Below are 57,671 nucleotides of genomic sequence, written 5' to 3'. Positions count from 1 at the left end.
GGGAGCTGCCGAAGAATCTGCGCATCGTGGGTTTCGCAGCAGAGACCGGTGACGCGGAATCTACCCCTCTCGAGCACGCGCAGCGGAAGTTTCTCCGCAAGGGCTGCGACCTGCTGATGGCGAACGCCGTCGGCCGGGGTAAGGTCTTCGGTCAGGACGACTCCGCGGGCTGGCTGATCGCTAATCCGTCCGGCTCCGATGATCCGGAGGCGTTGGATGTCCGTGAAGTCCCGGCAGGGCATAAGCTCGAGGTAGCCGGAGCGATTCTTGACGCTTTGCCACGAACCGCCGATCGCTAGCGTGCATTTCTAGACCGCTTGGTCTATTATTGATGAATTAGTTCACCGTCTAGGTCGTCGCCCGCCGCCCGCCACCGACGGGTCGCACCAACAATACGAACGATAGAAGCGAGATAACTAGTGTCTAAGCGCCTATTTACCAGCGAATCCGTCACCGAGGGTCACCCGGATAAGATCTGTGACGCGATCTCCGATACGATCCTCGACGCCATGCTCGCCGAGGATCCGCAGGCCCGCGTCGCTGTGGAGACCGTGGTCACCACCGGCCTCGTCCACATTGTCGGTGAGGTCCGCACCTCGGGCTACGTTGAGATCCCGCAGCTGGTGCGCGATACCCTCAAGGAGATCGGCTTTACCTCTTCCGACATGGGCTTCGACGGCACCACCTGCGGCGTGTCCGTGTCCATTGGTGCGCAGTCGCCAGAGATTGGAGCGGGCGTGGATACCTCCCATGAGGTCCGCGGTTCCTCCTCGACCGACGAGGACGACCGCCAGGGTGCGGGCGACCAGGGGCTGATGTTCGGCTACGCGACGAACGAGACCCCGGAGTACATGCCGTTGCCCATCTCCGTTGCCCACCGCCTCTCCCGTCGCCTGACGGAGGTCCGGAAGGAAGAGATCGTCACCGGCCTGCGCCCAGATGGCAAGACCCAGGTCACCTTCGAGTACGACGATGCTGGCACCCCGGTGCGCCTGGACACCGTCGTCATTTCCACGCAGCACGACCCGGAGCGCACCCAGGACGAGCTGCGGGAGCTCCTGTCCGAGCACGTGGTTGGTCACGTGCTGGCTGACGAGAGCCTCAAGCCCTTCGTAACGGAGGACTTGAACCTTTTGGTTAACCCCTCGGGTTCCTTCATCTTGGGCGGCCCTGCCGGTGACGCCGGCCTGACCGGTCGCAAGATCATCGTTGACACCTACGGCGGCATGGCTCGTCACGGCGGCGGCGCGTTCTCCGGCAAGGACCCGTCGAAGGTGGATCGTTCTGCCGCCTATGCGACGCGTTGGGTGGCGAAGAACATCGTGGCTGCAGGTCTGGCCGATCGCGCCGAGGTTCAGGTGGCCTACGCGATCGGTGTGGCCCGCCCCGTCGGCCTTTATGTGGAAACCTTTGGCACAGAGAAGGCACCGGTGGAGGACATCCAGCGCGCCGTCGCCGAGGTCTTCGATCTGCGTCCGGCGTCGATCCTGCGCGAGCTGGATCTGCTCCGCCCGATCTACGCTCAGACCGCCGCTTATGGCCACTTCGGCCGCAATGATCTTGACCTGCCATGGGAGCGACTCGATAAGGTCGAGGAGCTCAAGAAGGCGGTTGGAGGCAACTAACGGCGGCTCTCAGGGCGCGTGTTCGGGCGCCCACCGGGGGTGTCTTCGCCGTGGGCTAGCCTGTAGCTCATGAATACGACCGCACAGCCAGCCACAGCCATCCCCGGTGATGGTAAGCCGCTCGCTGCCCGTGCGGGACGCGAGCCTCGCCGGATCGCCCGGGTGCTGCCACTGGTTGGAGTGCCGCACCTCGACCGTCTCTTCGACTACGAGGTCCCGGCCGAGATGGACGACGACGCCCAAGCCGGCGTACGGGTGCGTATTCGGTTTAATGGACGCCTCGTGGACGGCTTCATCATCGAGCGACGTACGAGCAGCGACCACTCCGGAAAGCTGCGAATGTTGGAGCGGGTTATTAGCCCGATTCGGTTGCTGCCGGAGCACATGTGGCGCCTCGTTAATCAGCTCGCCGAACGCGCTGCTGGTACCCGGGCGGATGTTCTGCGGGCCGCGATCCCGCCCCGCCACGCGAGCGCCGAGAAAGCCGGGCTGTTCGCGGGAGGCAAGGCGTGGGAGGACCTTTACTCTCCATTGGAGCCCGTAGCCGAACTGCGGGCCCAGGCCCGGAGTGATGCCGAGGCCGCGCTTTCTAAGTATCACTTCGGGCCGCGCTTCCTGGCGGCCCTCCTGGATGAGGACGCCACACCGCGGATGTCCTTGCTCACCGCCCCCGGGGACGACGACGCCCGCTTGGCCGCTGTCCTTGCCGCTGCCACCGCATGGGCCGGGAAAACGGCGCTGGTGATCGCCCCAAATCAACGGCTCGTGGACCGGGTTAGCGAGGCCCTGGTCGCCTGGACGTCATCCGAACAGGTGCTCCAGATGACAGCCGCGGAGTCCTCGCACGTGCGTTACCGGCGTTTTCTCTCCATCGTGCTCGGCCAGGCGAGGATCGTCGTCGGTACCCGCAATGCGGTCTTTGCGCCACTCAAAGACCTCGGCCTGGTGATCGTATTGGGAGAGGGGGACGATATGCTTGTCGACCCCCGAGCTCCCTACCTCCACGCCAGGGAGGTCGCGAAGACGCGCAGCCAAAGTGAATCCGCCGCACTGGCAATCATCGGTCACCACCGCACCGCCGAGGTTCAGCAGTGGGTCGCGGCAGGAGAGTTGGCTTCCATTCGTCCTACGCCCGAAACTCTGCGCGCCCAGCTGCCCTGGATCCGTGGACTCGGTGACACCGAACGCCAACTCGAGGCAGAAAGCCACGCCCCGGGAAGCCGGCTTCCGGCCCTGGCTTTCGCCACGATCCGCGAGACATTGGATGCGGACCGCACCGTGCTGGTCCAGGTGCCGCGCCGCGGCTACGCCCCTGCGCTGGCCTGTGCACGCTGCCGCACACCGGCCCGTTGCCGGAACTGCAATGGCCCGCTCGAGCTGCCACAGGCGAAGGAACAATCAGCTCCCACGTGCCGGTGGTGCGGACATCTGCACCCGACTTTTACTTGCACCAACTGCGGTAACCACGCATTGCGCATGAGCGTGGTGGGCCACGACCGCACTGCAGAGGAGCTGGGCCGCGCATTCCCCGGCGTACCGGTGACGACCTCGGGCGGAGAACAAGTAAAAACTTTCGTCCCGCCCGGGCGCCGCATCGTCGTCGCCACCCCAGGGGCCGAGCCGATCCTCCGTGCCCCCGATGCGCCACCCGAGCAGCCCAATGGGCACTATGGGGCGGCGATCATCTTGGACCCCTGGGCGCCGCTGACCCGCGCGGATTTGCGGGCCGAGGAGAACGCCTTGCGCCAGTGGATGGGCGCTGCCGCACTCGTCGCACCCCGTGAGGCCGGTGGCCGGGTCATCGTGGCAGGGGACTATCGGCTGAGCGCGATCCAGCAGCTCATCCGCTGGAACCCGGATGCGGCCGCCGCCGCAGAGTTGGCGAGCAGGGTGGAGGCAGAATTCCCACCGGCGGCTGTGGTGGCGGTGGTGGACGGCATCCCCGCCAGCCTGGCCGAGTTAGAGGAGGCCTGGGAGCTGCCGGAATCAGCGGAACTTTTGGGTCCCGTCGAACTTCCAGCCGGAGTCAGGCTTCCCGCGGGGCTGTCGAGCGGCCATGCGGATGAGGCCCGCCGACTCATCATTCGCGTGCCGCACGCTGATGCGCTTTCCTTGGGCAGTGCCCTGAAAAGTGCCGTTGCTGTGCGCTCCTCCCAGCGGCACTCCGCACCCCTACGCGTGGTCATGGACCCGGTACGTATCGGATAGAGTATCCCCATGGCTGTTCTGTCCCTGCGCTACTTCGGCGACCCCGTCCTCCGCACTCCTGCTGCCGAGGTCGAGGCCGATTTTTCTTCCGACGCTGCCCTCGCCACCCTTGTGGCGGACATGTTGGAAACCATGGACCATCACGGTGGAGTCGGCCTGGCCGCAAACCAGGTCGGGGTCACCAAACGCGTCTTCGTCTACGACTGCGAGTCCGACCGTGGGCACGTCATCAACCCCACCTGGGAATCGGTCGGCGAGGAGACACAAACGGGCCCGGAAGGCTGCCTGTCCATCCCCGGGATCCGCGGCGAGGTCCAGCGTGCGGAGACTGTGCGACTGCGTGGACAGACACTGGATGGCGAGCTGGTCGACATGGAGGTCTCAGGTCTACTGGCTCGCTGTGTACAGCACGAAACCGATCACCTGGACGGTGTGCTTTTCCTGAAGCACCTCTCGCCGGAGGACCGCAAGCAAGCCATGGCAGACATTCGACGCTCGGAGTGGTTTTAGATGAAGATTCTTTTTGCTGGCACACCCAAGCCCGCCGCTATCGTTCTGGAGCACCTGCTCGCTGATCCGCGGCTGGAGGTCCTCGGGGTCATCACGCAACCCGACGCTCGACGCGGGCGAGGCCGGAGCCTGCATCCCAGCCCCGTCGCGGAGGTCGCCGAGGCCGCTGGACTGAAAGTGCACAAGTGGCATTCCCTCGGGGCCAGCTCCGAGGACGCAGCGGCTGTTCGCGAGACCCTGGCTGCCTATCGCGAGGCGGGCGCCACAGCGGTGGCCGTGGTGGCCTACGGCAACCTGATCCCGGCCGACCTGCTCGACGCTGTTGAGCACGGCTGGGTGAACTTGCACTACTCCCTGCTTCCACGCTGGCGCGGTGCCGCTCCCGTACAGGCAGCCATCGCCGCGGGCGACCAGGAGACCGGTGCGACAATCTTCCGCATCGAGCAGGGCTTGGACACCGGTCCGATGCTGTCGAAGAAGGCTTATGAGATTGGAATCCGCGAGACCGCCGAGGAAGTGCTCATCGAGCTCACTAATTCCGGCAAGTCGCTGCTGGCCGACACCCTGGTGGAGCTCGGCGAAGGTAGCGCCACCCCGCAGCCGCAGCCAGAGGAGGGGGCGACGCATGCCCCGAAGCTTCACCCTGCTGACGCGCGCATCGATTTCTCTGCACCCGCGAAGGTGATTCAGCGCCGCGCCCGTGCCCACACCCCAGCACCGGGTGCGTGGTGCACGCTGGATGGCCAGCGCTATAAGTTTGGGCTGATGCTACCGGTAGCCGAAGGGGAGGAGTTCCCGGAGCTGGCTCCCGGCCAGCTGTGGGCAGATAAGACGCGAGTGCTCGTCGGCACCGGCGATACTCCGCTCCTGGTGGAGACGATCCAGCCGCCGGGCAAGAAGATGATGCGGGCCGCCGATTGGGCCCGAGGTCAGCAGGAATTGCTGGCTCAGTCCCCACGCTTTGATATCGAGGAAGACACGGCTAAATGAGTTCTTTTCGTTCGAGGTCCGAGTCCGCGCGTAGCGGCAAGGCACGCCCCAACACGGCCTCCCGCGGCACCGGACGTGCTAAGCAACGCGAATCGGGGCGGGCTCGGGGCTATCAGCAGCGTCGCCCGGAACACCGCCAGGAAAAGAGCCGACGGGCCGGGACCGGGGACAAGGCCCGCGACGCCGCATTTGCCGTGCTTCGGCAAGTCACCGAGGAGGACGCCTACGGCAACCTCGCCCTGCCCGCCGTCTTGCGAGAGCGCGGGATCAGTGGCAGGGATGCGAACTTCGCCACCGAGCTGACCTACGGCACGCTGCGGGCAACCGGGCTGCTCGACGCGATCATCGCCAAGGCTGCGGGACGGCCCGTGGCGAAGATTGATTCGGTAGCGCTCGACGCGCTGCGCATCGGTGCCTATCAACTGCTCCGCACCCGGGTCGAGCCTCACGCCGCGGTGGACACCTCGGTAGAGCTGGTCAAGGCCAACGGCGGCGGCAAGGCTAGCGGTTTCGTCAACGGCGTATTGCGCACGATTTCTCGCAGCACACCCGAACAATGGCTGGACCGGGTGGCTCCCGGTTCGGACTTGGCCAACATGGCGCTGCGCTACGCTCACCCCGAGTGGATCGCCGCCGCCTTCAACCAGTCGCTCGGCGGGAGCTCGGAGAAGCCCGCAGCTGATCTGGCCGAGGCGTTGGAAGCCGATGACGCCCGCCCCACGGTGCACCTAGCCGCCCGACCAGGGCAGATCTCCGCCGAGGAGCTCGCGCTCATCACCGGGGGCGAGCAGGGCCGCTGGTCTGATTACGCGGTCTACCTGGATTCGGGTGCGCCGGGCGAGCTCGAGGCGATCACCCAGGGCCTGGCGAGCGTCCAGGACGAGGGGTCCCAGTTAATTTCCTTGGCTCTGGTTCAAGCACCGCTGGGGCGGGAGGACCGCGGGCGCTGGCTCGACCTCTGTGCGGGTCCGGGCGGCAAGACCGCGTTCATCGGCTCCTGGGCACAGGCCGAGCAGGCCACGGTGGACGCCACTGAGATCTCCGCCCACCGCGCTGAGCTCGTCGCGAAATCCACCAAGGAGCTGCCAGTGCGGGTTCGTACCGGCGACGGGCGGAACCTCGCGGGGGTTCGCGACCTCGAACTTCCTGAGGAGGGTTTCGACCGTGTCCTCGTCGACGCCCCGTGCACCGGTCTGGGTGCGCTGCGTCGACGCCCGGAGGCTCGCTGGCGCAAGCAGGAGACGGACGTCACCGAGCTGGTTCCCCTTCAGCGAGAGTTGCTGCGCTCGGCGTGGGAGGCCACCGCACCGGGCGGGGTGGTCATCTACTCGACTTGCTCGCCGCACCCGCTGGAGACCACGCAGCTGGTGGATTCCTTCTGCCGCGACACTGGGGCCGAGCCCATCGATCTGGGCGCCGAGGTGCCGGCGCTGGCCGCCGCAGCGGCTGCCGGGGGAGCGGTCGGACCCTATATCCAGCTGTGGCCGCACCGCCACGGCACCGACGCGATGTTTATCGCGGGCATCAGAAAAGCCTAAGTAGAGTGAGTGTTATGAGCAAAGCCAACGGACAGCAGACCATCATCGCCCCCTCCATCCTCGCCGCGGATTTTTCCGCCCTTGGCGCGGAAGTCGAGGCCATTTCGGACGCCGAGTGGGTGCACATTGACGTGATGGACGGCCACTTCGTCCCCAACCTCTCCTTCGGAGCCCCGGTCGCCAAGTCCCTGATTGGGAAGACCGAGCAGTTCCTCGACGTCCACCTCATGATCGAGGACCCGCAGCGCTGGGTGAAGGAGTACACCGACTTCGACAACGTCACCTTCCACGTGGAGGCTGCCGGCGGAGTTGAGGAATCGGTGGCTCTGGCTCGCGCCTTGCGTGCTGCCGGGACCAAGGCCGGTGTGTCCATCAAGCCAAATACCCCGGTGGAGCCACTGCTGGAGCACTTAGCGGAGTTTGACCTCGTGTTGGTGATGAGCGTGGAGCCGGGCTTCGGCGGGCAGAAGTTCATGCCCGAGGTGCTGGACAAGGTTCGCGCTTTGCGGGAACGCATCGACGCCGAGGGCTTGGAGACCCTCATCGAAATCGACGGCGGCATCGGGCCGGAGACCGCGGTTCAGGCCGCTGCGGCCGGGGTTGACGTCTACGTCGCGGGTTCCTCGGTCTTCGGCAAAGAGGACCGCAACCAGGCAATCGGCGAGATCCGCGCGGCCGCGGAGGCCAACGCTGGTGCCTAACAGCCCCCAGCACGGGTATCAGACAGCAATGCAGGGGACGAGCCCGTCGCGTACCGAGATTCCAGCGGACCTCCCAGCAGAGTTTGTGCTCGCCGACGAGATGGGCTGGCAGGCTGCGGGCAGCACGCGGCCGAACCCGCCGGTGGGCTGCGTGATCGTGGACTCGGCCGGCACGATTCTTGGCCGGGGCGCTACCGAACCGGCAGGCGGTAGGCATGCCGAGGTGGTTGCGCTGCAGGCCGCCGGCGCGCGCGCAGCTGGCGCCACCGCATACGCCACCCTCGAGCCTTGCAACCACACCGGACGTACTGGACCGTGCGCGGAAGCCCTCATCGCTGCCGGAGTCGCGGAAGTGCACTATCTTTTCGCGGACCCGGGCAAGGCCGAGGGTGGGGGAGGCGAGCGCCTGCGAGCTACAGGTGTGACAGTGAGTGGCCCCTACCTTGAGCCCTTCCACCTGGGGGAGCACCGGTTTAGCGTCGAGCCCTGGCTACGCGCCGCGTACCTGGGCCGACCACACGTGACGCTGAAATTCGCTAGCACCCTCAACGGCATGGCTGCTGCCACAGACCGCACGAGCCAGTGGATCACCGGCCCGACTGCCCGCGCGGACGTTCACGCAGACCGGCAGTACCGGGAAGCGATCCTGGTGGGCACCGGAACCGTCCTGGCCGACGACCCGCAGCTCACCGCACGGCCCGGCGGGGCGGAAGGCCCCCGGCAGCCGCTGCGCTTCGCGCTGGGGCAGCGGGAGCTCCCCACTAACGCTCGCCCCCTGCAAGCTGGCACTCACGCACCGGCAGGCCAGCACCTGGCAACCCGGGACCTCCATGCGGCGCTGGCGGAGCTGCGCCGGCAGGGCATCTCGGATGTGCTGGTGGAGGGCGGACCCGAACTTGCGGGAAGCTTCCTTGCCCACGGCCTGGTCGACGAGATCCGGGCCTATCTTGCCCCCGCCTGGTTGCCGCGCGGCCTACCCGCGCTGGGAGCCGGCGGTATCGGCAGTACGTCGATCACGGATCTGCAGCGCTTCGCCACCCGTAGTGTGCAGCGCATCGGCGAGGACATCCTCTGGCTGGCGCAACGCCAGACCGGGGATTGACCCGTGCTTTAGCGCAAGAAGATATATCATCATTGGTAGTTTTGGCCCCGACGTCAGAGAGGATGGCTGTGTTCACCGGAATCATCGAAGAGATCGGTCACGTCGAGAATATCGAGAAGCTTCCCGACGCCGCGCGCATCCGCGTCGCCGCATCGCGAGTGGTCTCTGATGCCGACCTGGGAGACTCCATCTCCGTCAATGGCGTCTGCCTGACCGTCACCGACTTCGACGACACCGGCTTCACCGCTGACGTCATGAAGGTCACCCTCGATTGCACTTCGCTGGGCACACTCTCCGAGGGGGCGTCCGTCAACCTGGAGCGCGCGATGTCCGCCCAGGGGCGCTTCGGCGGACACGTCGTCCAGGGGCACGTCGACGGCACCGCCACCTTGCAGGAACGCGTACCCTCCGAGCATTGGGAGGTCTTCCGCTTCCAGCTTGACGACCCGGAACTTGCCACCTACCTGGTGAAAAAGGGATCGATTGCAATCAACGGCACCTCCCTGACCATCGCGGAACTAGCCGATGGACTCTTCGAGGTCAGCCTCATCCCCGCCACTTTGGAGGCCACGATGCTGGGCGAACTCCAGCCGGGGGATAAGGTCAATATCGAATGCGACGTGCTTGCGAAATACGTCCGCGCCATGCTCGACCGCTGACCCGCCGCAACAGAACCACAAAGAAGAATTCGACAAGCCTTAAGCCACCCGCCCCGACCGGGCGAGGGTGGCATCGTTGGAAAGAAGCTATGACCGCTGAACGAGACTCGCTAGTCCTGGATTCCGTCGAATCCGCCATCGCCGATATTGCCGCCGGCAAAGCGGTGGTCGTCGTCGATGATGAGGACCGCGAAAACGAAGGCGACCTGATCTTTGCCGCGGATCTGGCAACCCCAGAACTCGTGGCCTTCATGGTGCGCTACACCTCCGGTTACATCTGCGTCGCCATGGAAGATGACCGCGCCGACGCGCTCAACCTGCCGCCGATGGTCGCCCGAAACGAGGATGCCCGCTCGACCGCCTACACCGTCACCGTGGATGCGGCCACCGGCTCCACCGGCATTTCCGCCCGCAGCCGCTGCGAAACCATCACCCGCCTCGCCGACGAGAGCTTCGGCCCCGAGGCCTTTACCCGGCCGGGCCACATCGTCCCCCTGCGCGCCCGCCGCGGTGGTGTGCTCGCCCGCGATGGCCACACCGAATCCTCCGTAGACCTGTCCCGGCTCGCCGGCCGCGCACCCGTCGGCGTGCTTTGCGAGATCGTCTCCGAGGACGACCCCACTGACATGGCTCGTGGCCCGGAACTGCGCCGCTTCGCCGACGAGCACGGCCTGCGCATGGTCTCCATCGAGCAGCTCATCGAGTACCGCCGCGCCACCGAGCAGACCGTGGAGCGCAGCACAGAGGCCCGCCTGCCGACCACCCGCGGCGAGTTCCGCGCGGTGGGCTACACCAGCCTCGTCGACGGCACCGAGCACGTCGCGCTCGTCCACGGGGACGTCACCGGTCAGAAGGACGTCCCAGTCCGCGTGCACTCTGAGTGCCTCACCGGCGACGTCTTCGGCTCCCTGCGTTGCGACTGCGGCGAACAGCTCCACGCCGCCATGGAGGCTGTCCAGGACGAGGGCCACGGCGTCGTCATCTACCTGCGCAACCAGGAGGGCCGCGGGATCGGCCTGGTTCCGAAGCTGCGTGCCTACGTCCTCCAGGACGAGGGACTGGACACCGTGGAGGCGAATACCGCCCTGGGCCTGCCAGCCGACGCCCGCGAGTACAGCGCGGCAGCGTCGATCATCAAGGAACTCGGGATCGAGAGCGTCCACCTGATCTCCAATAACCCGGCGAAGAAGCAGAGCCTTGAGAACTTCGGGGTCTCTGTCACCGGCCGCATCCCAGTGCAGCCACCGGCAACGAAGGATAACGCTCGTTACCTGCAGACCAAGCGGGACAAGATGGGCCACCAGCTCGACAACCTCAACGTTGCACCGGCTGCCGCGACAGCCGAGAAGGAGAACTAGCATGCCAGCCGAAGGTATCCCGCAGATCAACCTGGGCCCCGGCGCAGCAGAGGGGCTGCGTGTCGCCGTGATCAGCGCCCAGTGGAACGCCGAGATCACCGATAAGCTCCACGCCGAGGCCATCACAGCTGCCCGTGAGCTCGGCGCCAGCGTCGAGGACTGGCGGGTGGCTGGCGCCCTGGAGCTCCCCGTCGTCGTGGCCGCAGCCTGCAAGAATTTCGACGCCGTCATCGCCACTGGCTGCGTTATCGAGGGTGAGACCGAGCACTTCCGCGTGGTCTGCGATGCCGTGACCTACGGGCTAACCCGCGTCGGCCTGGATACGGGTGTGCCGATCGGCAACGGCGTACTCACCGTCGACAACCACCAGCAGGCCGTCGACCGCGCAGGCGGGCCGGATGCCAAGGAAAACAAGGGCGCGGACTCCGCGACCGCGGCCATCCACGCCGCATTAGTTCTCCGCCAGATCGCGGCGGTAGGGTAGTAGCCGATACGTTGTGGCAGTACGAACGAGGAGAGCGGTCGAGTTTCACAGATGAGTAACCCAGTGTCGCAGGCAGCACCGGCCAAGGGGCAGTGGCTCTTTGAGGCCCGTTCGCCGTTCCTCAAGCGGATCGCGATCATCGGTGTCATCGTCATCATGATCATCCACATCGTCATGGCCATCATCGTTGGCATCGGCGACACCGGCGTGACGCTGACCTCGGCGGATCAGTGGTCCTTCGTCGGCATCGGCTTGCTCTTCTCCGGCGTCTGCCTCTTCCTGCTGCGTCCCCGCGTCCGCATTGATGAGCGCGGGGTTGAGGTGCGCAACATCGCCAACGCGCAGTTCTACCCCTGGCAGATCATCCACGGCCTCTCCTTCCCGGCTAAGGCGAAAATGGCGCGGCTGGAGCTTCCGGACTTCGAGTTCGTTCCAATGATGGCGCTGAATATCTACGACAAGGAGACCATCGCCGCGAACGTCGAGCGGTTCCGCCTGCTTGAGGACCGCTACATGCCGGAGGACTAGCCGGTGGCGGAACGCACCCCCAACACCGTCGATTATCGGCCAGCCCCCGGCACCATCCCCACGCAGCCGGGGGTCTACACTTTCCGCGATAAGCACGACCGCGTCATCTACGTGGGCAAGGCCAAGAACCTCCGGGCGCGCCTGTCCAATTACTTCCAGGACCTCAGCCAGCTGCACCCGCGCACCCGCACGATGGTGCAAACTGCCAACCGGGTGCAGTGGACCGTCGTGGGCAGCGAATTCGAGGCCCTCAACCTCGAGTACACGTGGATTAAGCGCTTCAACCCGCGCTTCAACGTCATGTACCGGGACGATAAGACGTACCCGATGCTGGCCATCAGCGTGAAGGATCGCTTCCCGCGCGCTTATCTCTACCGTGGGCCGCGACGCAAGGGCGTGCGCTACTTCGGCCCGTACCCGAAAGCCTGGGCGATCCGGGAGACCCTGGAGTCCCTCACCCGGGTCTTCCCGATCCGTACCTGCGCGCCCGGCGTGTTCCGCCGGCACGAGGCCCTGGGCAGGCCGTGCCTGCTCGGCTATATCGACCGTTGTTCCGCACCGTGCGTCGGCAAGGTGACCGAGGACGAGCACCGCGCACTCGTCGACCAATTCAGTAGCTTTTTGGCCGGCAACACCGAGCCCGTGCTGCGCCGGGTCCGCGGCGAGATGGAGGAGGCCGCCGAGAACCTGGACTTCGAGCGGGCCGCGAGCCTGCGTGATCAGCTGCAGGCCATGGAGAAGGCGATGGAGAAGCAGGCCGTCGTGTTCTCCGACGCCACGGACGCCGACGTCCTCGCCATCGAGCAGGACGAGCTGGAAGCGGCGATCCAGATCTTCCACGTCCGCGGCGGGCGCATCCACGGCCAGCGCGGCTGGGTGGTGGAGCATTCCGACGAAACCCGTGCGGAGATGATCGGCCAGTTCATCACGCAGTTCTACGGCGGGGAGGCCGAGCTGGTCGCCGCGACGGAGACGGCGGTTGGTGGTGCCGCAAGCTCGCATGTGGATGTCGACCTGGCGACCGCCATCAACCCGGCCTCCGCCGCGGAGCTCGGCGGTTTGGTGGGGGATGTGCAGGTCTCACCCGTGCCCCGCGAGGTGCTGGTGCCCGAGCTGCCTGCCGGCAATGCCCGCCTCGGTGCGTGGCTCAGCGAATTGCGTGGCTCCAAGGTCACCATCCGGGTTCCGCAGCGCGGCGATAAGAAGGCGCTGCTGAGCAACGCGCACACCAATGCCACCCAGGCGCTGGCACAGCACAAGTTGAAGCGCTCCGGGGACATCACCGCACGCTCCGCAGCCCTGCGCGATCTTCAAGAGGCTCTCTGGATGGACGAGCCGCCCCTGCGCATTGAGTGCACGGATATCTCGCACATCCAGGGAACGGACGTCGTCGCCAGCCTCGTCGTCTTCGAAGACGGCCTGCCGAAGAAGGCCGACTACCGTCGCTATAAGATCCGGGACGCCGCGGGAGACGGACATTCCGACGACGTCGCCTCCATCGCCGAGGTCGTCCGTCGCCGTTTCTTGCGGCACAAGGAGGACATCACCGCCGTCCCGACCGGCGATGACGCCGGCGACCGGCTGGAAGGCGAGGAAGAACTGGAGCAGACGGCAGGTGAGGAGCCGAAGCGCGCCTTCGCTTACCCGCCGCAGCTGTTCATCGTCGATGGCGGCCCACCGCAGGTCAACGCCGCGCAGAAGGTGCTGGACGAGCTGGGGGTCAACGATGTCACCCTGGTGGGCATCGCCAAGCGCCTGGAGGAGCTCTGGCTGCCGGAGGACCCGTACCCGGTGATCATCCCGCGCGATTCCGACGCCCTCTATCTCGTACAGCACATCCGCGATGAGGCGCATCGCTTCGCGATCAATTTCCACCGTCAGCAGCGCAGCAAGCGGATGCGCACCTCCGTCTTGGATGAGGTGCCGGGGCTGGGCCCGAAACGCCGGCAGGAGCTGGTGAAACACTTCGGCTCTGTGGCGAAGGTGCGCGCCGCCACCGTTGAGGAGATCGCAGAGGTACCTGGTTTCGGCCCTGCGCTGGCCGAGAAGGTGCACGAGGCGGTACAGCACCGCCCCACTAAGCCTGCGGGGTAGCTACTATGGTCAGCATGACCTCGCCGCAGAAAGACCCCTCCTTAATCCTCGTCACCGGCATGTCCGGTGCTGGCCGCCGCACCGCCGCGGCCGTGCTCGAGGAAATGGGCTGGTACGTCACGGATAACCTCCCGCCGGAGTTGATCGTGCGGATGGTGGAGCTCAGCTTTGACGCGGAATCCCCGGTGGAGAAGCTGGCGATCGTCACCGACGTGCGGTCGCGTTCTTTTGCCGGCAGCCTGACAGGGGTGCTCGAGAAGCTGGTCGACTCCGGGCGCAAGCCCATCGTGCTCTTCCTGGAGGCGTCCGACGAGGCCCTAATTTCCCGCTTTGACGAGGTGCGCCGCTCCCACCCGCTGCAGGACGGCGATTCTCTGCAGAGCGGGATCGACCGCGAGCGCGAGATGCTGAACGGGATTAAGCAGGAAGCCGACATTGTGGTCGACACCTCCAGCACCAGCATCCACGACCTCCGCCGCATCCTGGAGATGAAGTTCTCCGATGCCGCCGGGGATAGCACCCGGGTGGTTCTGCAGTCCTTCGGCTTCAAGCACGGGGCTCCCCGTGACGTGGACATCCTCCTGGACGTGCGCTTCCTGCCAAACCCGTACTGGGTTCCCGAGCTCCGGGGACTGCGGGGCGTGGACAAGCCGGTCTCCGATTACGTGTTGAACCAGCAGGATGCCCCGGGATTCCTGGACTCCTTCGAGTCGATGCTGCTGGCCATGCTGCCGGGATTCCACCGCGAAGGGAAGGGTTTCTTAAGCATCGGCATCGGATGCACCGGTGGCCATCACCGTTCCGTCGCGGTGACCGAAGAGGTCTCCGCCAGGCTGCGGGAGCGGGGAGTGGAGGTCCGGACCAGGCACCGCGATCTGGAACGCGGCTGATGATCACCGACGCACTGAACTTTTCCTTCACCCCTTCGTTCCCCGTCGTGTGGGGAGCACACACTGCTCACTGGGAAGTTGCACCTCATGTCTCATAACGATCACCCCGTGGTCGATAACCCGACCACCCCGCCCGCTACTGACACGGGTAAAAAGCCTCTCCAGCGCCTCGTATCGCTCGGTGGTGGTCACGGCCTCTTCGCCACCCTGCGCGCGGGACGCACCATCGCGGATCACGTGACCGCCGTCGTCACCGTCGCGGACGACGGCGGCTCCTCGGGCCGCATGCGCCGAGAGCTGGACTGCCTCCCGCCGGGAGATCTGCGCATGGCGCTGGCAGCATTGACCGAGGACAGCGACAAGGGACGCTTCTGGGAGGAGGTCATCCAGCACCGCTTCGGCGGGCAGGGTGCTCTCAACGGTCACGCCATCGGTAATTTCCTCATCACCGGGATCTCCCAGGTGCTGGGCGATGACATCGCCGCCCTGGATACGCTCGCGAAGATGCTGGGCGTGAAGGGCCGGGTTCTGCCAATGAGCACCGTGCCTCTGGATCTAGAGGCGGATGTGTTGGGGCTGGCGAAGGATCCCCGAGAGAGCGTGCAGGTTCGCGGCCAGGTTGCCGTGGCCACCACCATCGGGGAGGTGCGCCGGGTGCGTGTTCACCCGGCCAACCCGCCGGCAGCTGCGCCGGCCGTCGCAGCGATCAAGGACGCCGACCTCATCACCCTTGGTCCCGGGTCCTGGTTCTCCTCGGTGATTCCGCACCTCCTGGTTCCGGGGATCGTCGAAGCTCTCAACGAGTCGCAGGCCCCGACTGTGGTGGTGTTGAACCTCGTGGCGGAAGCCGGGGAGACCTCCGGTTTCTCCCAGGAGCATCACGTCCACATGCTGCACCAGCACGCGCGCGACCTGAACGTGGACTACATGCTCATCGACCAGTCCACCATGCCGGGCGGGACGATGGGCACCCACATCGAACGCGCAGCAGCGTCGATGGGGGCGGAGCTGATCTGCGCTGACGTCCGGGAGGACGACAACCGGGGGCGCTGGACCGACCGGCACAAGCCCAAGAAACTGGCCGCCGCGCTGGCGGACATCGCCGCGAAGCACCGCACCCGGTAAAACCCACGGGGCCCACGCGGCACCCAGGTTGAAGAGAATGTGAAGAGGAAAGAGGTAATCAAGCCGTGGCTCTCACCGCCGATGTGAAGGACGAGATCGCCCGCGTCAGCGTCGTTCGCGCTGAGGACATGAACGCCGAGGTGGCAGCACTGCTGCGCTATAGCGGCGCGCTGCATCTGGTCGCCGGACAGATCGTGGTGGAGTCCGAGGTGGACAGCTCCGCGACGGCGCGACGCCTGATGGAGTTTGTGGAGCAGCTCTACCACCACGAGGCGCAGCTGCAGATCATCGGCGCAGGCAACCTGCGCAAGAGCGCGCGCTACATCGTGAAGTGGATCAAGGGCGGCACGGAGATCGCCCGCCGCACCGGGCTGATCGACCGCGCAGGAAGGCCCGTGCAGGGGCTGCCACGGACGATCATCGGCGGCCCAAAGTCCGCCTGCGTGGCAGCGTGGCGGGGCGCTTTCCTCGCGCGCGGCACCCTCACGGAGCCTGGTCGCAGCTGCGCGCTCGAGGTCGCGACCCCGAGCAATGAGGCGGCGCTCGCCCTCGTGGGCGCGGGGCGCCGAATCGGCGTGACCGCGAAAACCCGGGAGACCCGCGGGGTGCACCGCGTGGTGGTCAAGGATGCCGAATCGATCAGCGCGCTGCTGACCCTGATGGGGGCGCAGGCCACGCGCCTGGTCTGGGAGGAGCGCCGCATGCGACGGGAAGTTCGTGCCACAGCGAATCGCCTGGCCAATTTCGACGATGCGAACCTGCGCCGCTCCGCCCGCGCGGCGGTGGCCGCTGCCGCCAGGGCGGAGCGGGCTCTGGAGATCCTGGGTGAGGATGTTCCCACCCACCTCGCCGAAGCCGGCCAGCTACGCGTCAAGCACCGGCAGGCCTCCCTGGAGGAACTCGGCCAGCTGGCGTCACCGCCGATGACGAAGGACGCGGTGGCCGGCCGCATCCGCCGTCTGCTCTCGATGGCGGATAAGCGAGCCGAGGAGCTGGACATCCCGGATACCCACGCCGCGGTGACCGAGGACCTCTTCCAGGACGTCGAATAATCCCTAAGATCGGGAACTGGAAGCCTCCAACACCCAAACACCACGACCAATAGATACCCCGCCAGCGGCTGATGACATCCGCCGGCACCCGGCCCCACGGGACCGAGGAAGCGAAAGGACAGAGGCAATAAGCATGCCAGCTAGCAATCAGAAGAAAATCAACATCGGCATCAACGGCTTCGGCCGCGTGGGACGCAGCTTCTTCCGCGCGGTGCGCGAGATGCACCCCCACCTCAACATCGTCGCGATCAACGACCTGACCGACAACGCCACCCTGGCGAACCTGTTGAAGTACGACTCCGTCATGGGACGCCTCGGCGAGCCTGTACTGCACTCCGAGCACTCTCTTCGCATCGGCGAGGAGACCATCCGCACCTTCGCGGAGCCGGATCCGGCATCCATCCCATGGTCCGAGGCCGGGGTGGACATCGTCGTGGAGTGCACCGGCCAGTTCACGAAGAACGAGAAGGCCCACGGCCACCTCGAAACCGGCGTGAAGAAGGTGCTGCTCTCCGCACCGGGCAAGGAGGTCGACGCCACCCTCGTCATGGGCGTCAACCACGAGGACTACGACCCGGAGAAGCACACCGTCGTCTCCAACGCTTCCTGCACCACGAACTGCCTTGCACCGCTGGCCAAGGTCATGAACGACGCCTTCGGCATCGAGCGTGGCCTGATGACCACCGTGCACGCCTACACCGGTGACCAGCGCATCCACGACGCCCCGCACAAGGACCTGCGCCGTGCTCGCGCCGCCGCCCAGAACATCGTCCCGACCTCCACCGGTGCTGCCCGCGCCGTCGGCCTGGTGCTGCCGGAGCTGGAAGGCAAGCTGGATGGCTACGCCGTACGCGTGCCGGTCATCAACGGATCCCTGGTTGACCTCACCTTCGAGGCCAGCAAGCCGGTGACCGTCGAGGCCGTCAACAACGCCCTGCGCAATGCTGCGGAGGGGCCGCTGGCGGGCATCGCACTGTACTCCAACGGGGAGCCCTACGTCTCCACCGACATCATCGGTGACCCGCACTCCACGATCTTCGACTCTGAGCTGACGAAGGTGATCGGCTCTCAGGTCAAGGTTGTCTCCTGGTACGACAACGAGTGGGGATACTCCTGCCGACTCGCGGACCTGGCTGACTATATCGGCGCCCGCCTCTAGGTAGAATCGCAGCGGTTACTTACCGCACACGCCCGGTGGCTTCCGGCCGCTGAGCGTGGGTGCGAGCAGAAAACTTTCCCTCAAGCTTCTTTCAAAGGATGTCGAGTTTCATGGCAGTAAAGACCCTCAAGGACCTTCTGGCCGAAGGCGTGGAAGGCCGCCACGTGCTGGTTCGTTCGGACCTGAATGTTCCGCTGGCTGACGGGGAGATCACCGACCCGGGCCGTATCGACGCATCCATCCCGACGCTGCGCGCCCTGTTGGACGAGGGGGCTCGCGTCATCGTCGCCGCCCACCTGGGCCGTCCCAAGGGCGAGGTCGACCCGGAGCTGTCCCTGGCACCAGTCGCCGAGGCGCTCGCCGAGCGTCTGGACCAGTGGGTCCCGCTGGCTGGCGACGTGACGGGGGAGGACGCCCACGAGCGCGCCAATGGCCTGGACGACGGCGACATCCTGCTGCTGGAGAACGTCCGCTTCGACCCCCGCGAGACCTCTAAGGACGCCGCCGAGCGCGCGGAGTTCGCCGCGGAGCTGGCCGAGCTCACCGCCGATAACGGAGCCTTCGTCTCCGACGGCTTCGGCGTGGTTCATCGCGAGCAGGCCAGTGTCTACGACGTGGCCAAGAAGCTGCCGAGCTACGCCGGTGGCCTGGTCTCCGCGGAGCTCGAGGTTCTTGAGAAGGTCTCGGGCTCCCCGGAGGCCCCGTACGCGGTCGTGCTGGGAGGCTCCAAGGTCTCCGACAAGCTGGGCGTGATCGAGGCGCTGGCACCGAAGGTCGACCGTCTCATCATCGGCGGTGGCATGTGCTTTACCTTCCTGGCCGCCCAGGGCCACGACGTCGGCGGCTCCCTGCTGCAGGAAGACATGATCGACACCTGCAAGGACCTGCTGGAGCGCTACGGCGACGTCATCGTCCTGCCGACGGACGTCGTCGCAGCAGAAAACTTCGCCAAGGACGCCGAGCACAAGGCCGTGGGCCTGTCCGAGATCCCGTCCGGCTGGATGGGCCTGGATATCGGACCGGAGTCCGCGGCCGCGTTCGCTGCGGTGCTCGGCGAGGCGAAGACCGTCTTCTGGAACGGCCCGATGGGTGTCTTCGAGTTCCCGGCGTTCGCCGCTGGAACCAAGGCGGTGGCTGAGGCCATCATCAAGGCCACCGACGCCGGTGCCTTCTCCGTGGTCGGTGGCGGGGATTCCGCTGCCGCTGTGCGCACCCTGGGGCTGGATGAGGAGGGCTTCAGCCACATTTCTACCGGCGGTGGCGCCTCCCTGGAGTTCCTGGAGGGCAAGACCCTGCCGGGCGTCGAGGTACTGGGTTAGTCCGAGATACCGGGTTAGTCCGAGGTACCGGTCCGCAACCCGCCGTTTTTCCCGCACCCGAGGCACGGGGCGGGGAAGTCACAGAAAGGATTCTTGAGTGGCAGCTCACAGCGCCGTCAAGCGCAAGCCCCTGATCGCGGGCAATTGGAAGATGAACCTCAACCACCTTGAGGCGATCCAGGTGGTGCAGAAGTTTTCCTTCGCTCTGCCGAAGGAGTACTACGAGCGAGTCGACGTCGCGGTTCTGCCACCGTTCACCGACATCCGCTCCGTGCAGACGATCGTCGAGGGTGACAAGCTGCAGATCAGCTATGGCGCCCAGGACGTCTCTGCCCACGACTCCGGCGCGTACACCGGTGAGGTCTCCGGTGCGATGCTCGCGAAGCTGGGTTGCAGCTTCGCGGTTGTCGGTCACTCTGAGCGCCGTCAGTACCACGGTGAGGACGATGCGACGGTCGCTGCGAAGGCGCGTGCCGCGCTCAAGCATGGTCTGACCCCGATCGTCTGCGTCGGCGAGCCGCTGGAGGTTCGTGAGGCGGGCGAGCACGTGGGCTACGTCGTCGACCAGCTCAAGGCGTCGCTTTCCGGCCTCGGTGGGGAGGAACTCTCCAAGATCGTGATCGCCTACGAGCCCGTCTGGGCCATCGGCACCGGCAAGGTCGCCTCCGCCGCGGACGCGCAGGAGGTCTGCGCCGCGGTCCGCGAGGCACTCGCTGAGCTGGGAGGGGAGGACGTCGCCGCTGGCGTCCGGGTCCTCTACGGTGGCTCCGTGAAGCGGGAGTCCATCGGCGAGCTGATGGCGCAGCCGGATATCGACGGCGGCCTGGTCGGCGGCGCAAGCCTCGACGGTGCAGAGTTCGCCCGCCTCGTCGCGGCGTCCGTCAGCTAGTCGGCACGCAACATTCCCGTCGACCGGGCGGCGCGCCGAATTGCCCGCCGCCCGCCTGGCTGGGTAGGTTTATTCTGTTAGTTAGATTCTTCAGCGAGAAGTTTTTAAAGGTTTAAGGCTTTGATCCTCACTCTCCAGATTCTCCTTGTCATCACCAGCCTGCTGCTGGGGCTGTCCGTGCTGCTGCACAAGGGCAAGGGTGGCGGGCTGTCCAGCCTCTTCGGCGGCGGTATGCAGACCAACCTCTCCGGCTCCACGGTCGCAGAGAAGAACCTGGACCGGCTCACCGTCGGCACCGGCGTCGTGTGGTTGCTGTGCATCATCGCGCTGAACCTGGTTCTGCACTACGGCTAAGCAGTTCTCGCGACACCACATTTCCCGCGTCGCTGCATAGTGTTAGCGACGCCCGCATAGATTGAAGCCCCGCTCGTCAGTCTTGCGAGCGGGGCGTCGTGCTACCTATACCTCGTTCTCGGCGTTCTCGGCGTCCTCTGTGGCCGCGACCGTAGCAGTGTCGCTGGCGCTCTCGGCCAGCCATGGGGAGGCGGCCTCGTCGACCCACAGCACGGTGCGCTCCACGCCGGCCACGATCGCGCCCGGCCACTGGGCCCCATTGCCGCCGTTGGCCACCTGCTGGGCAGCCTCGGCCTTCTCGGCCCCGGAGACCAGCAGCCACACCTGGGCTGCCCGGTTCACCGCGTTGATCGTGAGGCTGACCCGCTCCGGCGGGGGCTTGGGGCAGTCACGCACCGCCACCACCTCACCGGTGGCCTCCAGCAGCTCAGGGGTGTGGGGGAACAGGGAGTTGATGTGCCCTTCCGGCCCCATCCCCAGCAGGTGGACGTCGAAGCCTTGTGGCGCCAAGCGGGCCAGCTTCTCCTCGTAGTCACGGGCCGCTTCATCCAGCTCCGCACCATCACTTGGACCGGCACCGGTGGGGGCGAGGTAGCTCACGATGTTCTCCGCCGGAATCGCGATGTGGTCCAGCAGGGCGTCGCGCGCCTGCTTCTCGTTGCGCTCGGAATCACCTGCGGGCACAAAGCGCTCGTCGCCGAAGAAGACCAGGACCCGGGACCAGTCGATCGCATCGATAGGGAAGTCCTCCGCGGCCGTCGTAGCGGCGTGATCCAGCACCGCGAGCTCGCGGAGAGTCTGGATGCCGGCACCCCCGCCGGTCAGCACGATGCGTGAGACCCCATCGCCGTGGACGCCGGACTGCTCACGCTGAATCTTCGTGACCGTGCGAACGACTTCCCGGGCCGCGGCAGCAGCCAGGCCTCGTTGGTCCACATTCTGGACGACGGTGACGCCACCTTCGCTCACTGTGCCGTCGATGGTGCCGTGTTCTCCACGGTGTTCTGCGGTCATGCTTTCTCCTTGTGTTCAGCCACAACTGGGTGGGAAAGAAGTGTTTAGCGCTGGGACTCGAGGCTCTCCAGGTCCTCGACGATGCGGGTGACCGTCTCACCGCTGCGGCGGGAGCGATTCACACGCACGAGTCCACGGAGGGCCCGCCCGAAAGCGTAGTCGGAATCCAGGTGGCGCAGCTCCTCGGCGAGGCAGTCGCCCAGATCTCGGGGAGCCAGGGCCACCAGGGAACGTCGCGTCCCGACGGTGACCTCGGCGGTGTGGGCGTCCTGAACAGCGACGGTGATGTCCGCACCCGCGCGGTTGAGAACCGTTTTCTGGACCGGGACGGTCTCGTGTCCAGCAGCGTCAACAGGAGGGACGGGGGCGTCGGAATTAATCCGCTTCACCGGAACCCCCAGCTGGTCGGCAAGCCAGCCCGCTGCCAGATCCACGGCGGCATCGTCGGTCGGGCCGGTGACCTCCGCGGACTCCACCGGCTCGAAGGGCGGCTGGTCCAGCGTGGATGCCAGCAGCGCCCGCCACAGGGTGATGCGGCTCCACCCGAGGTCGGAATCCCCGCGGGAGTAGGTGGTACGGCGGCGGTAAATGCTGCGGGTGGTGGTCTCCGCGTTGACGTCCGTGATGCGGCGATCCGCCAGCACCCCAAGTGGGTCGGCGGCGGGGTTGCGGGGCGCATCTCCCGGCCACCAGACGACGATCGGGGTGTCCGGCAGCAGCAGCGGGCGGACGATGGAGTCCTCGTGCTCGGTCAAGCTGCCGTGCAGGCTCAGCACGATGATCTCGGAGGCACCGGCTTTGCCGCCAAGGTGAATCTGCGCGTCCAAGCGCGGCTCATCGCTGGGTCCGTCGGCCTCCTGCAGGATGATCACACGGGCGGGGTGCTCGCGGGCGGCGTCGGTGACCGGCACCAGGATTGACTCCAGCGGGGTTGCTGCGGTCGAGCTGACGACCACGGTGAGCACGCGGCCCGATGCGACCTCGCCGCGCTCCTCGCGAGCCTTGTTGAGCCGCTGGGTCACCTCGCGGGTGCTGGTGTTCGGAAGCGTGATGATCATGCCTGAACTCTTCCTTCTCTCGCTTGAATGGTGGGGAAGCGGGCTTATGGGCGGCGCCACTGGCGGCCGTTGCGGGACATGAGCTCGTCTGCTCCCGGTGGACCCCACGTGCCGGCTGGGTAGTCCTCCGGGGCGCCGTGGCTCTCCCAAGACTTCAGGATGGGGTCCAGGATGCGCCAGGAGAGCTCCACCTCCTCGTTGGTGGGGAAGAGGCTCGCCTCGTCGAGGAAGGCGTCCAGGATCAGCCGCTCGTAGGCCTCAGGAGATTCCTCCGTGAAGGACTCGGAGTAGGAGAAGTCCATGTTCACATCGCGGACCTCCATCCCGGAGCCAGGCACCTTGGAGCCGAAGCGCATGAGCACGCCCTCCTCGGGCTGAACGCGGATGACCAGCATATTGCTGCCCTGGGCGGTGGTCTGGCCATCCACGAAGGGCAGGTGCGGGGCCTTCTTAAACACCAGCGCGATCTCCGTCACCCGTCGGCCCAGGCGCTTGCCGGTGCGTAGGTAGAAGGGCACCCCCGCCCAGCGGCGGGAGGAGATCTCGAAGGTGGCCGCCGCAAAGGTCTCGGTGGTGGACTCCGGGTCGAAGCCCTCCTCCTCCCGCAGGCCACACACCGGAACGCTGCCCTGCCAGCCCGCGGTGTACTGGCCCCGTGCGGTGGTTTTCGCGAAGGGGCCGACGGGGCGGGTGGCGCGCAGCACCTTGATCTTTTCGCTCTGCAGCTCTGCGGGGTTGAAGGCTACGGGTTCCTCCATCGCGATGAGGGCGAGCAGCTGCAGCAGGTGGTTTTGCAGCACATCCCGGGCGGCACCGATGCCGTCGTAGTAGCCTGCGCGCCCCCCGAGCCCGATGTCCTCGGCCATCGTGATCTGCACGTGGTCGATGTAGTGGGAGTTAAACAGCGGGTCGAAAAGCTGGTTGGCGAAGCGCAGCGCCAGGATGTTCTGCACCGTCTCCTTACCCAGGTAGTGGTCGATGCGGAAGACATCGGACTCGGGGAAGACCTCGTTGACCACATCATTGAGCTCCTTCGCGGAGGCCTCGTCGTGGCCGAAGGGCTTCTCGATGACCACGCGGCGCCAGCCGTTTTCGCTGCGGGCCATTCCGGAGCGCTGCAGCTGGTGGATCACGCTGGAAAAGTGCTGTGGCGGAACGGAGAGGTAGAAGGCCCAGTTCCCGGACGTGCCGCGCTGCTCGTCGAGCCGGGCGGTGACGGCAGCGAGCTTGTCGAAAGCGGCGTCGTCGGAGAAGTCGCCCTGGACGAACTCGATGCCTTCGGCGAGCCGGTCCCAGACCGCGTTACGCCACGGGGTGCGGGCTCCCGCCCTCACGCTCTCCAGAACCTGGGCTTCGAACTCCGCCTTGCTCCACGCGCGTCGCCCGTAGCCCACCAGGGAGAAGCCCGGGGGCAGCAGGCCGCGGTTGGCGAGGTCGTAAATCGCGGGCAGCAGCTTCTTGCGCGCCAGGTCACCGGTAACCCCGAAGATCACCAAGCCGCCGGGGCCGGCGATGCGCGGGAGGCGCTTATCCTGCGGATTGCGCAGCGGGTTGTTCAGGTTCTCCTGTGATGCGCCCACGTCGAAGCGATCCCCTTTCCGATTGGCGGTACGTGTGCCGGGAAACTACTTGGCCTTCGCGAGCTGCTCACGCAGGGTCGCGAGGAGTTCGTTCCAGGCTTGTTCGAATTTCTGCACGCCCTCGGTCTCCAGGCGCTGCCAGACCTCCGGCAGGTCGATGCCGGCGCTGGTGAGCGCGGAGAAGACCTCGAGGGACTCGCTGGCCCGCCCGCTCAGCTGGTCGCCGGTGGTCTCGCCGTGGTCAATCGTCGCGTCGAGGGTGGCCTCCGGCATCGTGTTGACGGTGTTGGGGCCCGCGAGCTTGGTGACGTAGAGGGTGTCCGGGTACTGCGGGTTCTTCACGGAGGTGGACGCCCACAGCGGGCGCTGGGTGTTCGCCCCGCGGCCAACAAACTCCTGCCAGCGGGGGTTATTGGCCAGCTTGTCGAGGTAGGAAGCGTAGGCCAGGCGGGCGTTGGCGAGTGCCGCCTTGCCCTGTAGCGCTGCGGCCTCCGCACCCTTGTCAGCCAGCTGCGGGTCGATGTCGCTGTCCACGCGGGAGACGAAGAAGGAGGCAACCGAGTGGATGTTGCTGATGTCCTTGCCCGCCTTCTCGGCGGCGGCGATGCCCTCGACGAAGGCTTCCATGACCTGCTCGTAGCGTTCCACGCTGAAGATTAGGGTGACGTTGACGCTGATGCCTGCGGCCAGCACCTCGCTGATCGCGGGCAGGCACTCGGTGGTCGCGGGGATCTTAATCATTAGGTTTGCGCGATTGACCTGAGCGGCCAGCTCCTTGGCCTGCGCGACCGTCCCGGCAGCGTCGTGGGCGAGGCGAGGGTCGACCTCGAGGGAGACCCAGCCGTCGACCCCACCGGTCTGCTCGTGGACGCCAGCCAGGACGTCGCAGGCATCCTGCACGTCCTTGACCGCCATGGCGAAGACCGCCTCGTCAGCGGCGATGCCGGCGGCTGCGAGCTGATGCAGTTGCTCGTCATAAGCATCCCCCTGGGACATGGCGGCCGCGAAGATGGCTGGGTTGGTCGTCACTCCCACGATGCCCTTGGTATCGATGAGGGAGGCGAGCTCACCGCTGGTCAGACGTGGTCGGGACAGGTCGTCGAGCCAGACGGAGGTGCCAGCGGAGGCGAGTTTCTGGATATTGCTTGGAGTGTTCATCGCTCACCAGCCTACTGCTGGCAGGCGATGGTTTCGACTTTGCTCCCCCGGGGAGAAAACCCGCCAAAAAAGGCCAGGGGAGCGGGTCGAAAAAGAGCAGGTTAGACGAGCTCGCGGGCGGCGTCGGCGACAGCCTCTGCCGTGATGCCGTACTCCTGGTAGAGGCGCTGGTAGTCCGCCGAGGCACCGAAGTGCTCGATGGAGATGTTGCGTCCACCAAAGCCGGTGAACTCGTGCCACGGCATCGCGATGCCCGCCTCGACGGAGACGCGGGCGGTCACGGACGGCGGCAGAACCTCGTCACGGTAGGCCTGATCCTGGGCCTTGAACCACTCGACGACCGGCATGGAGACGACGCGGGTGCCGATGCCCTCGGCTTCCAGAGCCTCGGCCGCTGCTACTGCCAGCTGCACCTCGGAGCCGGTGCCGATGAGGATGACCTGCGGGGTCTCGGTGGAGGATTCGCGGAGGATGTAGCCACCGCGGCGCACGCCCTCGCGAGCCTTGTCCTTGGTGCCTTCCAGGACCGGCACGTTCTGGCGGGTGAGGATCATGGCCTTCGGTGCAGCCGGAGCCTCGAGGGCTTCCGCCCATGCGGCGGAGGTCTCGTTGGCATCCGCCGGGCGGATCACAGCGAGGTTCGGGATTGCGCGCAGCGCAGCCAAGTGCTCGATCGGCTGGTGGGTCGGACCGTCCTCGCCCAGGCCGATGGAGTCATGCGTCCACACGAAGTAGCTATCCGTGCTCATCAGCGCGGCCAGGCGGACGGAGGCGCGCATGTAATCGGAGAACTGCAGGAAGGTCGCACCGTACGGGCGGGTCGGGCCGTGCAGGGCGATGCCGTTGATGATCGCGCCCATCGCGTGCTCCCTGATGCCGAAGTGCAGGTTCCGGCCGGTCGGGGAGGTAGTAAAGGTGGAGGTGGAGATGCTGGTCGGGCCGAAGGAGTCCTCCCCATTGATGAGGGTGTTGTTGGAGCCAGCCAGGTCGGCAGAGCCGCCCCACAGCTCCGGCATCTTCTTCGCCAGAGCCTGCAGCGCAGCACCAGAGGCCTTGCGGGTCGCGACGGACTCTCCGGCCTCGTAGCTCGGCAGTTCGGCATCAAAGCCCTCCGGCAGCTCGCCGGCGAAAAGGCGGTCGAAGAGCGCCTTGTTCTCTGGGTTAGCCTCAGCCCAGGCGTCGAAGCTCTTACGCCACTCGGCCTCCGCCGCTTCACCGCGCTCGATGAGCTGGCGGGTGTGCTCGATGATCTCCTCCTCGACCGGGAAGGCCTCGTCCGGGAAGCCGAGGTTCTTCTTGACCCCGGAGATCTCGTCGGCACCCAGAGCCGCACCGTGGGAGGCGCCGGTGTTCACTGCGGTCGGCGCACCGTAGGCGATGACGCTGCGCATGCGGATGAAGGTCGGCTTGTTCTTCTCCTGCTTCGCGCGCTCCACGGCGTCCAGGATGCCTTCGACGTCCTCACCGGTGACCTCCAGGACCTGCCAGCCGTAGGCCTCGTAGCGGGCGGCGACGTCCTCGGTGAAGGCTATGGTGGTGTCGTCCTCGATGGAGATGCCGTTATCGTCCCAGAAGACGATGAGGTTGCCCAGCTCCTGGGTACCGGCCAGGGAGCCCGCCTCGGCAGTGATGCCCTCCTGGACGTCGCCGTCGGAGGCGATGACGTAGACGAAGTGGTCGAACGGGGACTCGCCGTCGCCGGCGTTCGGGTCGAAGAGCGCCTTCTCGCGGCGGGCGGCCATCGCCATGCCCACGGCGGAAGCCAGGCCCTGGCCGAGCGGGCCGGTGGTGATCTCCACGCCGTCGGTGTGGCCGACCTCCGGGTGGCCCGGGGTCAGGGAGCCCCACTGGCGCAGCTGCTTGATGTCCTCGAGTTCCAGGCCGAAACCACCCAAGTACAGCTGGATGTACTGGGTGAGCGAAGAGTGGCCACAGGAGAGGACGAAACGGTCGCGACCAACCCAAGTCGGGTTCTTCGGGTTGTGGCGCAGCACGCGCTGGTAGAGCGTGTAGGCCAGGGGCGCGAGGCTCATCGCGGTGCCCGGGTGGCCCGAACCGCACTTCTCCACGGCGTCGGCGGCAAGCACGCGGGCGAGGTCAACCGCCCGGGTGTCCTTCTCAGACCAGTCCGCCGGGAAGTTGCGGACCATCAATGCTTGGAGCTCGGCAGGGAGATTCGGATTATAAGACACGAACTTGGGCCTTCCTCGGGGTGTGACGTACTCGGGTTGTAGCTCTCGCCACCGCGGACGCGCGGGCGAGGCTTGACTATGCATATTCAATCTACCGGCCAGGGCGAAACTCTGCGTTCTTGGGGCAGCCGGAACTTTTTAGCGGTCATTTTCGACTACTCAAGAGGGCTTGATGAATCATCCCCAATCCGGCTTTCAATCTGGCGACTCGCGGTATCGGCGCAGTTTCGCCCACAGAATGCGCTCGGGTAGCGTATAGGCGGATAAGACGTGGAGAAGTGGAGGCAGAAGGCTTCGTGAATGGAATCTTGGATGCGGTCAAGGCTTATCTAGCGTTGACGAAGCCCCGGGTCATCGAGTTGCTCCTCGTCGCGACGATCCCGGCGATGCTCCAGGCCAATCGCGGTGAGATTGAGCTCGGCCTGATCATCCTCACCCTCATCGGTGGCTGGATGGGCGCAGCCTCCGCTAATACCTTCAACATGGTCGTCGACTATGATATCGACCAGTTGATGCGCCGCACGCGCCGCCGCCCGCTGGCCAAGGACACGGTTCCGGTCGAGCACGCAAAGATCTTCGCCTGGGTGCTGATGATCGCCAGTGTGCTGTGGCTGACCTTCCTCGTGCATTCTCCGCTGTCTGCCGCGTTCATCCTGCTGACCATCTGGTTCTACGTCTACGTCTACTCCAAGTGGTTGAAGCGCCGCACTTGGCAGAACGTCATCTGGGGTGGGGCCGCCGGCTGCATGCCCGTCATGGTCGGCTGGGCTGCTGTTACCGATAACAACGGGGGCGCTTTCAGCGCGGGCTGGGGTTCCTGGATTCAGGCGATCATCCTGTTCATGGTGATCTTCTTCTGGACCCCGCCCCACACCTGGGCGCTGGGTATGCGCTACCGCGAGGACTATAAGGCCGCTGGCGTACCCATGATGCCGGTGGTCAAGCCGCCGTTGGAGGTCACCCGCCAGATCCTCTGGTACACCTGGGCGACGGTCATCACCTCGCTGCTGCTCGTTCCCGCCGCGGGCTGGATCTACGCCGTCGCAGCGCTGGTGTCGGGCGCCTGGTTTATCTTCCGTGCCCACGGCCTGCACCGCGGGGTCAAGGAGGGCACGCCGGTGAAGCCGATGCAGCTGTTCTTCCTGTCGAACAACTACCTCTCCCTGCTCTTCGTTGCTCTGTCCGTCGACGCCGTTATTGGCTGGAACACCGTCTGGCAGATGCTCGGCAACTAAGCTGAAGCGTTGACCCGGGGATTCGCCCCGATCTGCAGGCCGCGCCCGGGAGGGTGCGGCCTTTATTTATTGGTATCGAAAGGCATTTGATGAGCATCTTTAACATCCTCATGGCTGCCGTCTACCTAGGCTCTGGAGTTCTGCTTCTCTGGATCGGAGTTAAAGCCGGCGCAGAGACCCTGCCCCGCAACGCATGGATCGGGATCAGAACCTCCAAGACGCTTTCCAGCGATGAGGCTTGGCAGACGGGGCATAAGGCAGCTGCGGGCTATCTCAAGGCCAGCAGCCTGCCGATGATCCTCGGTGGAATCTTCTTCGCCTTCGCCACCGAGGAGCAGATTGCGTGGGCCAGCCTGGTGGCGGTCGGAGTCATGCTCGTGCTCGTGATCCTCGCGGCCCGCAAGGCTAAAGCCGCCATCGGCGATGAGGGGCCAGCCCAGCCGTAGCAAAAACCCGCGTGGTCGTCGTCGATCGACGCCCTCCACGCGGGCTAAATTCTTATGGACTCGCCCCGGTGGGCGAGCTATGGCCCCGGGAGAGTCGGGTCTCGTGGGCCCGGCCGGGGAGGGGAGTTTAGTCTCCCTGAACGGCGTGGCTCACCGTTTCGCTCTGCTCCTCGTGGGTCTTCTGGTAGCGCAGCGCCCATAGGTACCCCGTTGCGAGGGTGACCAGACCGGAGCCGATGACGTGGATCGGGACGGTCCAGCGTGGCACGCCCAGCCAGAACTGGATGATGCCCACCACGCCCTGGAAGAGGATGCCGGCGCACATCCAGGCGGCGGCCTTCCGCACGCGGGGCGCGGCCACCACGGCGATGAGGGCGGCGATCAGGCCGATCGTCAGGCCCAGGTAGAGGTACATGGCGTGGGCGTGGATGTGGGCGATGGATTCGAGGCTCACCTGCAGGCGGTGCTCCGGCTTGATGGCCTCGTCACCGGCGTGCGGGCCGGCACTCGTGACGAGCACGCCCGTGAACAAGGTAAATGCCAGCGCCACGGCGCTCATGGTGGTGAGCACGCGAAGAGCGGCGGGCATCTGAGGCTTGGCAGGGGCATCGTCGTCCTCGGTGACCTTGACGAGCAGGACCGCAGCCAGGAACACGAGCAGCATGGAGGGCAGGAAGTGGGCGGCGACGATCCACCACGCCAGATCCAGGCGCACGCTGATGCCGCCGATCACGGCCTGGGCGATGATACCCAGCCCCTGAATGAAGGCCAGGTGGAGGATCGAGGCGCGGCGCGCCGCGCGCAGCAGCGCGATAAAAGCGGCGAGAGCGGCGGCAGCCAGCACGAATGTCAGTAGGCGGTTGCCGAACTCAATAATCTGGTGGATCCACGGCGCAGAGCCAGCAACGGGAACGAAGGAACCTGGGTGGCACTGTGGCCAGGTTTCACAGCCGAGGCCGGAGCCGGTCACGCGGACGAGAGAACCGGTGAAGGTGATGCCCGTCTGGCAGATCAGCAGGATGAGGGTCAGCACCCACTGGGTCTTGAGCCGCGGAACCTTCACGACCTTGTTGCCATCGGCGTCCACCTCGCGCGGCAGGCCGACCTTGCGGTCCGCGCGGTAAATAGCTGCATAGAGTTTCAGCATTGCCCGGCTCAACGGGTTGTTCGTCTGGGCTGCTTGTTGGCTAATCGGATCCATCACAGCACTCAAGATTAGTCGTGGTGAGGGAGCAAAGCGAAAGGGCGCGCGGGGCTCGTTTCACCCCGCGGTTCGTTGGCAGCGTGCCAGCTCAGGCAGCGTTCCACCTCAGGCAGTGGGGCAGGGGGTCGGCTAGCGAATACAGGGGAGGATTCCCGGTGAGGGCTAGTCGCCCTTGATGGTGAAGGAGAAGAGCTTCCGGGCGGCGACCGCACCCACGATCGTCCAGACCGCGAGAACGACGATGGCGAACCAGTCGATCCCACCGGCGAAGGATTCTTCCAGCCCGGCGGCCAGCGCCACCGATGGAATCAGCTGCAACAGGGTTTGTGCCTGGGGCCCCAGATCAGAGGCCACGGTGGAGTAACCAACCGCACCCAGCAGCACAAACCAAATGGTGTTCGCGAGCGCGAGCACCATCTCGGAGCTCAAGGTTCCCCCGAGCAGCAGCCCCAGCGAGGTGAAGCAACCCACGCCCAGGATGAGGAAGATCACGGCGATCACAAGGCCGAGCCCTGGCGGGGACCACCCGAGCAGCAGCGCTACCACCGTGAGGATCAGCACTTGGATGGCGACCACAATCAACACTGCAGCGATCTTGCCGGCGATGAGAGCCGAGGTGGGAACACCGGCCGCCCCAATCCGCTTGAGCGCCCCGTAGCGCCGGTCGAAGGCCACGGCGATGGCCTGGCCTGTGAAGCCGGCACCCATGATCGCCACCGCCAGCACCATCGGGAACGCACTGGCCACTGGATCATCCAACGGGACGACCGGTACCAGAGCCAGCCCCAGCAGCAAGCCGACCGGGATGATCAGGGACAGCAGCTGCTGCTCGCCGTGGCGCAGGAAGAGCAGCGACTCAATTTTGGTCTGTGCCAACAGCATCCGCACGAAGCTGGATTGTTTCGGGGCGGGTTCGAAGGTCCCGACGGGGAAGCGGCCACCGGTAGCCGGCGCGTCCTCCATCACTGCGCCCGTCTCGGCTACAGGCTCTACCGGAGTTCCAGGCGCCTGACTCGATGGTGTCCCTGCGGGATCAGTACTCTGCATGCCTCGGTTATTCGCGGAAGTCATGAACGCATCTCCCATCCGGTCAGCGAGAGGAAAACTTCCTCAAGGGTCTGTTCAGTGCTGTCGAGCTTCGTGATCATCGTTGCGCAGTCGCGGGCAGCAAGCGCGAGCATCAGGACGCCATCGGGTGTGGCCGGAATGCCCTCCACGGCGAACTGGCGTGGCTTGATCTCCCGGACTAGTACCGAAGGCGCCGACGCGGCACCGCCGAACTCATCCAGCGGTACTCCTTGTCCTGCCTTGGCCGCACCGGCCTTGACCTCGAGGAGGGCACGGTGGAAGTGGTCCCGGTCGAGATCGGCGTCGACGCTGACCTGGAAGGTGTGCCCGCTTCCGCCACCTGAACGCTCGGAGGTGAGTTCCTTCGGGGTGCCCGCGGCGACGACCTTGCCCTTGTCGACGATGACGACCCGGTCGGAGAGCGCCTCAGCCTCGTCGAGCAGGTGGGTGGTGAGGACCACGCCCACGCCGTCGCGGCGCATGGAACGCACGATGTCCCACACCGCATGACGGGACTGCGCGTCCAGCCCGGCGGTGGGCTCGTCGAGGAAGACCAGCTCTGGGCGGTTCACCAGGGCGCAGGCGAGCGCCAGACGCTGCTGTTGGCCACCCGACAGGCGCCGATAGGTGGTGGAGCGGTGCTTGGTGAGCCCCACCATGTCCAGCAGCCACTCGGTATCCAGTGGGTCCTCGCTGTAGCTGGCAACCAGCTTTAGCATCTCGCCGACCCGGATGCCGGGGTAGGCGCCGCCGCCCTGCAGCATCACCCCAATGCGGGAACGCACGGCGTCGGATTCCTTAGCGGGGTCTAGGCCGAACAGCCGGATCTCGCCGGCATCCGGGCGGGCGAAGCCCTCGCACATCTCGATGGTCGTGGTTTTGCCCGCACCGTTGGGGCCCAGTAGTGCCACGATCTCGCCGGGGTAGACCTGGAAGTCCAGCCCATCGACGGCGGTGTGGGCGCCAAACTTCTTCACCGCGCCAGTGACCTGCAGCAGTGGTTGGAGTTGGGGGGCCGAAGAGTCCTGCATTTTCACAGCTATTCAGTCTAGCCAGATGACTGTGGCTAGGGGATCACCGGTTGTTGGGTGTGTCTGCCTTCGTGGGCATCTGTTTGGGGCGAGGCAACGCGAGGGCGTTGGCATATGCCGGGTGTTTCTTGAGGTAGCGCCAGCTGGCGACCAGAAACGCGAGGAAAAGTAGCGCGGACATGGCGTAGATGAAGGCCACCGTCGCCGGCGGTAGCCCGAGACCACGGGGCAGGATGAAGAAGCTGAAAGCTACCGAGTACACGATTGTCGCGAAGTGGAAGACCGGCCGGTTGGCCCACGCCGCGAGCGGCAGAATGGCCCAGAGCAGATACCAGGGGTGGACGACGGGGAAGAAGATCACGAGGAACAAAGTGGCGACCCCGAGCCCTCCCACGGGGTGGATTCGGCCCCGGTAGGAGGCCCACAGCATGCGCACAACCCAGAATGCGCCGATCATCACCCCGAGGAAGCGGAAGACGAGCAGCGCAGCGGACTGTTGATCCCCGAGGCCAAGGAGGGTCCCTAAGAACGACGACGTCAAACCCGCCAACGTGGACAGGCTCATCCAGCTGATGATTTCTGCCGCCCCACCCTGGGAGATGATCCAACCGAAGCCCACGCCTGTGATCACGGAGAACAGACTCGCAGTGGCCGCGGCGACCACCGCGCTGGCCACTCCTGCACCGATAAGGTGTCGCAGTCCCTCGCCCCACCAGCGCGCGATCGCCACTGCGGTGAAGCCGAGAGCCATCAGGGCGGTCACCTTGATCAGGCCCGCGCAGGTGACGAGCACCGTGCCGGAGGCCATGAGCAGCAGGCGGCTGCTCAAAGGTCGTTCGTAATGGTCGGTGCCGCGCAGCACGAACTCCATGCCCACGAGCAGAAAGCCGAGCATGAGCGCCTCGTTGTGGATACCCGCGACGAGGTGGAGCAGCGTCAGCGGGTTCAGCACCCCGAGCCACCAGGCTGTCTGGGGCGCGATGCCGCAGCGCTGGGCGAGCCTCGTCAACGCCCAGCCGGTGAGCACCAGGCCGGTGATGCTCATCAGCCGATGGCCGAAGACCCCCAGCACGATGTTGTTGCCGGTGATCATGGAGATCACGGCCCCGTAGCCCAGTGCGACCGGGCCGTAGGGCGCAGGGGAGTGCGCCCACAGCAAGGGCACGGAACGGGCGAGCGGGTCTTGCACCCCGAGGATGTCCACCGGACCTGCGCTATACGGGTCCAGCCCCTGCGCGGCGATCGCCCCTTGGGCTAGATAAGAGTAGATGTCCTGGGTGAACATCGGCGCAGTGATCGCCAGGGGAAGCACCCAGAGGGCGAAGATCCGCCAATAGGTGCGGATGGGCAGGCGGGGGACTTGCCTTCCCCCTGGCCCCAGCACGAAGGCGCCGAGTAGGAGCCAGGCGAGCACTAGGAATCCGATTCCGACGAAGACGGTCACGGTGGTGCTGTGCAGCATCCGGGCCAAGACGTTGATCCCGGGAACGGACCAGAATGGGTTGCCCACCACGGGCATGGCGCCCGCGCCAATACCCCCGAGAGCGATGAGAATGGTGCCGATGGATCCCAGCCACACCGCGATCTGCAGCCGCAGCCGGTAGGCGGGGTTAAGGGGCTCCAACGGCGCGTGGAGGGGAAGCACCCGACCCTCTTGGTGGAGCTGTGCTGAGCGGGAACCGGCCAGTCCGAGCCGGGGCAGCACATGCAGATAGCGGCGCCATAGGCTGAAGGGGTCCCGGATCAATGCGCGACCGGGTCGGTTCGAAGACATGCAACCACGATAATGAAGCCAGCGTTTTTAGGGAACATAGGTTCGCCTTAGTGGACAGGGGGAATTATTTAAGACACACTCTTGTTGTCTAATCATGACGGCCCTCAACGATGAAAGGCGGGTTGATATGGCACCAGTGGAAACCGACACGCGCCGTCGCATCCTGCTCTATGTCTTGAGACACGGGCCAGTGAGCGCGACAACCATCAGCGAGGCTTTTGGTTTGAGCGCCGCTGGCGTGAGGCGCCATCTGGACAACATCGTCGCGGATGGGCTCGCCGAGGCCGTTGACGCGCCACGGTCAGGACAGCGTGGGCGACCGGCGAAGCTATTCCGCCTCACTGATGCGGGTCGAGCACAGTTCGGTCATGATTACGACACCCTCGCACTCCTCGCACTGCGTGCCCTGAAAAACTCGGGCGGAGAGGAAGCAGTCGAGGCCTTTGCTGCGCAACGCATCAATGATCTGCTGGGGGACATCCCCGAACTCGACGGTGACTACGCAGACGACCGTGATGTAAAGGCCCAGGCCAAGAACATCGCGGAGGCGCTGACCAACCGAGGCTATGCGGCAACCGTGAGCCATGCGGCCGGCGGCGTCCAAATCTGCAGGCACCACTGCCCAATCCAAGACGTGGCGGAGGAGTTCCCCGAGCTGTGTGCTGCAGAGCACCGGGTAGTTGCGGAACTACTCGGCCAGCACACTCAGCCACTCGCTACGATCGCGGACGGCAACGGTATCTGTACGACCCATATTCCGCTGACCACCATTACCCCTTCCGCAACGAAGGAAAGCTAAAGAATCTATGACTCAAGCTGCTGACAAACTGCAATCCGATCAGGAAATCATCGACTCGATCGGTGCCTACGGCTACGGTTGGCACGATTCCGACGACGCCGGCGCCAGCGCGCGCCGTGGCCTGAACGAGGACGTCGTCCGGGATATTTCTGCCAAGAAGAACGAGCCAGAGTGGATGCTCGAGCGCCGCCTCAAGGCTCTCGAGATCTTTGACAAGAAGCCCATGCCCACCTGGGGCGCGGACCTATCCGGCATCGATTTCGACCAGATCAAGTACTTCGTCCGCTCCACCGAGCAGCAGGCCACGAGCTGGGAGGATCTGCCGGAGGATATTAAGAACACCTACGACAAGCTGGGCATCCCGGAGGCGGAGCGCCAGCGCCTCGTCGCCGGTGTCGCCGCGCAGTACGAGTCCGAGGTTGTTTACCACCAGATCCGTGAGGACCTGGAGGAGCAGGGCGTGATCTTCGTCGACACCGACACCGCCCTGGAGGAGTACCCGGAGCTGTTCAAGGAGTACTTCGGCACCGTGATTCCCGCGGGCGATAATAAGTTCTCCGCGCTGAACACCGCTGTGTGGTCCGGTGGCTCCTTCATCTACGTGCCGCCGGGAGTCCACGTGGACATCCCACTGCAGGCCTACTTCCGCATCAACACGGAAAACATGGGCCAGTTCGAGCGCACCCTCATCATCGTCGACGAGGACGCCTACGTTCACTACGTCGAGGGCTGCACCGCCCCGATCTACAAGACCGACTCCCTGCACTCCGCAGTCGTCGAGATCATCGTGAAGAAGGGCGGCCGCTGCCGCTACACGACGATCCAGAACTGGTCGAACAACGTCTACAACCTCGTCACCAAGCGCACCAAGTGTGAAGAGGGCGCGACCATGGAGTGGGTCGATGGCAACATCGGTTCCAAGGTCACCATGAAGTACCCGGCCGTCTGGATGACCGGTCCGCACGCCAAGGGCGAGGTCCTGTCCGTCGCCTTCGCAGGCGAAGGCCAGTTCCAGGACACCGGCGCGAAGATGACCCACATGGCGCCGTACACCAGCTCCAACATCGTCTCGAAGTCCGTGGCCCGCTCCGGTGGCCGCGCGGCCTACCGCGGCCTGATCGAGGTACACCCGAATGCGCACCACTCCGCCTCCCAGGTTGAGTGTGACGCCCTGCTGGTGGACTCCATCTCGCGGTCGGACACATACCCGTACAACGACATCCGCAACGACCACGTCACCTTGGGCCACGAGGCAACCGTCTCCCAGGTCTCCGAGGACCAGCTCTTCTACCTGATGAGCCGAGGCCTCGAGGAGGACGAGGCGATGGCGATGATCGTTCGTGGCTTCGTTGAGCCAATCGCCAAGGAGCTCCCGATGGAGTACGCGCTTGAGCTCAACCGTCTGATCGAACTGCAAATGGAAGGATCGGTGGGCTAAGCCAGATGACCACCTTGGAAAACGTTCAGAACCAAACCGTCAAGGCGGGAACCGATCACCAGACCAAGGGCGACCGCTTCACCTCCTTCAAGGCTGAGGACTTCGCGATCCCGAAGGGCCGCGACGAGGACTGGCGCTTCACCCCGCTGCGACGTCTTCGTGGCCTGCACGACGGCACCGCCGCAGCGCCGACGGACGCCAACGTCGTCATCGAGGTCCCGGAGAATGCCGGTGACAACGTCTCCGTGACGAAGGTTGATTCTTCCGACCCGCGCGTCGGTCTGGCCGGCGCACCGGTCGACCGCGCCGCAGCCCAGGCCTGGGAGAACGCCCCGGTCGCGGACTACGTCCAGGTTGCGAAGGACACCACACTGACCGAGCCGATCGAGATCACGATCACCGGCCCGGGCGAGGACCAGGTTTCCTACAGCACCCTGGTCGTCGAGCTCGAGCGTCACGCCGAGGCCGTCGTCATCCTGCGCTATCAGGGTTCCGGCGCGCACTCCGACAACGTCGAGTTCGTCGTCGGCGACGGCGCGAAGCTGGTCACCGTGGTGCTGGAGGACTGGGAGGACGACGGCGTCCACCTCTCCAACTCCCACATCCAGGCTGGCCGAGATGCCACCGTCCGCCACGCCTACGCGGCATTCGGCGGCGAGATCCTGCGCTCCGTGCCGCACGTGCGCTACACCGCACCGGGTGGCGACGTGGAGATGCTGGGCGTCAACTTCGCTGATGCGGATCAGTACTTCGAGCAGCGTCTGCTCATCGACCACTCCGTCCAGAACTGCCGCTCCAACGTGCTCTACAAGGGCGCACTGCAGGGCGACCCGGCCGACGCGGATCGCCCGGCGTCCGAGCGTAAGCGCGACGCCCGCACCGTGTGGATCGGCGACGTCCTGATTCGCCCGGAGGCCACCGGGACGGACACCTACGAGACCAATAACAACCTGCTGCTGACCACCGGTGCCCGTGCGGACTCCGTGCCGAACCTGGAGATCCAGACCGGCGAGATCGCAGGTGCTGGCCACGCTGCCACGGTGGGTCGCTTCGACGACGAGCAGATGTACTACCTGCAGGCCAGGGGCATTCCGGAGGCGCAGGCCAAGATGCTCATCGTCCGCGGTTTCTTCACGGACGTCATCCGCCGCATCCCGGTGGAGTCCGTCCGCGAACACCTGGAAGAGCTCGTCGGCAACGAGCTTGAGCGCACCGTCCTCTAACCCGCTAATCCTCCCAAGAATCTTTCAAAGGAAACATCACTAGTATGAGCACTCTTGAGATCAAGAACCTCCACGCCCAGGTCCTGCCCTCGGACGAGAACGACGAGCCGAAGAAGATCCTCAACGGCGTGAACCTCACCATCAACTCCGGCGAGACCCACGCCATCATGGGGCCGAACGGCTCCGGTAAGTCCACCCTGGCGTACGCCATCAGCGGTCACCCGCGCTACGAGGTCACCGAGGGCGAGGTGCTGCTCGACGGCGTGAACCTCCTCGACCTGGACGTCGATGAGCGCGCCCGCGCTGGCCTCTTCCTGGCGATGCAGTACCCGACCGAGGTGCCGGGTGTCTCCATGGCTAACTTCCTGCGCTCCGCGGCCACCGCCACCCGTGGCGAGGCCCCGAAGCTGCGCGAGTGGGTCAAGGAGGCCCGCGAGGCGATGAAGGAGCTGGACATCGACCCGTCCTTCTCCGAGCGTTCCGTCAACGAGGGCTTCTCCGGTGGCGAGAAGAAGCGCCACGAGGTGCTGCAGCTCGGCCTGCTGAAGCCGAAGTTCGCCATCCTGGACGAGACCGACTCCGGTCTGGACGTCGACGCCCTGCGCATCGTCTCCGAGGGCATCAACCGCTACCAGGAGCGCGAGAACGGCGGCGTGCTGATGATCACGCACTACCAGCGCATCCTGAACTACGTGAAGCCGGATCACGTGCACGTCTTCGCCGGCGGCCGCATCGTGACCTCCGGTGGCCCGGAGCTGGCAGAGCAGCTGGAGAACGAGGGCTACGACAAGTTCGTCAACGCCTAAAGACGCACCGAAAGTCCCACCCCGCGACCCCTGGGGTGGGTTTTCAATCCCCGCAGGCATGCTTCAACCGCGTCACTGCGGTTAGAGAAGCGAAGAATCGAAGGTTTTCATGGTTGATACTCATCTCGACACCCACGCGATCCGACAGGATTTCCCCATCCTTTCCCGCACCGTTCGGGACGGCCAGCCGCTGATCTACCTCGATTCCGGGGCGACCGCGCAGCGCCCCCTGCAGGTGCTGGACGCGGAGCGCGATTTTCTGACCAAGCACAACGCCCCGGTCCACCGCGGTGCCTACCAGATCGCGGAGGAGGCCACCGACGCGTATGAGGGCGCCCGCGAGGCCATCGCGGCCTTCGTTGGCGCGGCGGATGAGGAGATCGCCTTCACGAAGAACGCCACCGAGGCGCTCAACGAGGTGGCCTTCATCCTGGGGGACTCGCGGGCAGGGGAGCTGCAGGTCACCGAGGGCGACGAGATCGTCGTCTCTGAGCTGGAGCACCACGCCAACCTCGTGCCCTGGCAAGAGCTGGCACGTCGCACGGGCGCAACCTTGAAGTGGTTCCGCGCCACTGAGGACGGCCGCATCGACCTGGACAGCCTGCAGCTCAGTGAGAAGACGAAGGTCGTGGCTCTGACTCACCAGTCCAACGTCACCGGTGCGGTGCTGGACGTCAAGGAGGCTGTGCGACGCGCCCGCGAGGTCGGCGCACTCTTCGTGCTGGATGCCTGCCAATCCGTGCCACACATGGCGGTGGACTTCCACGACCTAGATGTGGACTTCGCGGCGTTCTCCGGGCACAAGATGCTGGGGCCCAACGGCGTGGGCGTGATGTACGGCAAGAAGGAGCACCTGCGGGTGCTGCCACCGTTCCTCACCGGCGGGTCGATGATCCAGAAGGTGACGATGGAGGGCTCCACCTTCGCCGACGCCCCGCAGAAGTTCGAGGCGGGCACCCAGATGACTTCCCAGGTCGTGGGGCTTGGCGCTGCGGTGGCCTACCTCAACGCGCTCGGCATGGACAAGGTCGCCGCCCACGAGCACGAGCTCACCGCCTATGCGCTGGCCCAGCTCAGCGAGATCCCGGGCCTGCGGATCATCGGTCCGACCGATATGCACAACCGGGGTAGCGCGGTGAGCATGGTGGTCGATGGAATCCACCCGCACGACCTGGGTCAGATCTTGGACGACCAGGGAGTCTCCATCCGGGTGGGACACCACTGCGCATGGCCGGCCCACACGTGCCTGGGCGTGCAGGCCACGGCGCGCGCCAGCTTCTACGTCTATAACGAGAAGTGGGAGATCGACCGGCTCGTCGAGGGCATTCGCAAGGCGCAGGAGTTCTTCGGCGTCTAGCCCCGCCGCCGGGGTGGTGACGCTCCTTTTCAGGACGTCATCGCCCCCACGTAGCAGAAGACCTGAACCCAACTACACAACCTCAACCTTCAAACGGTGGTGAAAGTACATGAGAATGGAACAGATGTACCAGGAGGTCATCCTGGACCATTACAAGCACCCGGAGCACGCCGGCCTGCGCGAGCCTTATGACGCGGAGGTCTTCCACGTCAACACTTCCTGTGGTGACGAACTGACGCTGCGGGTGCACCTGAGCGAGGACCACAAGACGGTTCAGGACATCTCCTACGACGCAGTGGGCTGCTCTATCAGCCAGGCCTCCACTTCCGTGATGGCCGACGAGATCGTGGGCCTGCCGGTCACCGAGGCCTTCGCGAAGCTCGCGGAGTTCGAGAAGATGATCACCTCCCGCGGCAAGCTGGAGGGCGACGAGAACCTCATCGGCGACGGCATCGCCTTTAGCGGTGTCTCCAAGTACCCGGCCCGCGTGAAGTGCGCGTTGCTGGGCTGGAAGGCCTTCGAGGCCGCCGCGATCGACGCGGGCGTCACCCCGCCCGAGCAGACCGAGAACGCATAAAGATCAACCGTTAACCGACAACCCACCGTTTCTTTCACGGCACTTAAGCCCAACCCCCAAAGCGAGGAAAGCAATGTCTGAACAGAACCCTTCCAGCCCGGAGATGGACCCATCGCCGCTCAACGAGGTTCCGGAGCCACCGGCAAACCCAAGCCAGGAGGATCTTGAGCGTTACGGCAAGATCGAGGAGTGCCTGCTCGACGTCATCGACCCGGAGCTGGGCATCAACGTCGTCGACCTTGGTCTGGTATACGACATCTGGGATGAGGGCAAGACTGTCATGATCAATATGACGCTGACCTCCCCGGCGTGCCCGCTGCACGACATGATTGAGGACCAAGCGCAGACCGCGGTGCTGAGCACGCTCCAGGAGTATGAGGACCTGCAGATCAACTGGGTCTGGACCCCAGCCTGGGGCCCGCAGATGATCAACGAGGAAGGCCGCGAGCAGCTGCGTTACCTCGGCTTCTCGGTCTAATTTCGCTGCAGGCCGAAGCGTAGGTACCGCCAGGGGCGGCGATAGAGGGGGAGTAACACCGGGTGAACCCACCCGGTGTTTTTCCTTAACCGCCACATGGTTCTGGCGGTGCGCAGCCCGCTGCGCCCGGAAAGGTAAGCCAGCTGGTCGGCGGTGGACAGGGAAAAGAAGGCGGCGAAGAAGCTTTGGACGTCCTCGGTGTCGGCCTCGGCGACAAGCAGGGAACCGATCCGCCGCAGTGCCCGGGCGAGGGTCACGTTCGCCCGCCGAGCCAGCCCCATAAGATTCGCCCCACTGTGTGTTGCTCGAGCGTATTTCGCCTCCACGCGGTCGAGGAAGCCATCCACCTCCTGCAGTGCCGTGCCGACCGAATAGCCGGTCGCAGGGTGGATGAACCCGTCTCGGGCCCCGAAGGCGAGCACCCCTGAGCCAGCAGCGATGGTGCCCATCGGGATGGCGACGAGCTCCTCATCCACGACCTCCAGATCCTCGCTCCAGCCCTTGCCCTGGAGGCGAGTAATCCGAGAGTCGAGCCGGGAGCGCAGCAGGGCGAAGTCAGCGTCGGTGGGGCGGGAGGAGCTTGCCAGGATCGTCTCTTCCGCCAGCCAGCCTTCGGGGAGGCGCTGGACGTAGAGGAAGCTGGGTTTGGCGCCACCGGGTTCTGCCGCGGGGGAGGCTGTCCAGTCCATCAGCGTGGGGGTGATCAGCGCTTCCGACAGCGTGGCGCCGGATCCCGGCACCGGGCGGAGCACGTAACCGACCGCAATCTGCCACAGCGCACCGCCTGTGGCCGCCCCGCGGCAGTCCACCGTGAGCCCCGGCAAGTCGGCGAATTGTTCCTCGGTCATGGCTTCGGCGTGCAGGCTTCCCCCGGCGTACCTCACTGCCTCGGCCGCCCCGGCTCGCAGGGCGCCTTTGGCCATCATCCGGTAGCGAAAGCCTAACTGCTTGGTGCTCCCCGGGGTGGGGGTCACGCGGATGGCTTCGGCAGGCGAGAAGAGCTCATCGGCCCAGTCGGGGACCTCCGGGGCGAAGGCTCCATAGGTGGCGGGCCAGGCTGGCCACGCGTCCGCCCCTGCTGCGTCCGGACGAGAACCGGGGTCGTAGCCGTGCACCTGCCAACCCCGCTCGGCGGCGCGCAGCGCGAGGATCGCGCCCGCTGGCCCCAAACCAATGATGTTGATTTGGCGCGGCCCGGCACCCCGGGCGGGCGCCGCAGGGGCTGCGCTAATACTCCAGCTCATGCCCCCAATCTAGCTAAGGGCCTGGCAGTGTTAGGGTATTGCCTGTGATTGTGACGAAGGATCTGGAAGTTCGGGTGGGCGCGCGCACGCTCCTCACCGCCCCCGGCGAGCACCTGCGGGTGCAGCCGGGCGACCGCATCGCGCTGGTGGGCCGTAACGGCGCTGGAAAGACCACCACGATGCGGATTTTGGCGGGGGAGACCGAGCCTTACGGCGGCAGTGTCGTCAGTTCCGGGGAGCTGGGCTACCTGCCACAGGACTCGAAGGAAGGGGACATCGAACAGAGTGCCCGGGACCGCGTCCTCTCGGCGCGCGGGCTCGACCGGATCCGGCAGTCCATGGAGCGCCAGCAGGAGATCATGGAGACCGCGACGACGGACTCCAAGCGCGACGCCGCGATCCGCAAGTACTCCCGGTTGGAGGAGCAGTACCACTCGCTGGGCGGCTACGAGGCCAATGCCGAAGCTGCCCGCATCTGCGACGCGCTGGGCCTGCCGGAACGGGTGCTCGACCAGCAGCTGAAGACCCTCTCGGGTGGACAGCGCCGCCGCGTGGAGCTCGCCCAGATTCTCTTCGCCGCCACGGCAGGTTCTGGGCGCTCCAAGACCACCCTGCTGCTCGACGAGCCGACCAACCACCTGGACTCGGACTCCATCGCCTGGCTGAAGGACTTCCTCTCCAAGCACGAGGGTGGGCTGATCATGATCTCCCACGACGTCGAGCTCATCGAGGCGGTCTGCAACCGGGTCTGGTTCCTGGACGCGGTCCGCGCCGAGGCGGATGTCTACAACATGGGCTGGAAGAAGTACCTGGACGCCCGCGCCCTGGACGAGGCGCGTCGACGTCGGGAACGGGCGAATGCAGAGAAGAAGGCCTCCGCGTTGAAGAAGCAGGCGGATAAGTTCGGGGCGAAGGCGAACAAGGCCCGCGCCGCCAAGCAGATGGTTGCCCGCGCTGACCGGATGCTCGACCAGCTGGATGAGGTGCGCGTCGAGGATAAGGTCGCTTCGATCCGTTTCCCGAAACCCGCCCCGTGCGGCAAGACCCCGCTGTTCGCCAAGGGGCTGACAAAGATGTACGGCTCCCTGGAGGTCTTCGCGGGCGTGGACCTGGCGATCGACAAGGGCAGCCGCGTCGTCGTCCTGGGCTTCAACGGTGCCGGTAAGACCACGCTGTTGAAGCTGCTGGCCGGGGTGGAGCGCACGGACGGGGAGGGCGGCATCGTCACGGGCCACGGGCTCAAGATCGGCTACTTCGCCCAGGAGCACGACACCATCGACGGGGAAAAGTCCGTATGGCAGAACGCCATCGACGCTTGCCCCGACGCCGATGAGCAGGAGCTGCGCAGCCTGCTGGGCGCGTTCATGTTCTCTGGGGAGAAGTTGGATCAGCCCGCGGGCACGCTCTCGGGCGGTGAGAAGACGCGCCTGGCCCTTGCCACGCTGGTCTCCTCGCGGGCGAACGTGCTGTTGCTCGACGAGCCGACGAATAACCTGGACCCGCAGTCCCGAGAGCAGGTCCTGGACGCGCTGCGCACCTACGAGGGCGCGGTGGTGCTGGTGACCCACGACCCGGGTGCCGTGCGGGCTTTGGAGCCGGAGCGGGTCATCGTCCTGCCCGATGGTGTGGAGGACCTGTGGAACGACGAGTACATGGAGATCGTCGAGCTGGCGTAGGCGCCGCCGTCATTGGACGGTTAGTCGGAGAGGTAACGGCGCGGTGCTTCCGCTCTTACCAGGCCCAGCCGGCCCGCCCGAACCAGTTGCGCTCCGCAAGGTTGAAGACGGCTTCGCGCTGCTTCTGCGTCAGCCCGGAGTCCAGCTCCGCGTGGGTTTGGCCTGGGCGACGGCTGATGCCCACGATCGCCCAGCCGTTATTGTTCCAGTCATCCACCGTGGCATCCCCCTCGGAGCTCGCCATGTTGAAGCGGGAACGGTACCAGTCGGGTTTGCGGCTCATTTCGAACTCGAAGGAGTGCATCTGCCGGGTCGTGCCGTCGGGGAGAAGCACGGTCAGCGGGGCCCGGTAGTAGTAATGGAACGTCCGGCCGGAGTCGCTGGAGCTGCTGACATCAGTGCGGCAGTGATAGAACTGCCCAACGAGCGCCGGATAGTAGTCGATCCAACCATTCTTCCAAGCCGTGATGATCCGCTTACGCCGGTGAAGATCGCGCGAGATCGCGTACGCCGCGACGCACACAAAGATGCTGCCGATGATGGCAAAGAAGATGTCAATGGTGTCGAATTTATCTCTCCACGACCCGGTTTCACTCAGGTCGCTGAGCAGGAACCTGAAGCCGATCAGCGCGAAAACGCCGCCGAAAAGGCCAAAGATCAGGAAGAACACGACGCGACCGGGCAGCGAACGCAGGTATGGCGCGGGGCCTGCTCCCCGCACCGCTTCGAAGACTCCGCTGCGATCCCGCATCGGGTTGGGGGCGGCGTAATAGTCCTCGCCTCGTTCGGGCACCAGAGGGGTCTCCAACCCAGATTTAAACTTCAATTGAGTGCGCGGCATGCGCGTCGGCTGCGTCACGGCTGTAGCCCCTCGTCGCTGTGAAGTAGACAACAAAGTGCCACCAGAATACGTAATGACGCCACCGTGGACACGAAAAAACCGAGCTGCAGCCAAGCACAGCGCCGACCTTTAGACGCTGTGCTGGTCCGCGCTCGGGAAGTTTCGCTAGTTACGGAAGCCGTGCACCGGGGCTGGGATGAAGCCACCGCGGTGGACGAAGGCGTCGTTGCCCTTCGCGTTGACCGGGATGACCGGGGCGTAGCCCAGCAGGCCACCAAAGTTGACCTCATCGCCCGGCTTCGTGCCCGGCACTGGGATGAGGCGAGCAGCAGTGGTCTTATGGTTCATCACGCCAATGGCGGCCTCGTCGGCAATCATGCCCGCGATGAGCTCAGCGGACGTATCACCCGGGATGGCGATCATGTCGAAACCGACCGAGCAGATGCTGGTCATGGCCTCGAGCTTGTCCATGGTGATGGAGCCCTCGCGGACGGCGTCGATCATGCCCTTGTCCTCGGAGACCGGGATGAAGGACCCGGATAGCCCGCCCACGCGCGAGCAAGCCATCATGCCGCCCTTCTTGACCGCGTCGTTGAGCAGGGCCAGAGCAGCGGTGGTGCCGTGGGTACCGACCTGGTCCAGACCCATGCTCTCGAGCACGTGCGCCACCGAGTCGCCCACCTCGGCGGTCGGGGCCAAAGAGAGGTCGACAATGCCGAAGGGCACGCCGAGGCGCTCGGCGGCCATCGTGCCGACCAGCTGGCCCGCGCGGGTGATCTTAAAGGCAGCCTTCTTAATCTCCTCGGCGATCTCGTTGAGGGAGGCACCAGACATCGGGGCGATGGCGTTGTTCACCACGCCCGGGCCAGAGACACCGACGGAAATCACCGTGTCCGGCTCCTCGATGCCATGGAATGCACCCGCCATGAACGGGTTGTCCCCGACAGCATTGGCGAAGACCACGAGCTTCGCACACGCAATGGAGGACTCGTCCTTGGTCAGCTCGGCTGCCTCCTTGACCACCCGGCCCATCAGGCCGACGGCGTCCATGTTCACGCCGGCACGGGAGGTCGCGACGTTCACCGAGCCGCAGACCGCGCCGGTGGTGGACAGCGCCTCGGGGATAGAGCGGATGAGCCGCTCGTCGGAGGTCGTCGCGCCCTTCTCGACGAGCGCGGAGTAGCCACCGACGAAGTTCACGCCCAGCTCGCCGGCGGCGCGGTCCAGCGCCTTGGCGATCTCCACCGGGTTGCCCTCCACGCCGGCGGCGACGAGGGAGACGGGGGAGACGGAGACCCGCTTGTTGACGATCGGGATCCCGAGCTCACGCTCGATGCCTTCACACACCGGCACCAGGTCGCGGGCACGCTCAGTCACGCGATCGTAGACCGCCTGCGCCGTGGCCTCCATGGTGGAGCGGGTGCAGCCGATCAGTGAAATGCCCATCGTCACCGTGCGGATGTCCAGGCGGTAGTCCTCGATCATCCGGATGACCTCGAGGAAACGGGCAGAAGAGAATTCGAAGTTCACGCCGCGCCGCCTTAAATATCGTTGATGGCGCTGAACAGAGCCTCGGACTGGATGCGCACGACCATGCCCAGCGGCTGGCCCGCGGCGTCAAAGGCCTCCTGGAGGGCGCCCATATCCACGTCTGTTTCCGGCAGCTCCACGCGCATGATCATGGTGAAGAAGTCATCCATGATGGTCTGGGAGACGTCGACGATATTCAGGCCCTCGTCGGCTGCCGCCTTCGCGACGGCGGCGATAACACCGGGGCGATCCTTGCCGGTAGTGGTAATGATTGCATACATGCGGCCAGTATAGACCTGGAAAAATGCACCTAGAAAAGGGGTGTAGGGTGGGCGCCATGAAAAAGCAGCATGTTCTTGTCCTTGGCGCAGGCGGTAACGTCTCGCGCCACAGCATCCCGAAGCTCGTCGCAGCAGGCCACAGCGTCACGGCCCTGGTCCGCAACCCCGAGCACGTCCAAAAGCTCGTCGACGAGGGTGCGACCGCGATTGTGCGCGATCTCACTACGATCAGCACAGAGGATTGGGCGCGTCTGCTGAGCCCCTTCGATGTGGTGGTCTGGTCCGCCGGTGCTGGAGGCGGTTCCGCGGAGCTGACCTACGCTGTCGACCGCGACGCCGCGATGGCGATGATCGACGCGCTCGAGTCCCTCGGGGACGCAGCCCCGTTCACCGTCATGGTCTCCTACGCAGGCGCCTCCGAGGCAACAACCGAGGACGACGGCGGTTCCTGGTACGCCTACGTCGAATCCAAGAAGGCCGTCGACAAGCGACTGCTCGGATCCACCCTGCCTTACCAGATCCTGGGACCGACCCGCCTGACCGACGACGCGGCAGCAGGCGTCACGGTGCTGGATGGCGCCATGGACCCCGCGTCCGAGACGGCGCGCGAACTGGTCGCTGACGTCATCGTCGAGTCCGTCGGGCGCGGGGAAGCGTTTGACCGCAACCCGCTCGACTTCGAAAACGGCACGGGCGACGTCGCCGACGTCTAACTGCGAGGGCTACTCGCCGCGCACCGACTGCTCGACGAGGTCGAGCATCTTCTCGAGCTGCGTGGTGTCAGCTCCTTCGGCCATTTTCGTCATCAACCCGTCCATCACTGTCTCGAGGTAGGTCTGGATGACCTCCAGCGGAACATCGGTGCGCATCGAGACATTGTGGGACAGGCGAGCCCGGATGGCGGCATCGAGGACCTGCTGGTGCTTGCGCCACCGCGCCTCGAACTCCGGGTCGGTACGCAGCTTGCGGATCGTTTCCGCACGCGTGATGTACCAACTGTTGGTCTCCGGGTGCGTGATCATGTGCCGCATAACCTCAATGAGGCCGTGGTTCGACACGACTTCCGCGTGACGGGCGGCATCCTCCCGCACCACCGCGAGGAAGAGAGCTTCCTTGTCTGCGAAGTGGTGGAAGATCGCGCCCCGGGTCTTGCCGGTGGCTTTCTCCAGCCGGGCGACGGTCGCCCCCTCGTAGCCATATTGCGCGAAACAACCACGGGCTTGCTCGATAATCTCCCGACGACGGCGGGATAGTTCACGGTCGCTGACGATGGGCATGGCAGATTCCTTGGTTGCGCGCCTTCGATATGGGGTTTGGGGTCGCGCGGGGTCGAAGAAAAAGTTTAAGAAAAGGGGAGAGGGGCCCACCGGCTAGGCCGGAAGGCCCCTCAGCAGATGGGGAGAACTACTTGTTCTCGTCCATCATGTTGCGCAGGACGAACTGCAGGATACCGCCGTTGCGGTAGTAGTCAGCCTCGCCCGGGGTGTCGATACGGGTCACGGCGTCGAACTCAATCTTCTCGCCGTTCTCCTTGGTAGCGACGACCTTCACGGTCTTCGGGGTCTCGCCCTCGTTGAGCTTCTCCAGACCGGTGATGTCGAAGGTCTCGGTGCCCTCGATGCCCAGGGACTTCCAGGACTCGCCCTCCGGGAACTGCAGCGGAACAACGCCCATACCGATGAGGTTGGAGCGGTGGATGCGCTCGAAGGACTCTGCGATGACGGCCTTAACGCCGAGCAGCAGGGTGCCCTTTGCAGCCCAGTCACGGGAGGAACCGGTGCCGTACTCCTTGCCGCCGAGAACCACGAGAGGAGTGTTCTGCTCCTTGTAGTTCATTGCAGCATCGTAGATGTAGGACTGTGGGCCACCCTCCTGGGTGAAGTCGCGGGTGTAGCCACCTGCAACGCCGTCCAGCAGCTGGTTCTGCAGGCGGATGTTCGCGAAGGTACCGCGAACCATGACCTCGTGGTTACCACGACGTGCGCCGAGGGAGTTGTAGTCCTTGCGGGCAACGCCGTTCTCGTCGAGGTACTGAGCAGCCGGGGTGCCCGGCTTAATGGTGGAGGCAGGGGAGATGTGGTCGGTGGTGACGGAGTCGCCCAGCAGAGCCAGGACGCGTGCACCCTCGACGTTGTTCACTGCCTCCGGCTCGCGGCTCATGCCGTCGAAGTACGGAGCCTTGCGGATGTAGGTGGACTTTGGATCCCAGCCGAAGGTCTTGCCGGTCGGGACCTCCAGGCCCTGCCAGCGCTCGTCGCCCTTGAAGACGTCGGCGTAGTCAGAGACGTACATCTCCTTGGAGATGGAGGACTTGATGACCTCTTCGATCTCCTCGGTGGACGGCCAGATGTCCTTCAGGAAGACGTCGTTGCCGTCCTGGTCCTGGCCCAGCGGCTGGGTCTCGAAGTCGAAGTCCATGGTGCCGGCGATGGCGTAAGCGATGACGAGGATCGGGGACGCCAGGTAGTTCATCTTGACGTCCGGGTTGATGCGACCCTCGAAGTTACGGTTACCGGACAGGACTGCGGTAGCAGCCAGGTCGGAGCGGTTGATGCCCTCGGAGATCTCCTCCGGCAGCGGGCCGGAGTTACCGATACAGGTGGTGCAGCCGTAGCCGACGAGGTAGAAGCCCATTGCCTCGAGGTCCTCCCACAGGCCGGCCTTCTCGTAGTAGCCGGTGACGACCTGGGAACCCGGTGCCATGGAGGTCTTGACCCATGGTGCAGCCTTCAGGCCCTTCTTGCGGGCGTTGCGTGCCAGCAGGCCTGCGCCGAGCATGACGGACGGGTTGGAGGTGTTGGTGCAGGAGGTGATGGACGCGATGGCGACCATACCGTGGTCCAGCTCGATGTCCTGACCGTTGTAGTTGACGGTGGTCGGAGCGGACGGACGGCCTTCAGCACCAGCGGCTGCGGACGGGAGGTTGCCCTTGGCGTCTGCAGCGGAAGCCGGGGTGCCCTCGGCCTTGGAGGTGTCGTCCGTGCTTGGGCCTTCAGCGTCGAAGGTGCCGCCGTCCTCACCGACTGCGGTGTCGATGTAGTTGTGCAGGTCCTTGCGGAATTGGGACTTGGAGTCGGTGAGTTCGATGCGGTCCTGCGGACGCTTCGGGCCAGCGATGGACGGAACGACGGTGGACAGGTCCAGCTCGAGGTACTCGGAGTACTCGACGTCGGCCTCCGGGTCGAGCCACATGCCCTGCTCCTTGGCGTAAGCCTCGACGCGGTCCAGGGTCTCCTGGTCGCGGCCGGTCAGAGCCAGGTAGTCGACCGTCTCCTGGTCGATCGGGAACATCGCGGCGGTGGAACCGAACTCAGGGGACATGTTGCCGATGGTTGCGCGGTTTGCGAGCGGCAGCTCGGCAACACCTGCGCCGTAGAACTCAACGAACTTACCGACGACACCGTGCTGACGCAGCATGTCGGTGATGGTCAGGACGACGTCGGTTGCGGTCACGCCAGGCTGGATCTCGCCGCTGAGCTTGAAGCCAACAACGCGCGGGATGAGCATGGAGATCGGCTGGCCAAGCATTGCAGCCTCGGCCTCGATGCCACCAACACCCCAGCCCAGGATGCCCAGGCCGTTCTGCATCGTGGTGTGGGAGTCGGTACCAACACAGGTATCCGGGTAGGCCACGCCGTCCTTCTCGAAGACGGAACGAGCGAGGTACTCGATGTTGACCTGGTGGACGATACCGGTTCCCGGAGGAACGACGCGGAAGTTCTCGAAGGCGCCGGTGCCCCAACGCAGGAACTTGTAGCGCTCCTCGTTGCGCTCGTACTCGATCTCGACGTTCTTCTCGAAGGCTGCATCAGAACCGAATGCCTCGATGATGACGGAGTGGTCGATGACCATCTCAGCCGGGTTCAGTGGGTTGACCTGGTCAGCGTCGCCGCCCAGGGAGACCACTGCGTCGCGGATGGTTGCGAGGTCAACGATGCAGGCCACGCCGGTGAAGTCCTGCATGATCACACGAGCCGGGGTGAACTGGATCTCGATGGACGGATCAGCCTTGGGATCCCAGTTCGCGATGGCCTCGATGTGCTCACGGGTGATGTTCTTGCCATCCTCGTTCCGCAGCAGGTTCTCGCCAAGCACCTTCAGGGAATAAGGGAGCTTCTCCATGCCAGGCACTGCGGACAGGCGGAAGATGTCATAGCTCTTCTCGCCAACCTCCAGCGTGCCCTTCGCGTCGAAGGAGTTGATGCTTTCAGTCACTATTAGCTCCTGAGTCTCTTCTCGTAGTCGATAAGTCGCTCCGCGGGCTGGAGCGCGGGGGAGCGCTCCTTAAAATTACGTCCCGGAGTTCGTCGTGGACGTAGCACGGGGAGTACACCTCTATTATGCAGGTTTTCCCGGTGACGTCTGCCACCGACATTAACAGTACGGCCGTTACGTTTAGAAATCTTTCGACGCCACTTCCCGGAAGGGCATTACCCCCGGCCACCCACAGACCGCACAGCCTCTCAAGAGAAAACTGAATTACCGGGCCAAGATGCGCGACGAGACAGCCATGATCTACACTTCATGGAACCAAACCCTCAAGTTCCCCTTTAAAGTTCCGGATGGAGTTCTTATGACCAACACTGCGTGCCCCGCAGCCACGTCACCCCATCCAGACACCGTACAGAAATTCGCCAAGCTCGGAATCGATGCGCCGCAGATCATTAGCAGCCTCGAAAAGGACACATTGTGGGTGGACCCCAAAATTGCGGATCGCGTGGAGCCTGAAACGTCGGGAATGCGCGCCGCGCTGAGTAACGCGGAAGGGGGATCGCGGATTCAGCTCGCGGTCCTCAACAGCACCCAGCTCGAGCCGGCAACTGAGCGAGACCTCGCGCAAATCCTTCACGATGCTACTTGTTCGGACACAACACTGGTGATGACACCAAAGTGGGGCACGTCGGTATCCGACATCTACCCACGCTTCACCCTGGAGCGGAACCATGAGAAGCTCCACAGCAACCTCAACGTAGACGCGGTCGAGAATTTCCTCAGCGCGATAGACGACACAGCAACACCGACGACTGCCGTCAGTAACGGCCTGCTGGGCATCATCATTCTATCGATCGCCATCACGGCCTTGTTCGCGCAGCGATCCCGCTAGCGAAACACAAGCGACTGCAACCACCCGCAGGCGATTTAGCGGCGCCATATGCTCGCACCCTCGCCCCCAAACCTTGAGTCCCTCCACTCCAGCTCACGCCCAGCGGGGCATCAGGGCAATAACAGGGGGACTGTCAGTTGATCGCGCCTTTCGGAGCTTAAGGTCACGAAACAGCAGAGAAAGACCGCACAACCGAACCGCCGAAAGTCGGGTCAACCCCAGAGGCTTGACGTACCTAAATTGAAAGTTCAGCGATTTGCGAGCTTTCTTGCACACTTCAAACAGACACGCCATCAACACCTTAAATGTGACCCACCTCACAAATTTGCCAATTCTTTACCTTTCCGCTGGTCAAGCCATATGACATGACCAAAGTGGCGTGTGTTTAATTTGATACTTATGTGAATTGAGTCGCTCCGTTATGCATTTGTGCCCTAGGGTTTTCAACGTCATCGACTGAAACAGGAGGGCACTCGAGTTACTCGAGCTGCGCCGAAGCTTTCGGACACCCCCTGGACCGTGCTTCATCTCATGGGGAAGTGAGATAAACCGGACCGCGGGCGACCTTCCTGTGGATGTCCACCGTCAACCAGGAGATCTTTAACGTGCTATCTCGCCCGAGCATCGGCCGTACCGATACGGCAAACATCGCGCGGTCTAGTCGCACTCTTCTCGCGGTCGCTGTGACCGCTGGCATCTATGCGCACACGGCCACCGCACCCGCACTAGCAGAGGACCAGGAGTCCGTTGAGGCATACCTCGCGGACCTAGTGGACCAGACCTCCAGCAAGCAATCCGAGGTTGACAACATCCTCAACCGGATGGGTGGCATCCGCGAGGCGGCAAATAAATCCCGCGTGGACCTGGAGCGCAGCCAAAAGGCCGCCCAGGAGGCGCAGGATAAGACGCTGTCCGCGCGCAAGCGACTAGACAGTGCCGAAAAGGACGTCAACACTGCCCAAGAGAAGCTAAACGAGATCGCCCGCTCTGCATATAAGCAGGGAGGCCACACAGCTCCGGTAACTCTCGCTGCGGGAGGCGATTCCGCAGCGTCCCAGTTGGATCGCGCCAGCTATGTTCGTCTCGCAACCGAAAAGCAGCAGGGCGTAGTCAACCGCCTGGACTTGTCACGCACCCAGAGCGCAAACGAAGAATCTCGTCTTCGCGCATCCCGCGAGGCCGCGGATAACGCAGTCCAGAATGCAGTCAAGGCGCATCAGACTGCCGTGGAAACGCTGCGCAATTCGCAGCAGCAGCTGCAGACGATCTTCGCGGAGTACCAGAAGCTCAAGCGTCAGGCCGAGCAGGCTCAGGCGAAGCTTCGCGCAGCCAAGAGCGCGATCGAGACGCTGGCAAACCAGAAGCCGAAGGCGTCCTCCTTCGAAAAGCGCGCCGCTGCCGAGAAGGCCGCAAACTTGGTCGAGGAGAAGGCGGAGAAGGACTCCGCTAAGAGCTCCGAGCAACCAGATACTCCACAGCAGAACACGCCACAGACTGAGGAACCAGCCTCCGGAGACAACACCGCTGAGACTACTGCTGCAACGACTGAAACCCAGGCGCCGTCCGAGGCGCCTACGCCGGACACCGCGGCAACTACTGCGCCAGAAACCCCCGCAAGCTTCGAACAATCCAGCTCTGGTGACGATCACCGCCAGAAGGCCATCGATGGTCTGATCGCTGCTGGCCAGGACGCCTTCCGGGCGGGCGCCACTGCCGCCGCCAACGGTCAGGACCGTGCCGGTGCGCTGCGTGCCGCTGGTGAAGCGGGCCGCAACACCGCCGGCCAGCACTACGATCAGCTCGTCGCTAACGCGGGCAATGCACAGAGCACGCAGACCACTCCGGCTACCAGCGAGGCGCCGTCGCAGAACCAGACGACGACCCCTACCGAAGCCGCGCAGGAGCCAGCTGAGCAGCAGGCCGAGCCGACCGTAGAAGCAGAGAACTCGGATCAGGGCGATAACCCAGCTCAGCAGGCAGAGTCCCAGGGCATCCTAATTAACCCGGAGACCGGCCTTCAGGAGGAACGCCCCGGCGAGATGCCGCCCGTCACGGCACCGGATAACGAGAACCTGCCGGCCACGGACACCACCGTCGACACCAGCGGCACCGCTGAAGAGAAGATCGAGCGCGTGATCGACCGCGCGATGGGCCAGCTCGGCGTGCAGTACGCCTGGGGTGGTGGCAATACCAATGGCCCGACGCTCGGAATTCGAGACGGGGGCGTGGCAGACCAGTACGGCGACTACCAGAAGATCGGCTTCGACTGCTCCGGCCTGACCCTCTACGCATTCGCTGCAGTGGGCCTGGATATCGGTCACTACACCGGCTACCAGTACAACCAGGGCCGCAAGATCCCGGTCTCGGAGATCAAGCGTGGCGACATGCTCTTCTGGGGACCGAACGCCGAGTACCACGTCGCGATCTACCTCGGCGACGGGAAGATGATCGAGGCCCCGCAGTCGGGCGATGTGGTCAAGATTTCCGACGTCCGCTACAACGGCATGAGCCCCTACGCGGTGCGCATGATCGAGTGATGAGCCGCTAAAAGCTCCTGGAGAATTGCTCCGTTAGTCAAGGTAAATGGCTTGACTAACGGAGCAGTTCTCGTTGTGCATAATCCACCGCGGTCATCCGAGCAATACGCACCGCCCGCCCCAGCGGCAGGAGAAAAGGATCGAGGCTTGACTGCGGCGCCGAATCACGCGCGACATCAATAATGGCCGCGACATAGTCCGCACGGGCCATGAGCTTCTCCGCGCGCGAGGGAACGTTCACCGGCAACCCCGGCACACCGAAAGCATCGCTCAGCGCCCCCACCAACATCCGTGGCCCGACCGAGCCGGTGGGCCAGCGAACCATCACTCCACTGGATTCGATTCCTGCAACCGCCCGATCCGTCGCCTGTCGCAACATCGCATCCGCGTCGCCCGGCCCGTTAGTTGGCAGTTGCGGAGCCCGGCCCTCGGCGGTGTGCCAGTGCCAGTAGATCACCGAGGAATCAACGATCTCGGGCACGGCGACGTGGTGGACGAGCGGGTCTTCGTCCGCAAAGGCAATCCCCGCACCCGCCGCGGCGACCGCCGAAGCAGCCTCCCCAGCAGGCAGTGGGGGCGGATCCCCCATTCCAGCCAGCACCAAATTCACCAACGGCCGGTGTTCCAAGCCGACGGGTGCTCCCTCAGTGACTGCGCGCACGGTCTTGAGGAGGTCGATCAAACCGGTGGCCTCATCCGCCTCTGCGGCGGTTCCGGATACCGTCCCACCGGCTCGGGCCAGCACCCGGTGATGCCGGCCCTGCACCGCGTGGAAGGAGTCGATCACCTCGTCGGTGCTAATAACCCCGTGCAGCCACCACGCCAACCATAGGGACGTGTTCTGCACCGGGGACCACAGCTGGCTGCGGATTAGCCGCTTCGTTTCAGCATTAGGCATTGCGCCACCGACCTCTTTCATTCGCCTTAGCCTAAGCTTGACAGCCATGAGCTTCAACAATCGCGACCCCTACGCAGGCGACATTTTTCAAGGTCACGCGCGCACGAAGCGGCCACAGTATCCGGAGGTGCCCGCCGAACCTGGGCTTATCATCGAGGTTCTCGCCGATGACTTCGTGGGAGAGGTCGTCGGCGGGGAGAAGACTATCGACGGCTGGTGCGTCAAGCTCGAGGATCGCCATGGCTCCCAGCGCCTGTTCCCGCTGCGCCCTGGCGGTTTTCTCCTCGAGGGGCAGCGAGTCAGCCTCAGCCGGTACGTCGCGCCCCGCGAGGTGCCCGCCCAGCCCACGATCTCCAATTCTGGTTCCCGGCGGGTCGCCAACGTCGAAGCAAAGGTCGCCGCCCCTTCCCGTATCTGGGTGGAGGGGATTCACGACGCCGCGATCGTCGAGCGGGTCTGGGGGCACGACCTCCGCGTCGAGGGCATCGTGGTGGAGTACATCGAGGGCCTGGACAACCTCCACGAGAGGCTCGCCGAGTTCCAGCCCACCGCGGATCGGCGGGTCGGCGTACTCGCCGATCACCTGATCGAAGGCACCAAGGAAATGCGGCTCGTGCAGAGCCTTGGCCCCCATGTGATGGTCACCGGCCACCCGTATATCGATATCTGGGAAGCCGTGAAGCCATCCTCAGTTGGAATCAAATCCTGGCCTCATGTTCCGCGTGGGATTGATTGGAAGACCGGGGTGTGCCAGCAACTCGGTTGGGGAACCCCGCAGGATGGCTGGCGGAAGGTCTATTCCTCCGTGAAGACCTTCCGGGACCTCGATTCCTCGCTGCTGGGGGCAGTGGAGCGGCTGATCGACTTCGTGACGGTCGGGGAGTAGCCAACCCTTATTTCCACGGGGCGTTTTGTGCCACGGTTTGACTCGGGCAGGGTCAGTGCCAACTTCGGCAGTTGCCTCGAGCTCGGTGTGAGTCAGCCCAGCTCGTCCACGCGGGCGAGCATGTGCACCGCAAGGTTCCACCCGGCCTGCTCGGCCTGCCAACCCGCAGAAGCGAGCCGTTGGCTCATCGCCTGCTTGGAGATGCCGACGACCTCCGCTGCCTCCGATTGCGAGTAACCGGAACGCAGGAGTGCCGTAGCCTCGCGCCCCTCCTTCGTGCGCCGGGCCAACACATGGGCGATGAGGGTGAACGCGGCGGCGATATCTTCGGCGATCTCCGTCCCCTTGCCCGGTGCCTGGGTGTGGTCCGAGCCAGGAAGCTCCAGGCGGACGCTCACCTCACCAGCCCGCTGCCGGATGCGGACCGCCCGCCGAGCGACCTCGCCCGTGGCGGCCATCTGCTCGTGCGGTGCCAATTCCTCCCATTCCTCAGCGCCTTCTGGGTAGGTCTCGGCCATGGTCACCGTCCGCCCGATACCGATGGCGAAGTCCCCGGCCTGGATCAGGCTTAAAACGACCGCGAGTGTCTCCTCAGCCCCCTCGGTGTGGCAGAGCAGGTCCTCGACCCCGACCTGTTCCACGTTCAGAACGGAGTCCGCATTAGCAAAGGCTTCGGTGACCTCTTCGACGTATTCCGCCCGGCGGCGGGACCGGCCACGGTAGGAAGCGAAAATTGCGAACACTTGCTGTCAGGGCTTTCTTATTGGGAACTGCGGGACGTTGGCTGGTGTCCTGCGGTGGCGGGGGCACACCAACCGCGACGGCGCGTGTGCGCCGGTGATTTTTATTCTAAGGCCTGCTGCTCACGAGCTTGCGCCAGAGCCAGGCCTCACGGGAAGCGATAGCCAGACCCGCCAGCATCAACAAGGCTGAGGCCACGAGCCACAGCATTCGCGTCCCGGAGTCCAGGTGCTGGGAGGTAAGGCTATTGGTCGCAATGATAAGACCGACAGTATTGGGAGCGCTGCCCACCACCGTGGCAAAAAGGAAACCCGGGAGGGGGATGCGCACCAGGCCACAGGCGTAGTTTAACAAGCTAAACGGCACCGCTGGCACGAGCCGGAGCCCCAGCACGGCCAGCCAACCACGCTGTTCAATCAGCTCGCGCAAGGTCCCAACGCGCGGGTCGTCACCATCCTCGGCCGGCCGCCACCGACCGCCGACGCGGCGGAAAATCAACACGGAAATGGTCGCCGATAGTGCGAGTCCCAGGAACATCAGCGTGATGCCCAGCAACGGGTTAAACATCAGCCCCGCGGTCAGCGTCCAGACTGTGCGAGGGAACGGGAACTGGGTACACAGAACCATCAACACCAGGTATGCCAGTGGCGCCCAGGGGCCAGTAGACCCCACCCAGTCACGAATGGTGTGCGGGGAGGGCAGCGGGATAAAGAAAAGGCACGCGACCGTGGCGAGCGAGGCAAGGATGAGACCGATTTGAGCCCAAGTTCCCAGTTGCGCCCAACGTTCGCGAAGATGGGTCAGCACTTGAGGGTTAAACGACAAAAGGGGATGCGGACATTTTGTTGGACAGTTTCGGGTCACGCTACATGAAGTTTTCGGTAGGCGGTGATACTCACACCGCCTAGAC

At 64.9% G+C, this 57,671-nt stretch carries 52 protein-coding genes (1 of these 52 running past the window's edge); 34 read left to right on the top strand and 18 right to left on the bottom strand.

The genetic code is table 11. From position 1 onward, the window contains the following. The 20 genes from coaBC to secG form a co-directional block, all read left to right on the top strand. Positions 1-299, top strand: partial view of a bifunctional phosphopantothenoylcysteine decarboxylase/phosphopantothenate--cysteine ligase CoaBC gene (gene coaBC, locus QP413_RS01340; RefSeq protein ID WP_284780218.1) — the 3' portion only. It extends 991 nt beyond the left edge of the window; only the last 299 of its 1,290 coding nucleotides appear in the window; its start codon lies beyond the left edge, outside the window; its stop codon occupies positions 297-299. 120 nt (positions 300-419) lie between these two features. Next, complete coding sequence (gene metK / locus QP413_RS01335; protein WP_284780215.1) at positions 420-1,625, top strand: methionine adenosyltransferase; 1,206 nt, start codon at positions 420-422, stop codon at positions 1,623-1,625. A 69-nt stretch (positions 1,626-1,694) separates the two neighbouring features. Further along, positions 1,695-3,833 (top strand): primosomal protein N', encoded by a 2,139-nt coding sequence (locus QP413_RS01330; protein WP_284780214.1) that lies wholly within the window; start codon positions 1,695-1,697, stop codon positions 3,831-3,833. 9 nt (positions 3,834-3,842) lie between these two features. Then, positions 3,843-4,343 (top strand): peptide deformylase, encoded by a 501-nt coding sequence (def, locus tag QP413_RS01325; RefSeq protein WP_012360225.1) that lies wholly within the window; start codon positions 3,843-3,845, stop codon positions 4,341-4,343. Then, the gene (fmt, locus tag QP413_RS01320) at positions 4,344-5,333 is read left to right on the top strand and encodes a methionyl-tRNA formyltransferase (protein ID WP_284780212.1); all 990 of its coding nucleotides are present in this window, start codon (positions 4,344-4,346) and stop codon (positions 5,331-5,333) included. Further along, positions 5,330-6,871: an RsmB/NOP family class I SAM-dependent RNA methyltransferase gene (locus QP413_RS01315; protein ID WP_012360227.1), complete on the top strand. Its 1,542-nt coding sequence runs from the start codon at positions 5,330-5,332 to the stop codon at positions 6,869-6,871. The genes fmt and QP413_RS01315 overlap by 4 nt, the downstream gene beginning before the upstream one ends. A gap of 14 nt (positions 6,872-6,885) precedes the next feature. Further along, entirely contained in the window at positions 6,886-7,572 is a 687-nt protein-coding gene (rpe, locus tag QP413_RS01310) for a ribulose-phosphate 3-epimerase (RefSeq protein ID WP_284780210.1), read from the top strand. A 28-nt stretch (positions 7,573-7,600) separates the two neighbouring features. Next, complete coding sequence (ribD, locus tag QP413_RS01305) at positions 7,601-8,674, top strand: bifunctional diaminohydroxyphosphoribosylaminopyrimidine deaminase/5-amino-6-(5-phosphoribosylamino)uracil reductase RibD (protein WP_284780208.1); 1,074 nt, start codon at positions 7,601-7,603, stop codon at positions 8,672-8,674. Between the two features lie 68 nt (positions 8,675-8,742). Next, positions 8,743-9,333, top strand: a complete 591-nt coding sequence (locus QP413_RS01300; protein ID WP_284780206.1) for a riboflavin synthase — start codon at positions 8,743-8,745, stop codon at positions 9,331-9,333. An 89-nt stretch (positions 9,334-9,422) separates the two neighbouring features. Continuing rightward, a complete protein-coding gene (locus tag QP413_RS01295) occupies positions 9,423-10,691 on the top strand; it encodes a bifunctional 3,4-dihydroxy-2-butanone-4-phosphate synthase/GTP cyclohydrolase II (RefSeq protein ID WP_187441034.1) in 1,269 nt (422 codons plus the stop codon). Between the two features lies 1 nt (position 10,692). Next, positions 10,693-11,175, top strand: a complete 483-nt coding sequence (gene ribH / locus QP413_RS01290) for a 6,7-dimethyl-8-ribityllumazine synthase (protein WP_070761399.1) — start codon at positions 10,693-10,695, stop codon at positions 11,173-11,175. 51 nt (positions 11,176-11,226) lie between these two features. Next, positions 11,227-11,703, top strand: coding sequence for a PH domain-containing protein (locus tag QP413_RS01285; protein ID WP_070758927.1), 477 nt, complete (start codon positions 11,227-11,229; stop codon positions 11,701-11,703). Between the two features lie 3 nt (positions 11,704-11,706). Beyond that, a complete protein-coding gene (gene uvrC, locus QP413_RS01280; RefSeq protein ID WP_284780202.1) occupies positions 11,707-13,797 on the top strand; it encodes an excinuclease ABC subunit UvrC in 2,091 nt (696 codons plus the stop codon). Between the two features lie 5 nt (positions 13,798-13,802). Further along, positions 13,803-14,687 carry an RNase adapter RapZ gene (rapZ, locus tag QP413_RS01275; RefSeq protein ID WP_070761402.1) on the top strand — a complete coding sequence of 295 codons (885 nt, stop codon included), beginning with the start codon at positions 13,803-13,805 and terminating at the stop codon, positions 14,685-14,687. Between the two features lie 87 nt (positions 14,688-14,774). Then, entirely contained in the window at positions 14,775-15,812 is a 1,038-nt protein-coding gene (yvcK, locus tag QP413_RS01270) for a uridine diphosphate-N-acetylglucosamine-binding protein YvcK (protein ID WP_070761403.1), read from the top strand. Positions 15,813-15,877: 65 nt separating this feature from the next. After that, positions 15,878-16,864, top strand: a complete 987-nt coding sequence (whiA, locus tag QP413_RS01265; RefSeq protein ID WP_070758923.1) for a DNA-binding protein WhiA — start codon at positions 15,878-15,880, stop codon at positions 16,862-16,864. A gap of 133 nt (positions 16,865-16,997) precedes the next feature. Then, the gene (gene gap / locus QP413_RS01260; RefSeq protein WP_070758922.1) at positions 16,998-18,023 is read left to right on the top strand and encodes a type I glyceraldehyde-3-phosphate dehydrogenase; all 1,026 of its coding nucleotides are present in this window, start codon (positions 16,998-17,000) and stop codon (positions 18,021-18,023) included. A 110-nt stretch (positions 18,024-18,133) separates the two neighbouring features. Continuing rightward, a complete protein-coding gene (pgk, locus tag QP413_RS01255; RefSeq protein ID WP_148811796.1) occupies positions 18,134-19,342 on the top strand; it encodes a phosphoglycerate kinase in 1,209 nt (402 codons plus the stop codon). Positions 19,343-19,439: 97 nt separating this feature from the next. Continuing rightward, the gene (gene tpiA / locus QP413_RS01250; RefSeq protein ID WP_284780196.1) at positions 19,440-20,231 is read left to right on the top strand and encodes a triose-phosphate isomerase; all 792 of its coding nucleotides are present in this window, start codon (positions 19,440-19,442) and stop codon (positions 20,229-20,231) included. Between the two features lie 120 nt (positions 20,232-20,351). Then, complete coding sequence (gene secG / locus QP413_RS01245; protein WP_070758920.1) at positions 20,352-20,585, top strand: preprotein translocase subunit SecG; 234 nt, start codon at positions 20,352-20,354, stop codon at positions 20,583-20,585. Between the two features lie 105 nt (positions 20,586-20,690). Here the strand turns inward: secG and pgl are convergent, their stop codons facing one another. The 5 genes from pgl to tkt all read right to left on the bottom strand — a co-directional run bounded on the left by pgl (position 20,691) and on the right by tkt (position 27,545). Then, the gene (gene pgl, locus QP413_RS01240) at positions 20,691-21,599 is read right to left on the bottom strand and encodes a 6-phosphogluconolactonase (protein ID WP_284780195.1); all 909 of its coding nucleotides are present in this window, start codon (positions 21,597-21,599) and stop codon (positions 20,691-20,693) included. A 44-nt stretch (positions 21,600-21,643) separates the two neighbouring features. Further along, positions 21,644-22,657, bottom strand: a complete 1,014-nt coding sequence (locus QP413_RS01235; protein ID WP_284780194.1) for a glucose-6-phosphate dehydrogenase assembly protein OpcA — start codon at positions 22,655-22,657, stop codon at positions 21,644-21,646. 44 nt (positions 22,658-22,701) lie between these two features. Continuing rightward, complete coding sequence (zwf, locus tag QP413_RS01230) at positions 22,702-24,237, bottom strand: glucose-6-phosphate dehydrogenase (protein ID WP_284780192.1); 1,536 nt, start codon at positions 24,235-24,237, stop codon at positions 22,702-22,704. Positions 24,238-24,282: 45 nt separating this feature from the next. Next, a complete protein-coding gene (gene tal / locus QP413_RS01225; RefSeq protein WP_284780191.1) occupies positions 24,283-25,395 on the bottom strand; it encodes a transaldolase in 1,113 nt (370 codons plus the stop codon). Between the two features lie 101 nt (positions 25,396-25,496). Beyond that, the gene (gene tkt, locus QP413_RS01220) at positions 25,497-27,545 is read right to left on the bottom strand and encodes a transketolase (protein ID WP_284780328.1); all 2,049 of its coding nucleotides are present in this window, start codon (positions 27,543-27,545) and stop codon (positions 25,497-25,499) included. Between the two features lie 350 nt (positions 27,546-27,895). Here tkt and QP413_RS01215 point away from each other — a divergent pair, with 350 nt between their 5' ends. Next, a complete protein-coding gene (locus tag QP413_RS01215; RefSeq protein WP_284780326.1) occupies positions 27,896-28,822 on the top strand; it encodes a heme o synthase in 927 nt (308 codons plus the stop codon). 89 nt (positions 28,823-28,911) lie between these two features. Beyond that, positions 28,912-29,268, top strand: coding sequence for an SdpI family protein (locus QP413_RS01210; RefSeq protein WP_284780189.1), 357 nt, complete (start codon positions 28,912-28,914; stop codon positions 29,266-29,268). Positions 29,269-29,395: 127 nt separating this feature from the next. Here QP413_RS01210 and QP413_RS01205 read toward each other — a convergent pair whose 3' ends face one another. The 4 genes from QP413_RS01205 to mptB all read right to left on the bottom strand — a co-directional run bounded on the left by QP413_RS01205 (position 29,396) and on the right by mptB (position 34,345). Further along, a complete protein-coding gene (locus QP413_RS01205; protein WP_284780324.1) occupies positions 29,396-30,469 on the bottom strand; it encodes a heme A synthase in 1,074 nt (357 codons plus the stop codon). A 165-nt stretch (positions 30,470-30,634) separates the two neighbouring features. Then, positions 30,635-31,543 (bottom strand): ABC transporter permease, encoded by a 909-nt coding sequence (locus QP413_RS01200; protein WP_148792836.1) that lies wholly within the window; start codon positions 31,541-31,543, stop codon positions 30,635-30,637. Continuing rightward, positions 31,540-32,571: an ABC transporter ATP-binding protein gene (locus QP413_RS01195; RefSeq protein WP_015381628.1), complete on the bottom strand. Its 1,032-nt coding sequence runs from the start codon at positions 32,569-32,571 to the stop codon at positions 31,540-31,542. Before QP413_RS01195 ends, QP413_RS01200 begins: the two co-directional genes overlap by 4 nt. 43 nt (positions 32,572-32,614) lie before the next feature. Next, a complete protein-coding gene (gene mptB / locus QP413_RS01190) occupies positions 32,615-34,345 on the bottom strand; it encodes a polyprenol phosphomannose-dependent alpha 1,6 mannosyltransferase MptB (RefSeq protein WP_284780183.1) in 1,731 nt (576 codons plus the stop codon). 127 nt (positions 34,346-34,472) lie between these two features. Here mptB and QP413_RS01185 point away from each other — a divergent pair, with 127 nt between their 5' ends. From QP413_RS01185 to QP413_RS01155, 7 genes are all read left to right on the top strand, one after another. Continuing rightward, complete coding sequence (locus QP413_RS01185) at positions 34,473-35,144, top strand: metalloregulator ArsR/SmtB family transcription factor (RefSeq protein WP_012360254.1); 672 nt, start codon at positions 34,473-34,475, stop codon at positions 35,142-35,144. 7 nt (positions 35,145-35,151) lie between these two features. Then, a complete protein-coding gene (gene sufB / locus QP413_RS01180) occupies positions 35,152-36,582 on the top strand; it encodes a Fe-S cluster assembly protein SufB (RefSeq protein ID WP_012360255.1) in 1,431 nt (476 codons plus the stop codon). Between the two features lie 5 nt (positions 36,583-36,587). Next, a complete protein-coding gene (gene sufD / locus QP413_RS01175) occupies positions 36,588-37,805 on the top strand; it encodes a Fe-S cluster assembly protein SufD (RefSeq protein WP_284780182.1) in 1,218 nt (405 codons plus the stop codon). Between the two features lie 44 nt (positions 37,806-37,849). Further along, positions 37,850-38,611, top strand: a complete 762-nt coding sequence (gene sufC, locus QP413_RS01170) for a Fe-S cluster assembly ATPase SufC (protein WP_070758909.1) — start codon at positions 37,850-37,852, stop codon at positions 38,609-38,611. Between the two features lie 109 nt (positions 38,612-38,720). Next, the gene (locus QP413_RS01165; protein WP_284780180.1) at positions 38,721-39,968 is read left to right on the top strand and encodes a cysteine desulfurase; all 1,248 of its coding nucleotides are present in this window, start codon (positions 38,721-38,723) and stop codon (positions 39,966-39,968) included. A gap of 109 nt (positions 39,969-40,077) precedes the next feature. Next, a complete protein-coding gene (sufU, locus tag QP413_RS01160) occupies positions 40,078-40,545 on the top strand; it encodes a Fe-S cluster assembly sulfur transfer protein SufU (protein ID WP_284780179.1) in 468 nt (155 codons plus the stop codon). Positions 40,546-40,618: 73 nt separating this feature from the next. Continuing rightward, a complete protein-coding gene (locus tag QP413_RS01155; RefSeq protein ID WP_012360260.1) occupies positions 40,619-41,023 on the top strand; it encodes a metal-sulfur cluster assembly factor in 405 nt (134 codons plus the stop codon). On the opposite strand, the gene QP413_RS01150 is transcribed toward QP413_RS01155, so the two are convergent. Continuing rightward, positions 41,020-42,267, bottom strand: coding sequence for a lycopene cyclase family protein (locus QP413_RS01150; protein ID WP_284780177.1), 1,248 nt, complete (start codon positions 42,265-42,267; stop codon positions 41,020-41,022). The genes QP413_RS01155 and QP413_RS01150 overlap by 4 nt on opposite strands. A 44-nt stretch (positions 42,268-42,311) precedes the next feature. Here QP413_RS01150 and QP413_RS01145 point away from each other — a divergent pair, with 44 nt between their 5' ends. Further along, positions 42,312-43,943: an ABC-F family ATP-binding cassette domain-containing protein gene (locus tag QP413_RS01145; protein WP_284780176.1), complete on the top strand. Its 1,632-nt coding sequence runs from the start codon at positions 42,312-42,314 to the stop codon at positions 43,941-43,943. 55 nt (positions 43,944-43,998) lie between these two features. Here QP413_RS01145 and QP413_RS01140 read toward each other — a convergent pair whose 3' ends face one another. The 3 genes from QP413_RS01140 to QP413_RS01130 all read right to left on the bottom strand — a co-directional run bounded on the left by QP413_RS01140 (position 43,999) and on the right by QP413_RS01130 (position 46,595). Continuing rightward, positions 43,999-44,802 (bottom strand): hypothetical protein, encoded by an 804-nt coding sequence (locus QP413_RS01140; protein WP_284780175.1) that lies wholly within the window; start codon positions 44,800-44,802, stop codon positions 43,999-44,001. A gap of 147 nt (positions 44,803-44,949) precedes the next feature. Continuing rightward, positions 44,950-46,314: a PFL family protein gene (locus QP413_RS01135; RefSeq protein ID WP_284780174.1), complete on the bottom strand. Its 1,365-nt coding sequence runs from the start codon at positions 46,312-46,314 to the stop codon at positions 44,950-44,952. Between the two features lie 11 nt (positions 46,315-46,325). Further along, a complete protein-coding gene (locus tag QP413_RS01130) occupies positions 46,326-46,595 on the bottom strand; it encodes an ACT domain-containing protein (RefSeq protein ID WP_070758901.1) in 270 nt (89 codons plus the stop codon). Positions 46,596-46,651: 56 nt separating this feature from the next. On the opposite strand from QP413_RS01130, the gene QP413_RS01125 reads away from it, so the two are divergent. Continuing rightward, positions 46,652-47,308, top strand: coding sequence for an NAD(P)H-binding protein (locus tag QP413_RS01125; RefSeq protein WP_284780173.1), 657 nt, complete (start codon positions 46,652-46,654; stop codon positions 47,306-47,308). Between the two features lie 9 nt (positions 47,309-47,317). On the opposite strand, the gene QP413_RS01120 is transcribed toward QP413_RS01125, so the two are convergent. Next, positions 47,318-47,872: a TetR/AcrR family transcriptional regulator gene (locus QP413_RS01120; RefSeq protein ID WP_012360268.1), complete on the bottom strand. Its 555-nt coding sequence runs from the start codon at positions 47,870-47,872 to the stop codon at positions 47,318-47,320. A gap of 127 nt (positions 47,873-47,999) precedes the next feature. Beyond that, positions 48,000-50,810, bottom strand: a complete 2,811-nt coding sequence (locus QP413_RS01115; RefSeq protein WP_284780172.1) for an aconitate hydratase — start codon at positions 50,808-50,810, stop codon at positions 48,000-48,002. A gap of 358 nt (positions 50,811-51,168) precedes the next feature. Here QP413_RS01115 and QP413_RS01110 point away from each other — a divergent pair, with 358 nt between their 5' ends. Together QP413_RS01110 and QP413_RS01105 are read left to right on the top strand one after the other, a co-directional pair. Continuing rightward, entirely contained in the window at positions 51,169-51,699 is a 531-nt protein-coding gene (locus tag QP413_RS01110) for a DUF6676 family protein (RefSeq protein WP_284780171.1), read from the top strand. Between the two features lie 575 nt (positions 51,700-52,274). After that, positions 52,275-54,236: a DIP1281 family NlpC/P60 protein gene (locus QP413_RS01105; RefSeq protein WP_148792362.1), complete on the top strand. Its 1,962-nt coding sequence runs from the start codon at positions 52,275-52,277 to the stop codon at positions 54,234-54,236. A gap of 55 nt (positions 54,237-54,291) precedes the next feature. Here the strand turns inward: QP413_RS01105 and QP413_RS01100 are convergent, their stop codons facing one another. After that, positions 54,292-55,194: a hypothetical protein gene (locus QP413_RS01100; protein WP_284780170.1), complete on the bottom strand. Its 903-nt coding sequence runs from the start codon at positions 55,192-55,194 to the stop codon at positions 54,292-54,294. Here QP413_RS01100 and QP413_RS01095 point away from each other — a divergent pair. Then, entirely contained in the window at positions 55,181-56,020 is an 840-nt protein-coding gene (locus QP413_RS01095) for a DUF3097 domain-containing protein (protein WP_284780169.1), read from the top strand. The genes QP413_RS01100 and QP413_RS01095 overlap by 14 nt on opposite strands. A gap of 92 nt (positions 56,021-56,112) precedes the next feature. Here QP413_RS01095 and QP413_RS01090 read toward each other — a convergent pair whose 3' ends face one another. Both QP413_RS01090 and QP413_RS01085 read right to left on the bottom strand, forming a co-directional pair. Then, positions 56,113-56,763, bottom strand: a complete 651-nt coding sequence (locus QP413_RS01090) for a DNA-binding protein (protein WP_148811833.1) — start codon at positions 56,761-56,763, stop codon at positions 56,113-56,115. Between the two features lie 106 nt (positions 56,764-56,869). Beyond that, positions 56,870-57,433, bottom strand: coding sequence for a TVP38/TMEM64 family protein (locus tag QP413_RS01085; RefSeq protein ID WP_284780166.1), 564 nt, complete (start codon positions 57,431-57,433; stop codon positions 56,870-56,872). Positions 57,434-57,671: the final 238 nt, after the last annotated feature.

Origin of the sequence: Corynebacterium sp. UMB4614, assembly GCF_030217065.1 — a bacterium.
Taxonomy (GTDB): Bacteria; Actinomycetota; Actinomycetes; order Mycobacteriales; family Mycobacteriaceae; genus Corynebacterium.
This window is presented reverse-complemented; position numbering and strand designations above follow the sequence as displayed.

Excerpts from the sequence above, each read along its gene's own strand:
- QP413_RS01120 (WP_012360268.1), bottom strand. The coding sequence starts at position 47,872 with ATGCCCATCGTCAGCGACCGTGAACTATCCCGCCGTCGTCGGGAGATT.
- QP413_RS01150 (WP_284780177.1), bottom strand. The coding sequence starts at position 42,267 with ATGAGCTGGAGTATTAGCGCAGCCCCTGCGGCGCCCGCCCGGGGTGCC.
- fmt (WP_284780212.1), top strand. The coding sequence starts at position 4,344 with ATGAAGATTCTTTTTGCTGGCACACCCAAGCCCGCCGCTATCGTTCTG.
- sufU (WP_284780179.1), top strand. The coding sequence starts at position 40,078 with ATGAGAATGGAACAGATGTACCAGGAGGTCATCCTGGACCATTACAAG.
- tkt (WP_284780328.1), bottom strand. The coding sequence starts at position 27,545 with ATGGTCCGCAACTTCCCGGCGGACTGGTCTGAGAAGGACACCCGGGCG.
- sufD (WP_284780182.1), top strand. The coding sequence starts at position 36,588 with ATGACCACCTTGGAAAACGTTCAGAACCAAACCGTCAAGGCGGGAACC.
- QP413_RS01165 (WP_284780180.1), top strand. The coding sequence starts at position 38,721 with ATGGTTGATACTCATCTCGACACCCACGCGATCCGACAGGATTTCCCC.
- yvcK (WP_070761403.1), top strand. The coding sequence starts at position 14,775 with ATGTCTCATAACGATCACCCCGTGGTCGATAACCCGACCACCCCGCCC.
- QP413_RS01235 (WP_284780194.1), bottom strand. The coding sequence starts at position 22,657 with ATGATCATCACGCTTCCGAACACCAGCACCCGCGAGGTGACCCAGCGG.
- QP413_RS01295 (WP_187441034.1), top strand. The coding sequence starts at position 9,423 with ATGACCGCTGAACGAGACTCGCTAGTCCTGGATTCCGTCGAATCCGCC.
- sufB (WP_012360255.1), top strand. The coding sequence starts at position 35,152 with ATGACTCAAGCTGCTGACAAACTGCAATCCGATCAGGAAATCATCGAC.
- rapZ (WP_070761402.1), top strand. The coding sequence starts at position 13,803 with ATGGTCAGCATGACCTCGCCGCAGAAAGACCCCTCCTTAATCCTCGTC.
- QP413_RS01130 (WP_070758901.1), bottom strand. The coding sequence starts at position 46,595 with ATGTATGCAATCATTACCACTACCGGCAAGGATCGCCCCGGTGTTATC.
- mptB (WP_284780183.1), bottom strand. The coding sequence starts at position 34,345 with ATGTCTTCGAACCGACCCGGTCGCGCATTGATCCGGGACCCCTTCAGC.
- QP413_RS01285 (WP_070758927.1), top strand. The coding sequence starts at position 11,227 with ATGAGTAACCCAGTGTCGCAGGCAGCACCGGCCAAGGGGCAGTGGCTC.
- QP413_RS01195 (WP_015381628.1), bottom strand. The coding sequence starts at position 32,571 with ATGCAGGACTCTTCGGCCCCCCAACTCCAACCACTGCTGCAGGTCACT.
- ribH (WP_070761399.1), top strand. The coding sequence starts at position 10,693 with ATGCCAGCCGAAGGTATCCCGCAGATCAACCTGGGCCCCGGCGCAGCA.
- QP413_RS01105 (WP_148792362.1), top strand. The coding sequence starts at position 52,275 with ATGTCCACCGTCAACCAGGAGATCTTTAACGTGCTATCTCGCCCGAGC.
- pgl (WP_284780195.1), bottom strand. The coding sequence starts at position 21,599 with ATGACCGCAGAACACCGTGGAGAACACGGCACCATCGACGGCACAGTG.
- rpe (WP_284780210.1), top strand. The coding sequence starts at position 6,886 with ATGAGCAAAGCCAACGGACAGCAGACCATCATCGCCCCCTCCATCCTC.
- QP413_RS01205 (WP_284780324.1), bottom strand. The coding sequence starts at position 30,469 with ATGGATCCGATTAGCCAACAAGCAGCCCAGACGAACAACCCGTTGAGC.
- QP413_RS01185 (WP_012360254.1), top strand. The coding sequence starts at position 34,473 with ATGGCACCAGTGGAAACCGACACGCGCCGTCGCATCCTGCTCTATGTC.
- pgk (WP_148811796.1), top strand. The coding sequence starts at position 18,134 with ATGGCAGTAAAGACCCTCAAGGACCTTCTGGCCGAAGGCGTGGAAGGC.
- QP413_RS01110 (WP_284780171.1), top strand. The coding sequence starts at position 51,169 with ATGACCAACACTGCGTGCCCCGCAGCCACGTCACCCCATCCAGACACC.
- sufC (WP_070758909.1), top strand. The coding sequence starts at position 37,850 with ATGAGCACTCTTGAGATCAAGAACCTCCACGCCCAGGTCCTGCCCTCG.
- QP413_RS01155 (WP_012360260.1), top strand. The coding sequence starts at position 40,619 with ATGTCTGAACAGAACCCTTCCAGCCCGGAGATGGACCCATCGCCGCTC.
- def (WP_012360225.1), top strand. The coding sequence starts at position 3,843 with ATGGCTGTTCTGTCCCTGCGCTACTTCGGCGACCCCGTCCTCCGCACT.
- QP413_RS01095 (WP_284780169.1), top strand. The coding sequence starts at position 55,181 with ATGAGCTTCAACAATCGCGACCCCTACGCAGGCGACATTTTTCAAGGT.
- QP413_RS01315 (WP_012360227.1), top strand. The coding sequence starts at position 5,330 with ATGAGTTCTTTTCGTTCGAGGTCCGAGTCCGCGCGTAGCGGCAAGGCA.
- QP413_RS01200 (WP_148792836.1), bottom strand. The coding sequence starts at position 31,543 with ATGACTTCCGCGAATAACCGAGGCATGCAGAGTACTGATCCCGCAGGG.
- ribD (WP_284780208.1), top strand. The coding sequence starts at position 7,601 with ATGCAGGGGACGAGCCCGTCGCGTACCGAGATTCCAGCGGACCTCCCA.
- QP413_RS01125 (WP_284780173.1), top strand. The coding sequence starts at position 46,652 with ATGAAAAAGCAGCATGTTCTTGTCCTTGGCGCAGGCGGTAACGTCTCG.
- QP413_RS01210 (WP_284780189.1), top strand. The coding sequence starts at position 28,912 with ATGAGCATCTTTAACATCCTCATGGCTGCCGTCTACCTAGGCTCTGGA.
- tal (WP_284780191.1), bottom strand. The coding sequence starts at position 25,395 with ATGAACACTCCAAGCAATATCCAGAAACTCGCCTCCGCTGGCACCTCC.
- gap (WP_070758922.1), top strand. The coding sequence starts at position 16,998 with ATGCCAGCTAGCAATCAGAAGAAAATCAACATCGGCATCAACGGCTTC.
- QP413_RS01330 (WP_284780214.1), top strand. The coding sequence starts at position 1,695 with ATGAATACGACCGCACAGCCAGCCACAGCCATCCCCGGTGATGGTAAG.